Source organism: Micromonospora sp. NPDC005257 (assembly GCF_042872445.1).
GTDB lineage: Bacteria > Actinomycetota > Actinomycetes > Mycobacteriales > Micromonosporaceae > Micromonospora.
On the sequence record NZ_JBIAKL010000011.1, the window covers coordinates 54,685 to 111,597 of the forward strand.

50 protein-coding genes (2 of these 50 cut by a window edge) are annotated in these 56,913 nt (G+C 73.4%); 24 read left to right on the top strand and 26 right to left on the bottom strand.

Annotated features, from left to right (window positions below):
- On the top strand, positions 1–239 hold the final stretch of the coding sequence (locus tag ACFYO8_RS22955; RefSeq protein WP_354869589.1) for a GNAT family N-acetyltransferase. 316 nt of this gene lie to the left of the window's left edge; 239 of the gene's 555 nt are visible here — the last part of the coding sequence; its start codon lies beyond the left edge, outside the window; the stop codon is at positions 237–239.
- 6 nt (positions 240–245) lie between these two features.
- On the opposite strand, the gene ACFYO8_RS22960 is transcribed toward ACFYO8_RS22955, so the two are convergent.
- Positions 246–1,067: an MOSC domain-containing protein gene (locus ACFYO8_RS22960; protein ID WP_354869587.1), complete on the bottom strand. Its 822-nt coding sequence runs from the start codon at positions 1,065–1,067 to the stop codon at positions 246–248.
- A gap of 9 nt (positions 1,068–1,076) precedes the next feature.
- Positions 1,077–2,705, bottom strand: coding sequence for an acyl-CoA dehydrogenase family protein (locus tag ACFYO8_RS22965; protein WP_354869584.1), 1,629 nt, complete (start codon positions 2,703–2,705; stop codon positions 1,077–1,079).
- A gap of 178 nt (positions 2,706–2,883) precedes the next feature.
- Here ACFYO8_RS22965 and ACFYO8_RS22970 point away from each other — a divergent pair, with 178 nt between their 5' ends.
- The 6 genes from ACFYO8_RS22970 to ACFYO8_RS22995 are packed head-to-tail and all read left to right on the top strand — an operon-like array spanning position 2,884 to position 10,050.
- Positions 2,884–4,422 carry an ABC transporter substrate-binding protein gene (locus ACFYO8_RS22970; RefSeq protein WP_354869582.1) on the top strand — a complete coding sequence of 513 codons (1,539 nt, stop codon included), beginning with the start codon at positions 2,884–2,886 and terminating at the stop codon, positions 4,420–4,422.
- Positions 4,422–5,366 carry an ABC transporter permease gene (locus tag ACFYO8_RS22975; protein ID WP_357710902.1) on the top strand — a complete coding sequence of 315 codons (945 nt, stop codon included), beginning with the start codon at positions 4,422–4,424 and terminating at the stop codon, positions 5,364–5,366. The genes ACFYO8_RS22970 and ACFYO8_RS22975 overlap by 1 nt, the downstream gene beginning before the upstream one ends.
- Positions 5,363–6,244 carry an ABC transporter permease gene (locus ACFYO8_RS22980; protein ID WP_357710899.1) on the top strand — a complete coding sequence of 294 codons (882 nt, stop codon included), beginning with the start codon at positions 5,363–5,365 and terminating at the stop codon, positions 6,242–6,244. The genes ACFYO8_RS22975 and ACFYO8_RS22980 overlap by 4 nt, the downstream gene beginning before the upstream one ends.
- A complete protein-coding gene (locus tag ACFYO8_RS22985; protein WP_357710896.1) occupies positions 6,241–7,218 on the top strand; it encodes an ABC transporter ATP-binding protein in 978 nt (325 codons plus the stop codon). The genes ACFYO8_RS22980 and ACFYO8_RS22985 overlap by 4 nt, the downstream gene beginning before the upstream one ends.
- The gene (locus ACFYO8_RS22990; protein WP_357710893.1) at positions 7,215–8,252 is read left to right on the top strand and encodes an ABC transporter ATP-binding protein; all 1,038 of its coding nucleotides are present in this window, start codon (positions 7,215–7,217) and stop codon (positions 8,250–8,252) included. Before ACFYO8_RS22985 ends, ACFYO8_RS22990 begins: the two co-directional genes overlap by 4 nt.
- Before the next feature lie 10 nt (positions 8,253–8,262).
- Entirely contained in the window at positions 8,263–10,050 is a 1,788-nt protein-coding gene (locus ACFYO8_RS22995) for a gamma-glutamyltransferase family protein (protein ID WP_357710890.1), read from the top strand.
- 32 nt (positions 10,051–10,082) lie between these two features.
- On the opposite strand, the gene sthA is transcribed toward ACFYO8_RS22995, so the two are convergent.
- A complete protein-coding gene (gene sthA / locus ACFYO8_RS23000; RefSeq protein ID WP_354869565.1) occupies positions 10,083–11,486 on the bottom strand; it encodes a Si-specific NAD(P)(+) transhydrogenase in 1,404 nt (467 codons plus the stop codon).
- Between the two features lie 80 nt (positions 11,487–11,566).
- Positions 11,567–12,922 (bottom strand): glycosyl hydrolase family 18 protein, encoded by a 1,356-nt coding sequence (locus ACFYO8_RS23005; RefSeq protein ID WP_354869563.1) that lies wholly within the window; start codon positions 12,920–12,922, stop codon positions 11,567–11,569.
- A gap of 142 nt (positions 12,923–13,064) precedes the next feature.
- Here ACFYO8_RS23005 and ACFYO8_RS23010 point away from each other — a divergent pair, with 142 nt between their 5' ends.
- Positions 13,065–14,309 carry an ROK family transcriptional regulator gene (locus tag ACFYO8_RS23010; RefSeq protein WP_354869560.1) on the top strand — a complete coding sequence of 415 codons (1,245 nt, stop codon included), beginning with the start codon at positions 13,065–13,067 and terminating at the stop codon, positions 14,307–14,309.
- A gap of 27 nt (positions 14,310–14,336) precedes the next feature.
- On the opposite strand, the gene ACFYO8_RS23015 is transcribed toward ACFYO8_RS23010, so the two are convergent.
- The 10 genes from ACFYO8_RS23015 to ACFYO8_RS23060 all read right to left on the bottom strand — a co-directional run bounded on the left by ACFYO8_RS23015 (position 14,337) and on the right by ACFYO8_RS23060 (position 25,528).
- Positions 14,337–15,749: a GH1 family beta-glucosidase gene (locus ACFYO8_RS23015; RefSeq protein WP_354869557.1), complete on the bottom strand. Its 1,413-nt coding sequence runs from the start codon at positions 15,747–15,749 to the stop codon at positions 14,337–14,339.
- Positions 15,750–15,788: 39 nt separating this feature from the next.
- Positions 15,789–16,796 carry an ABC transporter ATP-binding protein gene (locus tag ACFYO8_RS23020; RefSeq protein WP_354869555.1) on the bottom strand — a complete coding sequence of 336 codons (1,008 nt, stop codon included), beginning with the start codon at positions 16,794–16,796 and terminating at the stop codon, positions 15,789–15,791.
- Positions 16,793–17,839, bottom strand: coding sequence for an ABC transporter permease (locus tag ACFYO8_RS23025; protein ID WP_354869553.1), 1,047 nt, complete (start codon positions 17,837–17,839; stop codon positions 16,793–16,795). The genes ACFYO8_RS23020 and ACFYO8_RS23025 overlap by 4 nt, the downstream gene beginning before the upstream one ends.
- Positions 17,840–17,842: 3 nt before the next feature.
- Positions 17,843–18,820, bottom strand: a complete 978-nt coding sequence (locus tag ACFYO8_RS23030; RefSeq protein ID WP_354869551.1) for an ABC transporter permease — start codon at positions 18,818–18,820, stop codon at positions 17,843–17,845.
- On the bottom strand, positions 18,817–19,923 hold the full coding sequence (locus ACFYO8_RS23035; RefSeq protein ID WP_354869549.1) for an ABC transporter ATP-binding protein: 1,107 nt from the start codon (positions 19,921–19,923) through the stop codon (positions 18,817–18,819). The genes ACFYO8_RS23030 and ACFYO8_RS23035 overlap by 4 nt, the downstream gene beginning before the upstream one ends.
- A gap of 87 nt (positions 19,924–20,010) precedes the next feature.
- Entirely contained in the window at positions 20,011–21,687 is a 1,677-nt protein-coding gene (locus tag ACFYO8_RS23040) for an ABC transporter substrate-binding protein (protein ID WP_354869547.1), read from the bottom strand.
- A gap of 118 nt (positions 21,688–21,805) precedes the next feature.
- Positions 21,806–22,813, bottom strand: coding sequence for a LacI family DNA-binding transcriptional regulator (locus ACFYO8_RS23045; RefSeq protein WP_357710871.1), 1,008 nt, complete (start codon positions 22,811–22,813; stop codon positions 21,806–21,808).
- Positions 22,814–23,031: 218 nt separating this feature from the next.
- Entirely contained in the window at positions 23,032–23,754 is a 723-nt protein-coding gene (locus tag ACFYO8_RS23050; protein WP_357710935.1) for an FkbM family methyltransferase, read from the bottom strand.
- Positions 23,755–24,041: 287 nt separating this feature from the next.
- Entirely contained in the window at positions 24,042–24,422 is a 381-nt protein-coding gene (locus ACFYO8_RS23055; protein ID WP_354869542.1) for a YccF domain-containing protein, read from the bottom strand.
- Positions 24,423–24,529: 107 nt separating this feature from the next.
- Positions 24,530–25,528 (bottom strand): hypothetical protein, encoded by a 999-nt coding sequence (locus ACFYO8_RS23060; RefSeq protein ID WP_357710868.1) that lies wholly within the window; start codon positions 25,526–25,528, stop codon positions 24,530–24,532.
- A 118-nt stretch (positions 25,529–25,646) separates the two neighbouring features.
- Between ACFYO8_RS23060 and ACFYO8_RS23065 the strand changes: the two genes are divergently transcribed.
- Together ACFYO8_RS23065 and ACFYO8_RS23070 are read left to right on the top strand one after the other, a co-directional pair.
- Positions 25,647–25,826 carry a hypothetical protein gene (locus ACFYO8_RS23065; RefSeq protein WP_354869538.1) on the top strand — a complete coding sequence of 60 codons (180 nt, stop codon included), beginning with the start codon at positions 25,647–25,649 and terminating at the stop codon, positions 25,824–25,826.
- 25 nt (positions 25,827–25,851) lie between these two features.
- Positions 25,852–27,690, top strand: a complete 1,839-nt coding sequence (locus tag ACFYO8_RS23070) for an HEXXH motif domain-containing protein (RefSeq protein ID WP_357710865.1) — start codon at positions 25,852–25,854, stop codon at positions 27,688–27,690.
- A 47-nt stretch (positions 27,691–27,737) separates the two neighbouring features.
- Here the strand turns inward: ACFYO8_RS23070 and fxsT are convergent, their stop codons facing one another.
- From fxsT to ACFYO8_RS23085, 3 genes are read right to left on the bottom strand one after another with little or no spacing between them, the layout of a single operon-like run.
- Positions 27,738–31,682, bottom strand: coding sequence for an FxSxx-COOH system tetratricopeptide repeat protein (gene fxsT, locus ACFYO8_RS23075; protein WP_357710862.1), 3,945 nt, complete (start codon positions 31,680–31,682; stop codon positions 27,738–27,740).
- The gene (locus ACFYO8_RS23080) at positions 31,679–32,689 is read right to left on the bottom strand and encodes an ATP-binding protein (RefSeq protein WP_354869530.1); all 1,011 of its coding nucleotides are present in this window, start codon (positions 32,687–32,689) and stop codon (positions 31,679–31,681) included. Before ACFYO8_RS23080 ends, fxsT begins: the two co-directional genes overlap by 4 nt.
- Positions 32,686–34,176: a hypothetical protein gene (locus tag ACFYO8_RS23085; RefSeq protein WP_354869528.1), complete on the bottom strand. Its 1,491-nt coding sequence runs from the start codon at positions 34,174–34,176 to the stop codon at positions 32,686–32,688. The genes ACFYO8_RS23080 and ACFYO8_RS23085 overlap by 4 nt, the downstream gene beginning before the upstream one ends.
- A gap of 330 nt (positions 34,177–34,506) precedes the next feature.
- On the opposite strand from ACFYO8_RS23085, the gene ACFYO8_RS23090 reads away from it, so the two are divergent.
- From ACFYO8_RS23090 to ACFYO8_RS23100, 3 genes are read left to right on the top strand one after another with little or no spacing between them, the layout of a single operon-like run.
- The gene (locus ACFYO8_RS23090; RefSeq protein ID WP_355095564.1) at positions 34,507–35,649 is read left to right on the top strand and encodes an acyl-CoA dehydrogenase family protein; all 1,143 of its coding nucleotides are present in this window, start codon (positions 34,507–34,509) and stop codon (positions 35,647–35,649) included.
- Positions 35,650–35,658: 9 nt separating this feature from the next.
- The gene (locus ACFYO8_RS23095) at positions 35,659–35,874 is read left to right on the top strand and encodes a DUF433 domain-containing protein (protein ID WP_354869524.1); all 216 of its coding nucleotides are present in this window, start codon (positions 35,659–35,661) and stop codon (positions 35,872–35,874) included.
- A 59-nt stretch (positions 35,875–35,933) separates the two neighbouring features.
- A complete protein-coding gene (locus ACFYO8_RS23100) occupies positions 35,934–36,437 on the top strand; it encodes an Lrp/AsnC family transcriptional regulator (protein ID WP_354869522.1) in 504 nt (167 codons plus the stop codon).
- Here the strand turns inward: ACFYO8_RS23100 and ACFYO8_RS23105 are convergent.
- On the bottom strand, positions 36,370–36,981 hold the full coding sequence (locus ACFYO8_RS23105; RefSeq protein ID WP_354869520.1) for a histidine phosphatase family protein: 612 nt from the start codon (positions 36,979–36,981) through the stop codon (positions 36,370–36,372). The genes ACFYO8_RS23100 and ACFYO8_RS23105 overlap by 68 nt on opposite strands.
- A 151-nt stretch (positions 36,982–37,132) precedes the next feature.
- On the opposite strand from ACFYO8_RS23105, the gene ACFYO8_RS23110 reads away from it, so the two are divergent.
- Entirely contained in the window at positions 37,133–37,327 is a 195-nt protein-coding gene (locus ACFYO8_RS23110) for a CsbD family protein (protein WP_354869518.1), read from the top strand.
- A 56-nt stretch (positions 37,328–37,383) separates the two neighbouring features.
- On the opposite strand, the gene ACFYO8_RS23115 is transcribed toward ACFYO8_RS23110, so the two are convergent.
- Positions 37,384–38,790 carry a lysine 2,3-aminomutase gene (locus tag ACFYO8_RS23115; RefSeq protein WP_354869516.1) on the bottom strand — a complete coding sequence of 469 codons (1,407 nt, stop codon included), beginning with the start codon at positions 38,788–38,790 and terminating at the stop codon, positions 37,384–37,386.
- Positions 38,791–38,945: 155 nt separating this feature from the next.
- On the opposite strand from ACFYO8_RS23115, the gene ACFYO8_RS23120 reads away from it, so the two are divergent.
- The 6 genes from ACFYO8_RS23120 to ACFYO8_RS23145 are packed head-to-tail and all read left to right on the top strand — an operon-like array spanning position 38,946 to position 45,620.
- A complete protein-coding gene (locus tag ACFYO8_RS23120; RefSeq protein WP_354869813.1) occupies positions 38,946–39,995 on the top strand; it encodes a zinc-binding alcohol dehydrogenase in 1,050 nt (349 codons plus the stop codon).
- Positions 39,996–39,999: 4 nt separating this feature from the next.
- Positions 40,000–41,571, top strand: coding sequence for an amidohydrolase (locus tag ACFYO8_RS23125; RefSeq protein ID WP_387257512.1), 1,572 nt, complete (start codon positions 40,000–40,002; stop codon positions 41,569–41,571).
- Positions 41,568–43,127: a lysine 5,6-aminomutase subunit alpha gene (locus tag ACFYO8_RS23130; RefSeq protein WP_387257513.1), complete on the top strand. Its 1,560-nt coding sequence runs from the start codon at positions 41,568–41,570 to the stop codon at positions 43,125–43,127. The genes ACFYO8_RS23125 and ACFYO8_RS23130 overlap by 4 nt, the downstream gene beginning before the upstream one ends.
- Positions 43,124–43,876 carry an OAM dimerization domain-containing protein gene (locus ACFYO8_RS23135; RefSeq protein ID WP_355097244.1) on the top strand — a complete coding sequence of 251 codons (753 nt, stop codon included), beginning with the start codon at positions 43,124–43,126 and terminating at the stop codon, positions 43,874–43,876. The genes ACFYO8_RS23130 and ACFYO8_RS23135 overlap by 4 nt, the downstream gene beginning before the upstream one ends.
- Positions 43,876–44,268, top strand: a complete 393-nt coding sequence (locus ACFYO8_RS23140; protein WP_116505685.1) for a hotdog domain-containing protein — start codon at positions 43,876–43,878, stop codon at positions 44,266–44,268. The genes ACFYO8_RS23135 and ACFYO8_RS23140 overlap by 1 nt, the downstream gene beginning before the upstream one ends.
- A gap of 17 nt (positions 44,269–44,285) precedes the next feature.
- Positions 44,286–45,620, top strand: coding sequence for a glutamate mutase L (locus tag ACFYO8_RS23145; protein WP_354869811.1), 1,335 nt, complete (start codon positions 44,286–44,288; stop codon positions 45,618–45,620).
- A gap of 433 nt (positions 45,621–46,053) precedes the next feature.
- On the opposite strand, the gene ACFYO8_RS23150 is transcribed toward ACFYO8_RS23145, so the two are convergent.
- The 4 genes from ACFYO8_RS23150 to ACFYO8_RS23165 all read right to left on the bottom strand — a co-directional run bounded on the left by ACFYO8_RS23150 (position 46,054) and on the right by ACFYO8_RS23165 (position 50,979).
- Positions 46,054–46,836, bottom strand: coding sequence for an ABC transporter permease (locus ACFYO8_RS23150; protein WP_387257514.1), 783 nt, complete (start codon positions 46,834–46,836; stop codon positions 46,054–46,056).
- Positions 46,833–47,807, bottom strand: coding sequence for an ATP-binding cassette domain-containing protein (locus tag ACFYO8_RS23155; RefSeq protein ID WP_387257516.1), 975 nt, complete (start codon positions 47,805–47,807; stop codon positions 46,833–46,835). Before ACFYO8_RS23155 ends, ACFYO8_RS23150 begins: the two co-directional genes overlap by 4 nt.
- 65 nt (positions 47,808–47,872) lie before the next feature.
- On the bottom strand, positions 47,873–50,143 hold the full coding sequence (locus ACFYO8_RS23160) for an ATP-binding protein (protein ID WP_387257539.1): 2,271 nt from the start codon (positions 50,141–50,143) through the stop codon (positions 47,873–47,875).
- Positions 50,029–50,979: a BTAD domain-containing putative transcriptional regulator gene (locus ACFYO8_RS23165; RefSeq protein WP_387257518.1), complete on the bottom strand. Its 951-nt coding sequence runs from the start codon at positions 50,977–50,979 to the stop codon at positions 50,029–50,031. The genes ACFYO8_RS23160 and ACFYO8_RS23165 overlap by 115 nt, the downstream gene beginning before the upstream one ends.
- A gap of 104 nt (positions 50,980–51,083) precedes the next feature.
- On the opposite strand from ACFYO8_RS23165, the gene lnt reads away from it, so the two are divergent.
- The 3 genes from lnt to ACFYO8_RS23180 are packed head-to-tail and all read left to right on the top strand — an operon-like array spanning position 51,084 to position 54,083.
- Positions 51,084–52,694, top strand: coding sequence for an apolipoprotein N-acyltransferase (gene lnt, locus ACFYO8_RS23170; RefSeq protein ID WP_387189908.1), 1,611 nt, complete (start codon positions 51,084–51,086; stop codon positions 52,692–52,694).
- A 22-nt stretch (positions 52,695–52,716) separates the two neighbouring features.
- Positions 52,717–53,508 (top strand): polyprenol monophosphomannose synthase, encoded by a 792-nt coding sequence (locus ACFYO8_RS23175; protein WP_355097385.1) that lies wholly within the window; start codon positions 52,717–52,719, stop codon positions 53,506–53,508.
- A gap of 53 nt (positions 53,509–53,561) precedes the next feature.
- On the top strand, positions 53,562–54,083 hold the full coding sequence (locus ACFYO8_RS23180; protein WP_357710841.1) for an FxsA family protein: 522 nt from the start codon (positions 53,562–53,564) through the stop codon (positions 54,081–54,083).
- Positions 54,084–54,147: 64 nt separating this feature from the next.
- Here the strand turns inward: ACFYO8_RS23180 and ACFYO8_RS23185 are convergent, their stop codons facing one another.
- The gene (locus ACFYO8_RS23185) at positions 54,148–54,489 is read right to left on the bottom strand and encodes an RNA polymerase-binding protein RbpA (RefSeq protein WP_181568348.1); all 342 of its coding nucleotides are present in this window, start codon (positions 54,487–54,489) and stop codon (positions 54,148–54,150) included.
- Between the two features lie 226 nt (positions 54,490–54,715).
- Between ACFYO8_RS23185 and ACFYO8_RS23190 the strand changes: the two genes are divergently transcribed.
- Positions 54,716–56,197, top strand: a complete 1,482-nt coding sequence (locus ACFYO8_RS23190) for a peptide MFS transporter (RefSeq protein WP_387189904.1) — start codon at positions 54,716–54,718, stop codon at positions 56,195–56,197.
- Positions 56,198–56,203: 6 nt separating this feature from the next.
- On the opposite strand, the gene ACFYO8_RS23195 is transcribed toward ACFYO8_RS23190, so the two are convergent.
- Positions 56,204–56,794 (bottom strand): pyridoxamine 5'-phosphate oxidase family protein, encoded by a 591-nt coding sequence (locus tag ACFYO8_RS23195; protein ID WP_355097683.1) that lies wholly within the window; start codon positions 56,792–56,794, stop codon positions 56,204–56,206.
- A 58-nt stretch (positions 56,795–56,852) separates the two neighbouring features.
- Positions 56,853–56,913, bottom strand: the 3' end of a protein-coding gene (locus tag ACFYO8_RS23200; RefSeq protein ID WP_387189901.1) for a hypothetical protein. Its footprint extends 1,145 nt past the window's final position; only the last 61 of its 1,206 coding nucleotides appear in the window; its start codon lies beyond the right edge, outside the window; it ends in the stop codon at positions 56,853–56,855.

A 56,913-nucleotide genomic window follows, 5' to 3' on the forward strand; every position in this document is an offset into this window, starting at 1 on the left:
ACGGCGGCCGAGGGCTGGCCACGGAGGCGGCCGGCGCGCTGCTGGACTGGGGTTTCGGCGAGTTCGGGCTGCACCGGGTGATGGCCCGTTGCCACGCGGACAACGAGCCGTCGGCCCGCCTGATGGCCCGGCTCGGGATGCGGCGGGAGGCGCGGCACGTGCGCAGCTACCGGTTCCGGGGCGGCTGGGCCGACCAGCTCGTCTACGCGATCCTGGCCGACGAGTGGCGGTCCCGCTGAGCCGGGTCAGGACACGGCGACCGAATCGCCGACCCGGATCTCGCCGGTGGTCAGCGGGACCAGGCGGATGCCGAACCAGGTCTTGCCGTCGTGGCGCCGGTGCCGGGCCAGCGTGCGGATCGGCTCCTTCCCGCTGGCGAGGGTCTCCGGGTCGATCAGGGTCACCGAGCAGCGGTCGCAGCGTTCGGACACCCGGAAGTCGACGGCGCCGATGCGAACACGCGTCCAGCCGTCCTCGGCGAACGGCTCAAACGGCCCGTCCAGCACCACCGTCGGCCGGAACCGGGCCATCGCCAGCGGCTCCGGGGCCGGCTCGCCGCGCTCCAGCGCGCCCTCGACGATCCAGTCCCGCAGCCGGCGCAGCGACGGCGCCGTGGCGAGGAGCAGCGGTCCGGCGTCGGACAGGTTGAGCGGATCGTCGGGGCCACCGCCGTGCTCGGCCGACATCGGCCGGCGGCGCGGATCGTCCAGCCAGGCCAGCCGCACCGGACGGCCCAGCCGCGCGGAGAGCCAGTCGTGGGCCCCGGCGGGAGCGAGCCGGACCGTGTCCAACCGGGACACGTCGGTGGCGACCGGCGATCCGTCCACCGGTTCGGCGACGGTGAGCGACGCGCCGTCGCGGGCGGTGAGCATGACCGACCCGGGTCCGGGCGCGGCGGTCAGGCCGAGCAGGTCCGGCAGGGCACTCGACGTCAGTTTGCCGCCGTCGGGGCGCAGCAGCAGCCAGCGACGGTCGTGCCGCAACCCCCACGGCTCGACCACGGCCCGGTCGACGTCGGCGCCGCCGAGGGACTTGACCGGATACAGGTGCGCCGAGGCGAGCCGCATCACCGCACCCTAGCCGATCTTGGGCGTGGCGCGGTCGATGATCGCGGCCAGGTCCAGCCCGCCCGGCAGCGTCCCGTACGCCTGCCCGTGGTCGCCGCCGAGCCGCGACGCGCAGAACGCGTCGGCGACCGCCGGGTGGCCGTGGCGTACCAGCAGCGCGCCCTGGAGCACCAGCGCCAGCCGCTCCACCACCCGGCGGGCGCGCAGTTCCAGGTCGCTGTGGTCGGCCAGTTCGTCGCGGACCCGGCGGACCGCGGCGTCCAGCCGGGCGTCCGCGCCGGCCGCGGCGGCCACCTCCGCCTCGTACGCGGCGAGCACCTGCGGTTCCCGGGTCAGCGCGCGCAGCACGTCCAGTGCGGCGACGTTGCCTGAGCCCTCCCAGATCGAGTTCAGCGGCGACTCGCGGAACAGCCGCGGCATGCCGGACTCCTCCACGTAGCCGTTGCCGCCCAGGCACTCCAGCGCCTCCGCGGCGTGCCCCGGCCAGCGCTTGCACACCCAGTACTTGCCGACGGCGAGCGCGAGCCGTTTGAACGCGGTCTCGCCGTCGTCGCCGCGCGCCGACCGGTCGGTCGCGCCGGCCAGCCGGACCATGAGGACGGTGGCCGCCTCGGACTCCACCGCCAGGTCGGCCAGCACGTTGCGCATCAGCGGCTGGTCGGCCAGGTAGCTGCCGAACGCGCGCCGGTGGGTGGCGTGGTGCACGGCGGTGGTCACGCCCTGGCGCATTCCGGCCGCCGCGCCGATCACGCAGTCGAGCCGGGTCAGGTTGACCATGTCGATGATGGTGCGGACGCCCCGGCCCTCGTCGCCGACGCGCCACGCCACCGCGTGCTCGTACTCGACCTCGGCGGAGGCGTTGGAGCGGTTGCCGAGCTTGTCCTTGAGCCGCATCAGCCGCATCGGGTTGCGGGCGCCGTCGGGCAGCACCCGGGGGACCAGGAAGCAGGTGAGGCCGCCGGGCGCCTGGGCGAGGGTGAGGAACAGGTCGCACATGGGCGCCGAGGTGAACCACTTGTGCCCGACCAGCCGGTAGCTGCCGTCCGGCTCCGGCCGGGCCGTGGTGGTGTTGGCGCGGACGTCCGAGCCGCCCTGCTTCTCGGTCATCGACATGCCGGCGAGCAGCCCGCGCTTGGTCTGCGGCGGGCGCAGCCCGAAGTCGTACTCGCGGGTGGTGAGCAGCGGCTCGTAGCGGGCGGCCAGGTCCGGGGCGTGCCGCAGCGCGGGCACCGCCGCGTAGGTCATCGAGATCGGGCAGCCGTGCCCGGCGTCGGGCCGCCACAGGTAGAAGCCGGCCGCGCGGGCCACGTGCGCGCCCGGCCGGTCGTCGGCCCACGGCGCGGCGTGCAGGCCGTGACCGACGGCGGTACGCATCAGCTCGTGCCAGGACGGGTGGAACTCCACCTCGTCGATCCGCCGGCCGAACCGGTCGTGGGTGCGCAGCACCGGGGGGTGCTCGTTGGCGAGCCGCCCGTGCTCGGCGGCCTCCTCGCCACCGGCGAGCCGGCCCAGCTCGTGCAGCCCGGGCAGCGCCCAGCCGGCGCCCTCGCGGGTCACGCCGTCACGCAGCGCCGGGTCGTCGGCGGTGTCGTGGCCGACCATCGGGGGGACCTGGTTGACGACCTCGTGTGTGGTCACGGCGGCAACTCCCAGCGCGGACGGCGGATCAGGTCGGGCCCGGATTGAACCACCGTTCACTTCGCACCGGCAAGCACCCGGGGACACGTCAATTTGGCTGGATTCGTTTGACATCATCCGGCTCGGAGATAAGACTCGCCGGAACTTTCCTTTGTCCGGGAAGCGGCTAGGGGGGCCTGTGTCCAGGAACAAGATCGTCGCGTTCGCCGCCGCACTCACGCTGACAGTCGGCGTCCTGTCCGGATGCACCGGCGGCGAGGCCGTCGACGTCGGCGGTGGGGGGAACTCCGAGGGCGCCGGCGGTGTCCTCAACGCCGCGATCGGCGGCGAGCCGGACCAGCTCGACCCGCACAAGACCTCGGCGTACTACAGCTTCCAGGTGCTGGAGAACGTCTACGACACGCTCGTCGAGCCGGACGCCGACCTGAAGATGGTGCCGGCGCTGGCGACGAAGTGGACCACCAGCGCGGACCAGCTCACCTGGACGTTCACGCTGCGCGAGGGCGTGAAGTTCTCCGACGGCTCGCCGCTGACCTCAGCCGACGTCGTCTACTCCTATGAGCGGATCATCAAGGAGAAGCTGAACAACGCGTACAAGTTCGCCACCGTCAAGTCGGTCACCGGGCCCGAGCCGGCCACAGTGGTGGTGACGCTGTCCGCGCCCACGCCGAACCTGCTGGCGAACCTCGGCGGGTTCAAGGGTGTGGCGATCGTGCAGAAGGCCAACGTGGAGTCCGGCGCGGTGAAGACCGCACCGGTCGGCAGCGGCCCGTTCAAGGTTGCCGGCTACACCTCGGGTGACAGCGTCAAGCTGGTCCGCAACGACGCCTACTGGGGCGAGAAGCCGAAGCTGGACGGCGTCACGTTCACCTTCGTCAAGGACCCGACGGTCGCGTTGCAGAACCTGCGCAGCGGCCAGGTCCAGTGGACCGACAACCTGCCGCCGCAGCAGGTCGGCTCGCTCAAGGACGACGGTGACATCACTGTGAAGTCGGCGCCGTCGACCGACTACTGGTACGTGGCGCTCAACGAGGCCCGCAAGCCGTTCGACAACCCCGAGGTGCGGCGCGCGGTCGGCTACGCGCTGGACCGCGAGGCGATCACCAAGGCGGCGAAGTTCGGGCTGGCCACCGTCAACCAGACCGCCATTCCGAAGGCGAGCGCGTTCCACTTCGACTACGCGCCCTACAGCCACGACCCGGGCAAGGCGAAGCAGATGCTCGGCCAGGCCGGCGTGAGCAACCTGACCATGGATCTGATGGTCACCAGCGAGTACCCGGAGACGGTCACCGCCGCCCAGGTCATCGCCGCGCAGCTCAAGGACGTCGGCATCACCGTGAAGATCCGTACGCTGGACTTCGCCCAGTGGCTCGACGAGCAGGCGAAGGGCAACTTCGACGGGTTCATGCTCGGCTGGCTCGGCAACATCGACCCGGACGAGTTCTACTACGCCCAGCACCACAGCGGCGGCACGTTCAACTTCCACAAGTACGCGAACCCGGCCGTGGACAAGCTGCTCGACGACGCCCGTACCCAGACCGACCAGGGCGCCCGCAAGCAGGCGTACGAGCAGGCGGCGAAGCAGATCGTCGACGACGCCAGCTACCTCTACCTCTACAACCCGGACGTGGTGCAGGGCTGGTCGAAGAAGGTCTCCGGCTACGACGTGCGCACCGATCGGGCGATCCGGTTCCGGTCGGTCGCCCTGGCCAAGTGATGGCCCGCTTCGTCCTGCGGCGGGTTCTCCAGTCGGCGATCGTGCTGGTCGGCGTGACCCTCGTGGTGTTCCTGCTGCTGCAGCTGGTGCCGGGCGACCCGGTCCGGGTGGCGCTCGGCACCCGGTTCGACCCGCAGACGTACGAGGCGCTGCGGGAGCGCGCCGGCCTCGACCAGCCCCTGCCGGTGCAGTACGCCAGCTACCTCGGGCACGCGCTCACCGGTGACCTGGGGGTCAGCTTCCGCACCGGCCAGCCGGTGAGCCAGATCGTGCTGGAACGGCTGCCCGCCACGCTGTCGCTGGCCGTCACCGCCGTGGTGTTCGCGTTGCTCGTCGCGTTCCCGCTGGGCATCCTCGCGGCGGTACGCAGCGGCTCCGCCATCGACCACGCCGCCCGCGTGTTCAGCCAGTTCGGCGTCTCCGTGCCGGACTTCTGGATGGGCATCATGGGCATCCTGCTGTTCGCCGGGGTGCTGGGCTGGCTGCCGCCGTCGGGCTACGTGGCACTGACCGACGATCCCGGCCGGTGGGCCACCCACGTGGCGCTGCCCGCGGTCACCGTCGGCCTGGTCACCGCCTCGATCCTGACCCGGTTCATCCGCTCCTCGGTGCTGGAGGTGCTCTCCGCCGACTACGTGCGGACCGCCGAGGCGAAAGGGCTGCGCAACCGGGTGGTGATTCTGCGGCACGTGCTGCGCAACGCGCTGATCCCGGTGGTCACCGTGGTGGCGGTGCAGTTGGCGAGCCTGCTCGGCGGCGTCATCGTGATCGAGGTGCTGTTCGCCTGGCCGGGCATCGGCCGGCTCACCTTCGACGCGGTGCAGGCCCGCGACTATCCGGTCCTGCAGGGCGCGGTGTTGCTGGTCGCCGCCCTGTTCCTGCTGGTCAACCTGCTGGTGGACATCCTGTATGCCCGCCTCGACCCGAGGATCACGGTCAAGTGAGCGCGACGACCGAGAGCACCGGACGCCGGGTCCTCGACGCGCTGCGCCGTGATCCGCTCGCCGTCGGCGGCACGATCGTGCTCGTGCTGCTGGTGGTGGTCGGGGTCGCCGGTCCGTGGCTGGCGCCGGCCGGTGTCAACGACGTCGACGTGGACCAGATGCTGCGCCCACCCAGCGGCGCGCACCTGTTCGGCACCGACGAGCTGGGCCGCGACGTGCTCAGCCGGGTGCTGGTCGCCGCCCGCGTGTCGCTTCAGGTCGGTGCCGTCAGCGTCGGCATCTCGCTGGTCGCGGGCGTGACGCTCGGGCTGTTCGCCGGCTACTACCGGGGCTGGCTGGACAGCCTGCTCATGCGCTGCATGGACGTGCTGTTCGCGTTCCCCGTGCTGCTGCTGGCGGTGGCCATCGTGGCGGTGCTCGGGCCCGGCCTGCTCACCGCCATGGTCGCCATCGGCGTGGTCTACACGCCCATCTTCGCCCGGATCACCCGCGCCGGTGTGCTCTCCGTACGCGAGCAGGTGTTCGTCCGGGCCGCCGTGTCCATCGGCGCGTCCGACCTGCGCATCATGCGCCGGCACGTGCTGCCGAACATCGCCGCGCCGCTGATCGTGCAGACGTCGCTGTCGCTGGCGTTCGCGATCCTCTCCGAGGCCGCGTTGTCCTTCCTCGGCCTGGGCATCCAGCCGCCCGCGCCGGCCTGGGGCCGGATGCTGTTCGACGGGCGCGGCTTCGTCACCGACGCGTGGTGGCTGGGCGTGTTCCCGGGCGCGGCGATCTTCCTCACCGTGCTGGCGTTCAACCTGGTCGGCGACGCGCTGCGGGACGTGCTCGACCCGCGCCAGCTCACCCTCGGCGAGGCCCGCAGGAGCACCACATGACCGGTTCGACAGTGCTGTCCGTGGACGACCTCACCGTGACCATCGGCACCCGCCGCGGCCCGGCCCGCGCGGTGGCCGGGGTGTCCTGGCAGGTGCGGCAGGGGGAGACGTTCGCCCTGGTCGGCGAGTCCGGCAGCGGCAAGAGCATGACCCTGCTGGCCGCCACCGGCCTCGCGCCGCGCGCCGCGACAGTCACCGGCCGGGTCCGGCTGCTCGACACCGAGCTGACCGCGCTGCCGGACGACCGCCGGCGCAAGGTACGCGGCCGGCACGTCGGGTTCGTCTTCCAGGATCCGATGACCTCGCTCAACCCGGTGCTGCCGGTGGGCCGGCAGGTCACCGAGGCGGCCGAGGAGCACCTCGGGCTGACCCGCCGCGCCGCCCGCGACCGGGCGGTCGAGCTGCTGGAGCTGGTCGGCATCCCGTCGGCGGCGCAGCGCGTCGACGCGTACCCGCACCAGTTCTCCGGCGGCATGCGCCAGCGCGTCGCCATCGCCATGGCACTCGCCTGCGAGCCGGACCTGCTGATCGCCGACGAGCCGACCACAGCGCTCGACGTCACCACGCAGGCGCAGATCATCGAACTGGTCGCCGAACTCCAGGCCCGGCTCGGCACCGCAGTCGTCTGGGTCACCCACGACCTGGGCGTGGTCGCCGGCATCGCCGACACCGTCGCGGTCATGTACGGGGGACGGATCGTCGAGCAGGGGCCTGTCGACGCGGTGTTCGACACGCCCACGCACCCGTACACCCGGGCGCTGCTGGCGGCCCGGCCGGACCCGTCGCGGCGCGGCGAGGACCTCGTCGCCATTCCCGGCTCGCCGCCGAGCCCGCTGGACCTGCCGCCCGGCTGCGCGTTCTGGCCGCGCTGCCCGGTCCGCGCCGACCCCCGCTGCGAGCACGAGCTGCCCCCGCTGACGGCGGTCGGCGACGGGCACACGGTCCGCACCTTCTACAGTGGAGAAGCCGGATGAGCGCCGACATCCCGGACGTGGTGGCCGAGCTGGACGACCTGAAGGTGCACTTCCCGACCCCCGCCGGAACGGTCCGCGCGGTGGACGGCGTCAGCCTCGCCGTACACCGGGGCGAGACGCTCGGCCTGGTCGGCGAGTCGGGCAGCGGCAAGTCCACAGCCGGTCTGGCGCTGCTGCGGCTGGTCGACCCGACCGCCGGGCGGGTCCGGGTCGCCGGCGACGACGTGACCCGCTGGTCCCGCCGCCGCCTGCGCGCGACGCGCCGCCACGTGGCGATGGTCTTCCAGGACCCGCAGGCATCGCTTGACCCGCGCCGCACGGTCGGCGACAGCATCGCCGAGCCGCTGATCGTGCACCGGCTCGCCACCTCCGCCGCCGCCCGCAAGGCCCGGATCGCGGAGCTGCTGGACCTGGTCGGCCTGCGCGCCGACACCGCCGGCCGGTACCCGCACGAGCTGTCCGGCGGCCAGCGCCAGCGGGTCGGCGTGGCTCGCGCGCTGGCCGGGGAGCCGGACCTGATCGTCCTGGACGAGCCGATCGCCTCGCTGGACCTCAGCGTCCAGGCGCAGATCATGAACCTGCTCCGCCACCTGCAACGCGACCTCGGGCTGACCTACCTGTTCATCGCGCACGACCTGGCCGCCGTCGAGCACATGAGCGACCGGATCGCGGTGATGTACCTGGGCCGCATCGTCGAGACCGGCCCACCCGAGCGGATCTACCGGCGCCCGGCGCACCCCTACACGGCAGCGCTGCTCTCCGCGGTGCCGGTGGCCGACCCTCGGGTGGAGCGGGAGCGCCGCCGGATCGTGCTCACCGGCGACATCCCCAGCCCGGTGGACCCGCCGAGCGGCTGCCGCTTCCGTACCCGCTGTCCCCAGGCCCGCCCCGCGTGCGCCGAGACCGATCCGGCGCTCGCCGAGGTGGGCCCGGGTCACCACGCGGCGTGCCTGTTCCCGCTCGACGGCGAGCGCGGCGGCGGCCTGGAGGAGGACGGCGCGACGACGCGCGCCGACGCCGTCGGCGCGCCGTAGGCTCGCGCCCATGGCGTTCACCACCCGGCCGACGCTGAGCGGCACGTTCGGCATGGCCTCCTCCACGCACTGGCTGGCCAGCCAGTCGGCGATGGGCGTGCTGGAACGCGGCGGCAACGCCTTCGACGCCGCGGTGGCCGCCGGGTTCGTGCTGCACGTCGTGGAGCCGCACCTCAACGGCCCGGCCGGCGAGGTGCCGGCGATCCTCGCCACCGCGACCGACCCCACCCCGCGGGTGCTCTGCGGCCAGGGCCCGGCCCCGGCCGCCGCCACGGTCGCGCACTTCCGCTCGCTCGGCCTGGACCTCGTGCCCGGCGCCGGCCCGCTCGCCGCAGTGGTGCCCGGCGCCGTCGACGCCTGGCTGTTGCTGCTGCGCGACCACGGCACCCGCACGCTCGCCGAGGTGCTGGAACCGGCGATCGGCTACGCCGCCGCCGGTCATCCGCTCGTCGGCGCCGCCGGGCAGACAGTGGCGCGGGTCCGGTCGCTGTTCACCGAGCACTGGCCGACCTCCGCACGCCTCTGGCTGCGCGACGGCCGCCCACCCGCGCCGGGGGAGATGGTCACCAACCCGGCGTACGCGGACACGCTGCGCCGCCTCGTCGACGCGGGACGGGCCGCCGGTACGGACCGGGAGGCGCAGATCGAGGCGGCCCGGCGCGCCTGGCGGGAGGGTTTCGTCGCCGAGGCGATCGACGCGTTCAGCCGGCTGCCGTTCCGCGACTCCAGCGGGCGGGCGCACGCCGGGCTGGTCACCGGCGACGACCTGGCCCGCTGGTCGGCCACCTGGGAGGCGCCGGTCACGCTGGACTGGCACGGGCACACGGTGGCCAAGACCGGCTTCTGGGGCCAGGGGCCGGTGCTGCTGCAGACCCTGGCCGTCCTGGACGCGCTCGACGATCCGGCGGTCTACGACCCGTCCGGCCTGGACGGCATCCACGCGCAGGCCGAGGCGCTGAAGCTCGCCTTCGCCGACCGGGAGGCGTGGTACGGCGACACCGGCGTGCCGGGCCGTGAACTGCTGTCGGCCGGCTACGCCCGTTCGCGGGCCGCGCTGGTCGGCGACCGTGCCGACACGTCGCTGCGTCCCGGCAGCCCGGCGGGTGAGCCGCCCCGGCTGCCGTCGCACCTGCGCGCCGACGCGCACCGCCGGACGGTCCCGCAAGATCCGAGCACCGGCGAACCGACGGTACGGGCCGACGGCGTGACCCGCGGTGACACCTGCCACGTCGACGTGGTGGACCGGTGGGGCAACATCATCTCCGCCACGCCCAGCGGCGGCTGGTTGCAGAGCTCACCAGTGATTCCGGAGCTGGGCTTCCCGCTCGGCAGCCGGTTGCAGATGTGCTGGCTGGAGGACGGGCTCGCCTCGACGCTGCGGCCGGGCCGTCGTCCGCGTACCACGCTCAGCCCGACGCTGGTGCTGCGCGACGGCGAGCCGGTGATGGCGTGCGGCACGCCCGGCGGCGACCAGCAGGACCAGTGGCAGCTGCTGTTCCTGCTGCGGCATCTGGCCGGCGGGCAGGAGTTGCAGGAGGCGATCGACGCCCCGACGTGGCACACGACGAGCCTGCCCGCGTCGTTCTATCCGCGCGAGGTCGAGCCGGGCGTGCTGGTGCTGGAGGACCGGATCGACCCGGACGTGCTGGCGGGCCTGCGCGCCCGGGGCCACACCGTACGCCTGTCCGACCCGTGGAGCCTGGGCCGCATGTGCGCCGTGACCCGTGACCCGCGCACCGGAGTCCTGTCGGCGGCGGCCAACCCCCGAGGCGCCCAGGGCTACGCCACCGGCCGCTGACGGCCCGTCCCCCTTCCGACGGGGGTGGCGGGTCAGGTGTCGATTCGGGTTATGTTGCGGATCTTGTTGGCGGCGTCCAGGGCCGCCACCTTGTACGCCTCCGCGAGGGTGGGGTAGTTGAAGACGGCGTCGATCAGGTAGTCGACCGTGCCGCCGCAGCCCATCACGGCCTGCCCGATGTGGACGATCTCGGTGGCGCCGGTGCCGAAGACGTGCACCCCGAGCAGCCGGCCGTCCTCGGGCGAGACGATCAGCTTCAGCATCCCGTACGAGTCGCCGACGATCTGCCCCCGGGCCAGCTCCCGGTAGCGGGCGATGCCCACCTCGAACGGTACGGACGCCTCGGTCAACTCCTCCTCGGTCTTTCCGACGAAGCTGATCTCCGGAATGGTGTAGATGCCGATCGGTTGCAGGTCCGACATGCCGCGCGCCGGTTCCCCGCAGGCGTGCTGGGCGGCCAGCCGGCCCTGCTCCATCGAGGTGGACGCCAGCGCGGGGAAGCCGATCACGTCGCCGACGGCGTAGATGGTGTCGACGGTGGTGCGGTAGTTGTCGTCGACGGTGATCCGGCCCCGGTGGTCGGCGGTGAGCCCGGCCGCCTCCAGCGCGAGGTCGTCGGTCTGCCCCTGCCGGCCGGCGGAGTACATCACCGTGTCCGCGACGATCTTCTTGCCGCTGCGCAGGACGCAGAGCGCGGCGCTGCGGTGTTTCTCCACGGAGGCCACCTCCTCGCCGAATCGGAAGGTCACCGACAGGTCCCGCAGGTGGTACTTCAGGGACTCGACGATCTCCTCGTCGCAGAAGTCGAGCATCCGGGGGCGACGCTCGACCACAGTGACCTTCGTGCCGAGCGCGGCGAACAGGGACGCGTACTCCATGCCGATCACCCCGGCGCCGACCACCACCATGCTGCCCGGGACGGCCTGGAGGTTGATGACGCCGTCGGAGTCGACGATCGTGCGGTCGTCGAAGTCGACGCTGTCCGGTCGGGCCGGGCGGGTGCCGGCGGCGATGACGGCCTTGTCGAAGCTGACCCGGGTCTCCCGGCCGGAACCGGCGTCCACCCAGACGGAGTGGGCGTCGGCGAACCGGCCGGTGCCGGTGATCAGCGAGATCTTGTTGCGGGCCAGTTGGTTGCGGATGACGTCGGTCTGCCGGGTGATCACGTGCTGGGTGCGGGCCGCCAGGTCGGCGACGGTGATCTCCTCCTTGACCCGGTAGCTGCTGCCGTAGAGGTCGCGCTGGCTCAGCCCGGTCAGGTAGAGGACCGCCTCACGCAGTGTCTTGGACGGCACGGTGCCGGTGTTTATGCACACGCCGCCGAGCATGTCGCGGCGGTCCACGATCGCGACGCGGCGGCCCAGCTTGGCCGCGGCGATCGCCGCCTTCTGTCCACTCGGTCCGGAGCCCAGCACCAGCAGGTCGTAGTCATACACGAGCGCCAGCCTGGCAGGGTCTCGCAACCCGCGCCAGCGGTGGGACTCCGCGCCGGGGTCGAACGCGGAGCCCCGCCGGCTCAACGGCCCTGCAGGGAACGGACGTTGTCGCCGAACGTCCAGCCCTTCGACCCGTCCCAGTTGACCGACCAGGTCATCAGGCCCTTCAGGCGGCCCTGGTAGGTGTTCCACGCCTGGGCCACCAGCGCCGGGCTCAGGTAGCCGCCGCCGGCGCCGGCCTGCGCGGGCAGCCCGGGGACCTGCCGGTCCAGCGGTACGCGGATGGTGGTGCCCTGGACGACCAGGCCGGCGTCGAGGCAGTTGGTCTGCGCGACGAAACCATCCACCGTGCCGGCCGGGTACGAGTCGCCGGCGCAGCCGTACATCGCGCCGTTGTAGTACTGCATGTTCAGCCACCACAGTCGCCCGTTGTCGGCGTACTTCTTCACGATCGGCAGGTATGCGCCCCAGATCGAGCCGTAGGTGACGCTGCCGCCGGTGACGTACGCGGTCTCCGGCGCCATGGTGAGCCCGAAGCCGGCCGGCATCTGGGCCAGCACCCCGTCGATGATCCGGATCAGGTTGGCCTGCGAGGGGGAGAGCTGGTTGATGTTCCCGCTGCCGGTCAGGCCGGTCTCGATGTCGATGTCGATGCCGTCGAAGTTGTGCCGCTTGAGGATCGGCACGACGGTGGCGACGAACCGGTCGGCGACCACGCTGGAGCTGAGGTCGATGCCGGCGGTGGCGCCGCCGATGGACAGCAGCACGGTCAGCCCGGCGGCCTTGGCCTGGCACACCTGCGCCGGGGTGGGCACCCTGACGCCGGCGTCCATGCCGTCCTCCCAGAGCACCGTGCCGTCGGCGCGGATGACCGGGAACGCGGTGGTCACCACGTTGTAGCCGTGCCCGGTGATGCGGGAGTCGGTGATCGGGATCCACCCGAGGCCGGGGTGCACGCCGTTCGCGGCGCCGTCCCAGTTCTCCCAGTAGCCCTGGAGCACCTTCCCGGACGGCCGGGACCGCAGCGCGCAGGTGTCGCCACCGGGCGTCGTCGGGCTCGGCGAGGCGGTCGGCGTCCGCGTGGGGGAGACGGTCGGGGAGGGCGTGGGCGACGGCGGCCGGGTGGTGGGGCTCGGCGACGGCGTGCCGCCGGTGCAGGCGCCGAGGTCGGTCCAGAGCGCCGGTACGGCGGCCGGGTTCCAGCCCGCGCCGGCCGGCGGGGTGTGCGTGACGAGCGCCTGGTAGAGCCGGCCGGCATAGGTGGCCCGGCTGCCGGCGGTCCAGGTGACGCCCTCGGCCCAGGCCGGCGCGTCACACGCGACGAGCGCGCCGACGGCCCCGGCCGGTGTGGCGGCGGTGGCGGGCAGGGCGGCGGCGGTGGCGCCGAGCAGCGCGACGCCACCGAGCAGAGCGGTCATCCCACGTCCGAGTCGCATGACATACCTCCTCATCGATGCGCCGGAGGCTATCAGTTAACTTTGTTAAATGTAAATGCGGCGTACCCTGTCACCACCCCGGTCAGGGCGTGAAGCAGGAACGGGAGCCGCCCGCGGGCGGCCGGGAAGGACGGCGGCGGACGTGGACGCCAGACGCACCACGGTGCGCGACATGCGCCGGGCCAACCGCTCGGTCCTGCTGACCCGGATCTGGCTCGACGGCCCGCTCAGCCGGCACGAGCTGGGGCAGTCCACAGCGCTCAGCCTGGCGAGCGTCAGCAACCTGGTCGGCGAGATGATCAACGAGGGCCTGGTCGAGGAGGCCGGCTCGGTCGAGTCCGACGGCGGGCGTCCCCGCGTGCTGCTGCGCGTCGCGCCCGGCTACGGCTACCTGGTCGGCGCCGACGTCGGCGAGACCCGCGTCCAGGTGGAGCTGTTCGACCTGAGCATGACCGCGCTCGCCAAGGCGGAGTACCCGATCGCCGCGGCCGATCCCGAGCCCGAGCGGGTCGCCGCGCACCTGCGGCACGGCCTCGCCGCGGTGACCGAGCAGGCCGGCGTCGACCCGGCCGCCGTGCTCGGCTTCGGCGTCGCCGTCGCCGGCACCGTCGAGCGCGCCGCCGACGCCGTGGTGCACGCCCAGACGCTCGGCTGGGACGGCGTCCCGCTCGGCGCGATGCTGCGCGCCGGCACCGACGTGCCGGTGCACGTGGACAACGGCGCGAAGACGCTCGGCCAGGCCGAGATGTGGTTCGGCGCCGGCCGCGGCGTCCGGCACGCGGTGGTCGCCCTGGTCGGCTCCGGCGTCGGCGCGAGCGTGGTCGCCGACGGCGTCGGCTACCGCGGCGCGCACAGCGGCGCGGGGGAGTGGGGCCACACCACCATCGTGTACGGGGGCCGCCGCTGCCGCTGCGGCAACCTGGGCTGCCTGGAGGCGTACGTCGGGGCGGAGGCGGTGCTGGACCGGTTCCGCCAGGCCAACCGGGGCCGCCCGGCACCGGGCGTGGACGAGGAGACCGCCTTCGGTGAGCTGCTGCGTTCCACCGGACGCACCGCCGCGAAGGTGATCGACGAGACGGTCGGCTATCTGGGCGCCGGGGTGGCGAACCTGGTGAACCTGTTCAACCCGCAGCGGGTGGTGCTCGGCGGCTGGGCCGGGCTGGCCCTGGGCGAGCGGCACCTACCGGCGATCCGCGCGGCCACCGCGCGGCACGCGCTGCGCCAGCCGTACGCGCAGACCTCGATCGAGCTGTGCCGGCTCGGACCGGACGCGGTCGCGATGGGCGCGGCCACCCTGCCGATGACCCGGCTGCTGCGCGACGGCGGCGTGGCCCGCGACCCGGCCGCCCGCCCGTCCCCGGCGTGGGGGCCGGGCCGCCGTCACTGACCGGCCCGGCCCTCACGCCGCGCGGCGTCAGCGCTGCCCGCGTACCCGCCGGACGGTGTCGCGGTACCACAGCGCGCTGCGCTTGGGGGTGCGGCGCTGCGTGTCGTAGTCCACCCGGACGATGCCGAACCGCTTGTCGTAGCCGTACGCCCACTCGAAGTTGTCCAGCAGCGACCAGGCGAAGTAGCCGCGCACGTCGGCGCCGGCCGCCCGGGCCCGGGCCACCGCGCGCAGGTGCTCGGTGAGGTAGCCGACCCGGTCGTCGTCGGCGACGAACCCGTCGGCGTCCGGCTCGTCGTCGAACGCGGCGCCGTTCTCCGTGATCACCATGGGCACGCCCGGGTAGTCGCGGTGCAGCCGCACCAGCAGGTCGGTGAAGGACGCCGGCACGATCTCCCAGTCCATCGCGGTACGCGGCAGGTCGCGGCGGACCACTCGGCGTACCGGCCTGCCGTCGCCGTCGCGGTCGCGGCCCTGCTCGTCCACGCCGGAGTGCAGCTGCCCGAAGTAGTAGTTGACCCCCAGCACGTCGATCGGGGTGGCGATGACGTCCAGGTCGCCGTCCTGGACCGGGATCTCCACCCCCTCCGCGGCCAGGTCCGCGACCACGTCCTGCGGGTACTCGCCGCGCAGGACCGGGTCGAGGTAGAGCCGGTTGTCCAGCCCGTCGGCGGCCCGCGCGGCGTCCCGGTCGGCCGCGCTGCCGGTGGCCGGGTCGGCGGTGGCCAGGTTCAGCGTCAGGCCCAGCTCGATCGGGGACCGGGCCGCCTCGCGCAGCCGCCGCGTCGCCAGGCCGTGCCCGAGCAGCAGGTGGTGCGCGGCGGCGATGCCGTCGCCCAGGTTCCGCCGGCCCGGGGCGTGGTCGCCGTAGGCGTACCCGAGCATCGCCGAGCACCACGGCTCGTTGAGCGTGGTCCAGGTGCGTACCCGGTCGCCGAGCGCGGCGAAGACCAGCTCGGCGTAGTCGGCGAACCGGTACGCGGTGTCCCGGTTCGGCCAGCCGCCCGCGTCCTCAAGCTCCTGCGGCAGGTCCCAGTGGTACAGCGTCACCCACGGCTCGACGTCGCGGCCGAGCAGCTCGTCCACCAGCCGGTCGTAGAAGGCCAGCCCGGCCACGTTCGCCGGGCCGCGCCCGCCCGGCTGCACCCGCGGCCAGGCCACCGAGAACCGGTACGTGTCCAGCCCCAGGTCGGCGATGAGCGCGACGTCCTGCGGCATCCGGTGGTAGTGGTCGCAGGCCACGTCGCCGTGGTCGCCGTTTGCCACCGCGCCCGGCACGCGGCAGAACGTGTCCCAGATGGACGGCGTGCGGCCCTCCTCGGCCACCGCGCCCTCGATCTGGTACGACGACGTCGCCACCCCCCAGCGGAAGGTCGGCGGCAGCGTGTCGATCGGGTCCGTACCGGCGACTGACGACGGGCGGGTGAGGTCGGTGTCCATGGTTCTCCTCGCGGGTGACGGGTGGTGGTGTCGGGCGGGTCAGCGGGACACGGGCGCGACGGCCGGGTACAGCCGGCACGCGACGGCCCGCGCCGGGTCGTCGACGCGCGGCGCGCCGAGCACCGGCACCTGCTCGTCGCACCCGTCGAACGCCTTCGGGCAGCGGGGGTGGAACGCGCAGCCGGACGGCATGGCGCGCAGGTCCGGCGGGGAGCCGGGAATGCCGGTCAGCTCTCGGCGCGGCCCGTGCAGCGCCGGGAACGAGTGCAGCAACCCCTCGGTGTACGGGTGCAGCGGCTCCCGGTACAGCCGGGCGGCGGGCGCCTCCTCGACGATCCGGCCGCCGTACATGATCGCGATGCGGTCGGAGAACTCGACAAGCAGCGACAGGTCGTGCGTGATGAACAGGACCGCGAAGCCGAGGCGGTCGCGCAGCTCGGCGAGCTGGCCGAGGATCTGCCGCTGCATCACCACGTCCAGCGCTGTGGTCGGCTCGTCCATGATGACCACCTGCGGCTCCAGCGCCAGCGCCATCGCGATCATGACGCGTTGCCGCATGCCGCCGGAGAGCTGGTGCGGGTAGCTGTCCAGCCGGTCGGCGGAGATGCCGACCAGGCGCAGCAGCTCCTTCGCCCGCGCGAGCCGGCCCGCCGCCGTGCTGCTGGGTTCGTGCGCCCGGATCACGTCGAGCAGCTGGGTGGAGACCTGGTGCACCGGGTTCAGCGAGTTCATCGCGCCCTGGAACACGATCGACGCCTGCGCCCAGCGGAACGCGCGCAGCTTCGCCGGGCTGAGCGTGAGCACGTCGACCGGCGGACCGTCGGCCGGGTGGTAGATCACCTGCCCGCCGCTGACCACGCCGGGCGGGGGCAGCAGCCGGGTCAGCCCGTACGCGAGGGTGGACTTGCCGCTGCCGCTCTCCCCGGCCAGGCCGAGCACCTCGCCGCGGTGCAGCGTCAGGTCGACGTCGCGGACCGCGCGGACCGCGTCCGCGCCGACGCCGTAGTCGACGCACAGCCGGCGGATCTCCAGCACCTGGTCGCTCATGAGGTCGTGTCCTCTCGGATGGGGTCCGCCGGCCGCTGCATCGGGACCGGGGCCGGGTTCGGCGCGAGGACCGGGGTGAACCCGACGCGCATTCGGACGGCACGCCCGTCGGCGGTACGGATCCGGGTCCGGCCGCCGGTACGCAGCCGAGGGCTGACGAACTCGTCGATGCCGAAGTTGATCAGCGCCAGCGCGGTGCCGAGCAGCGCGATGGCCAGCCCGGCCGGGACGAACCACCACCAGGCGCCCTGCGCCAGGGCCTGCTGTCCCTGCGCCCAGAACAGGATCGTGCCCCAGTTCCACGACGTCAGCGACGAGACGCCGATGAACGCCAGGGTGATCTCCGACATCACCGCGAAGATGACGGTGCCGACGAAGCCGGAGGCGATGATCGCGGTCAGGTTGGGCAGGATCTCGAAGCCGATGATCCGCCAGGTCCGTTCGCCGGTGGCCCGGGCGGCCTCCACGTAGTCGCGGCGGCGTAACGACAGCGTCTGGGCGCGCAGCACCCGTGCGCCCCAGGCCCACGACGTGAGGCCGATGATGAGCGCCACGAGCGTGTCGCTGGCCTGGTCGACGAGGGACGTGACGATGATGATCAGCGGCAGCGCCGGGATCACCAGGAACACGTTCGACACCGCCGACAGGCCCTCGTCGGCCGCGCCGCCCAGGTAGCCGGCGGTCACGCCGATCAGGATGGACAGGATCGTGGCGAGCACGCCGGCGGTCAGGCCCACCACCATCACGCTGCGCGCGCCGACCAGGATCTGGCTGAAGATGTCCTGCCCGAGGTGGGTGGTGCCGAACCAGTGCCGGGCCGAGGGGGCCTGGAGCACGTCGGCGCTGCGCGCGTCCGGGTCGTACGGTGCGATCCACGGTCCGATCACCGCCAGGAGCACGTACACCCCGAGGACGGCCAGGCCGGTGGCGGCCTTGCCGTTGGCGACGAACCGGAACCGGCGGCGGCGGGCCCGGGCCGACGGCTGCGCCATCGCCCCCTGGCCGGGGATGACCTGCTCGATGCTGGACGGGGAGAGTGTCATCGTTCAGCTCTTTCGGGTCCGCGGGTCGAGGAGCAGGTACGCCATGTCGGCGAGCAGGTTCGCCACCAGCACCGAGATCGTGATGATCAGGAAGATGCCCTGCATCAGCGGGTAGTCCTTCGCGCCGACGGCCTGGAAGAGCTGGAACCCCAGACCCGGGTACGAGAAGACGATCTCCACGAGGAGCGTGCCGCCGACGATGAAGCCGAGCGACAGCGCGAACCCGGAGACGTTCGGCAGCAGCGCGTTGCGCGCGGCGTAGCTGAGCGCCACCCGGCGCTCGGAGAGCCCCTTGGCGTGCGCCACGGTGATGTAGTCCTCGCTGGCGACCGTGACCATCATGTTGCGCATGCTGAGGATCCAGCCGCTCATCGACGACACCAGGATCGTCGCTGCCGGCAGGATGCTGTGCTGGATGGCACTGGGCACGAAGTACGCGTCGAACGCCGGCACCAGGCCCGGCTCGTAGCCGCCGGAGGACGGGAAGAAGCTGCCCGGCCCGGCGAACAGCGCGATGGCGACCAGGCCCAGCCAGAAGTACGGGATCGAGGAGAGGAACGTGGTGGCCGGCAGCAGCCCGTCGATCCAGGAACCGCGCCGCCAGCCCGCGCCGACGCCGAGCGCGGTGCCGAGCAGGAAGCTCACGATGGTGGTGACGCCGACCAGGCCGACCGTCCACGGCAGGCTGTTCCCGATCACCTCCGACACCGGGGCGGGGAAGAACGTGAACGACAGTCCCAGGTCGCCGCGCAGGAGCTGCCCCCAGTAGGCGACGTACTGCTCCCACAGCGAGCGGTCGGAGTCCAGCCCGAACAGCACCCGCAGCGACGCGACCGCGTCGGCGCTGATCCGGCCCTGGTTGCGGGAGATCAGCGACTGCACCGGGTCGCCCGGCACCATCCGCGGGATGAAGAAGTTGAGCGTGATCGCCGCCCAGGCGGTGAAGAGGTAGAAGGCCACCCGTTGCAGCAGGAACCTCATCGGGCCGCCTCCGTCCCGGCGTTCTCCGCCTTCTCCGCCTTCTCCGCAGTGACGGTCTCGGCGTCGTACAGCCAGCACGCCGCCCAGTGCCCGGGCGCGTCGTCGACCGGGATCGGCGGCGGCAGGTCGGTGGCGCAGCGTGGCATGGCCGCCGGGCAGCGCGGGTGGAACCGGCACCCGGCCGGCGGGCGGATCAGGCTGGGCGGCTCGCCGTGACCCCGCTCGCCCGCCGCCGCGCCGTCGCCGCCCGCGCCGGTGATCCGCTCCGGGTCCGGCGCCGACTCGATCAACAGCCGGGTGTACGGGTGGGCCGGGCGCTGGGTGACCGTCTCGCTGTCGCCCCCCTCGACCATCCGCCCGGCGTACATGACGATCGTCTCGTCGGCGAAGTAGCGGGCCGAGGCGATGTCGTGGGTGATGTAGAGGATCGCCAGGTCGAGCCGGTCCTTCAGGTCCTGGAGCAGGTTGAGCACGCCGAGGCGGATGGACACGTCGAGCATGGACACCGGCTCGTCGGCGAGCAGCACCTCGGGGTCGGCGCCGAGCGCCCGCGCGATGGCGACCCGCTGGCGCTGCCCGCCGGACAGCTCGTGCGGGAACGCGTCGAGGTAGCGCTCCGGCGGGGTGAGCGCGACCCGGGTCAGCAGGTCGGCGAGCGCCTTCTCCAGCCCGTCCGGCCCGGTCCCGGCGTTGCCGTGGACGCGCAGCGACCGGGTCAGGTGGTAGCGGACCGTGTGCACCGGGTTCAGCGAGGCGAACGGGTCCTGCAGGATCAGCTGCACCCGGCGCACGTACGCCCGGAACCGTCGCCCGCCGCGTACCCGGGTCGACTCGCCGTGCAGCCGGATGTCGCCGCCGGTGCGCGGATAGAGCTGGGCCAGCAGCCGGGCGACTGTGGACTTGCCGGAGCCGGACTCGCCGACGAGCGCTGTCACGCGGCCCCGGCGCAACGCGATCGATACGTCGTCGACGGCGTGCACCACCGCCGGGGTGCGGGAGAGGAGGTCACGCAGCCGCCGGCGGACGGGGAAGTGCTTGGTCAGGCCGACGGCCTCCAGCACCACCTCGTCGGCCGGCGCCGGTGCGCTCTCGGTCAACGTCATGCCGCATTCCTGTCTGGGTTGCCGAAGCGAGGGGCGGGGGCGCCGCCGGCCCGGCCGGGCGATGGTGGCCGGGCCGGCGGCACCGGGTCAGCCGGCGGCCGGCTTGAGGTGCAGCACCACGTCGACCGCGTTGGGCTGGGTGGGCTGGAGCGCGCCGTACGGGTTCGAGTCGTCCGGCCAGCCGGTCCAGTTCTTCGTGCTGTACGCGCCGCCGATGTTGTCCGCGCCGACCGGGATCATCGGCACCTGCTCGACGAAGATCTTCTGCAGGGTGGTCAGCGCGGTGGTGCGGGTGGCGTCGTCGGTGGCGTTGGCGTACGACACCAGCGCGTCGGTGGCCTCCTTGCTCTGGAACCGGCCGAAGTTGCCCGCCGGGGAGGCGGTGCCGACCGGCTTGAGCACGCGGCCGTCCATGATGGTCCGGTAGATGTCGTACGGCGTGGCGCCGCTCTCGGTCCACCGCACCGTGGCCTCGAAGTTGCCCTGCTCGACGTTGCGGAACCAGGCGTCCTGGTTGGCCTTGTCGACGGTGGCCGCGATGCCGATCTTCGCCAGGTTGCCCTTCACGATCTCCAGGCTGGTCTGGTAGTCCGACCAGCCGGCCGGGTCGGTGAGCCGGATCGTGACCGGCTTGCCGCTCTTGTCCTTGAGCGTGTTGCCGTCGAGCTTGTAGCCGGCGCCGGTGAGCAGCGCCTTGGCGCCGTCGACGTCGACCTTGTGCTCCTGGCCCTTGTACTCCGGCGCGATGAACGAGTCACCGGCCGGGCTCGGCAGGCCGGTCACGCTCTTGACCTCGGGGTGGAAGTAGCCGGCCTCGGCGGTGGTGAAGATGTCCGCCCGATCGATGGCCATGTTCATCGCCTTGCGCAGCGTCGGGTCGTCGAACGGCTTCTTCGTGGTGTTCACGTAGAGGCCGTGGATGCCCAGCACCGGCGGCGCCCACATCTTGTGGTTCTGCTGGTCCTTCGCCACGAACACGGTCTGGTAGTTCGGGATGAAGACGAAGCTCCACTCCGACTCGCCGTTCGCCAGCGCGGTGGTCTGTGCGCTGTTGTCCGTGTAGGACGTGTACCGCAGTTCCTTGACCTTCGGCGGGTCCTGCCAGTAGCCGCTGTCGCGCACGGAGAGCGTCGTGGTCGCCGGGGTGAACGACTTGAGCGTGTACGGGCCGCTGCCGACCGGCTGCTTCACCGGGTCGGTGGCCGGATCGGCGATCTTCTCCCACAGGTGCTTCGGCACGATCGGCACCCGCCACAGCACCTTCTGCTGGTTGACGAACTGCGGGCTGGACATCGAGATGGTGACCTCGTTGCCGCTGGCGACGGCGTCGGTGTACGGCACGCCCTGGTCGTTGAGCGCCGGGAACTTCTTCACCAGGTTGTAGGTGAACGCGACGTCCTCGGCGGTGACCTTCTGCCCGTCGGACCAGGTGGCGTTCTCCCGGATCGTCACCTTGACCGACTTGTAGTCCGACGACCACTCGGCCTTGGTGGCCAGCCACGGCTTGAACGGCTCGGCCGGCTTGACCGGGTTCCACATCATCAGCGGCTCGTAGATCTGCCACCGGTAACCCAGCGACGCGGCGGCCGAGGTGGTGAGGAACGGGTTGTTGTTCTCCGCCTGCGGGCCGTTGGGCATGCCGACGTTCAGCACTGTCGCGGCCTGGCCGCTCTTCTTGTTGGCGTTCGGGCTGTCGCCGCAGGCGGCGGCGCCGGTGACCATCGCGCCGGCCAGCGCCAGGGCGAGGAGTTGCCGTCTTCTCATGGAGGTCTCCCTCGGTAATCCCGCCTTTCTCGGGCGGGATGTGGTGGATGGAGGGGTGTGCGGTGGTGCCACCGGCGGGCGGGCCCGCCGGCATGGTCGCCGGGTACGGCGGGATGGGTCAGGTGACGTGGACGCCCGTCGAGTCGCGGGCGGTGAAGCCGGTGGGGATGACGGTCGGGGTGTCCGGCAGCGAGGTGCCGGCGAGGTGATCGATGAGCAGGCGCGCGGCGGCCGTACCCATCTCCCGCAGGGGTTGGCGCACGGAGCTCAGCGGCGGGTGGGTGTGCCCGGCCAGCGGCAGGTCGTCGAAGCCGACCACCGCCACGTCCTGCGGGACGCGCCGTCCGGCGTCGCGCAGCGCCTGCAACGCCCCGGCGGCCGCCAGGTCGTTGTGGGCGAAGACGGCGTCGAACGGTACGCCGTCGGCGAGCAGCCGCCGCACCGCCGCGCGCCCGCACTCGAAGGTGAAGTCGCCCTCCACCACCCGGTCCGGCTCGATCGGCACGCCCGCGTCGGCGTAGGCGCCGGCGAACCCGGCGAGCCGCTCCCGGGTGCAGCCGAACCGGCGCAGGCCGGTGACCACCAGCGGACGCCGCCGGCCGAGCGTCAGCAGGTGTGCGGCGGCGGCCCGGGCGCCCGCCTCGTTCGTGGTCCGCACCGACGGGAAGCCCGGCTGGTGGCCCCGGTCGTCGATGAGGATGACCGGCAGGCCGCGGCGGTGCAGCCCGGTGATGTAGTCCAGCGTGCCCTCGGGTTCGACCACCAGCAGGCCGTCGAACGACTTGGCCGAGACCTGGGAGGCGAACCGGCGCATCGACTCGTCGCCGTGGGTGCAGGTGAACAGCAGCATGCCGTAGCCGGCGGCCTCGACCACGTCGGCCGCGCCCTGCAGCACCTCGCCCATCCAGGGCCAGGTCAGCGCCGGCACCAGCATGCCGACCACCCGGGTACGCCCCCGGGCCAGACCGACGGCGCGGGCGCTCGGCACGTACCCGAGGTCGCTGATCACGGCGCGGACCCGGTCGGCGGTGCGCGTGTGCACCTCGCCCTTGCCGTTGAGCACCCGGGACACCGTCGTCTTGCTCACCCCGGCGCGGGTGGCGACGTCGGCGATGGTGATCGGCACGTGACGCTCCCGGGTCGCAGGGATGTGCGGGGTGTTTCGGAACCGGTTGCGGAAGCGGTTCCGGTGGCAGTCAACCCAAGTGGCGCAGGTCACGTCAATCACAGACGGGTAACGATGTATTGCTAATTTTGAGCTGTGAAAAAAGCGCCCGGGCAGCGGGCCTGTCGATCACGGTGATGAGCAGGGTCGATGCGTCGCCGGCCGTCCGAACTGGACGTTCAGGGGCGCGCGTACACGTCGCCGGAGTTGGCCTCGTCCGGCAGCGCGTCCAGGTGCGCCGCCACCTCGGCGGCCGGCCGCCAGCCCGGCAGCCCGAACGTCATCTCGTCGCCGAGCGCCACCGTGAAGCCGGTGAAGCCGAGCGCGGTGAGCCGGTCCAGGCAGCGTGCCGCGGTCGCCCGGGCGATGGTGGTGAACTCGAACGACAACGCCGGAACCGGCCGGCTCAGCCCGGCCAGCACGGCGTCCTCGAAGCCCTCCACGTCGATCTTGACGAACGCCGGCGCGCCGTACGCGGCCACGAGCGCGTCCAGCGTTGTTCCCGGCACCTCGATCTGCCGGTCCCAGGTCTCGCCCGCCCAGCCGGGCGCCCCGTCGGCGGCGCGCACGAACCCGGGGGAGGCGGTGGAGACGGTCGGGTTGGTCGAGTTCACGTGCAACCGCACCGCTCCGGCGGTACGCCCGCACGCCGCCTCGACCACTGTCACCGCGTCGTCGCCCGCGTGCATCTCGCGCAGCACCCGGGCGCACAGCGGCTGCGGCTCCACGGCCACCACTGTCGCGCCGAGGCGGCGGAAGCTGCCCAGCCGGTCACCCACGTGGGCGCCGACGTCGAAGACCAGGTCACCGGCGCGGACCAGCGGGGCGTAGAACGCGTCCAGGGCGGCGTCGCGCGCCGGGTCGCCGTGGTAGAAGTCCAGCGAGCGGCGCAGCCCGGTCATCGCCGGGTCCGCCCTGAGCGCCTCGATCACCCTGTCGCGCACCCCTCCGACGTTAGCCAGCGCACCGCTCCGGCGAGCCCTGTTCGCATTCCCGAGGCAATCACCCCATCCTCCTAGGACGCCTTGGGGAGGTGTCCCACTTCGCGCGGGAGGGGTGCCACGTGAGTGGAACGTCATGAGTGTCTCCGCCCGTGTTTGACACCTATGACGTTCCACTGACCGGGCCGTGGCACCGGCCGAGCATGCCCACCCGGCCCTCAGCCGGCGTCGCCGGGATCGGGAAGTGGTTACGGGGTTTCGACGACCTCCTGGCCGAGCGGCCACAGCGCGGCCGGGACCAGCTTGAAGTTGGCCACCCCGAACGGGATGCCGATGATCGTCACGCAGAGCGCGACGCCGGCGAGGATGTGCGACAGGGCCAGCCACCAGCCGGCCAGCACCACCCAGAGCACGTTGGCCAGACCGGAGGGGAGACCGGCGCCGGGCCTGGGCACGATCGTGCGGCCGAACGGCCACAGCGAGTACAGGGCGAGCCGTAGCGAGGCGACGCCGAACGGGATGGTGACAACCAGGAGGAAGCAGATCAGGGCGGCCACGCCGTAGCCCAGGGCCAGGACGAAACCCCCACCGAAGACGAGCCACAGCAGGTTCAGCAGAAAGCGGATCACCACTCCATGATCCCTCGCCGCCGCAAGGGCCCGGGAACAGTGATCGGCGAGCTGCTCCGGGCGTCCGGCATGACCAAGATCGAGGCGGACCGGACGGCCGGCGCGGGTCAGCCCACGTCGAGGGCCACCAGCCGCTCCCGCACCTCGGCCACGACGGGATGCTCCGGCACCAGGGCCGCCAGGGCGTCGGCGAACGCCCGGCCGGCGGCGAGGTGCCGGTAGTCGCGCAGCGTGTCGAGCGCCGCGAGCAGTTCCTGCCGGACCGGCCCGGGCCGGGACAACTGCTCGCGTACGCGCGGCGGCAACCGCGCGTACGCGAGCGCGCGGAACGCCGGGTCGGCCATCCCGGGCACCTCGAGAAGCAGATCCACCAGTTCGCCGTCGTTGCGGGGCGCGGGAACGATGTTCGCCCGCGGCCGGTCCTCCTGGGCGGCCAGGTGCAGCAGCGCCTGTCGGAGGACGACATAGGACCGGTGCTGCGGTGAGTCGGGCCGGACGATGCCGAAGTGGTCGCCGGGCAGCACACCGGCGTCCGGGAAGACGCTGCGGGCGGACGCCGCCGACACCACGCCGTCGCTCTCGCCCGCGAACGCCAGCACCCGCATCGACGGCTCGGGCACGTGCACGAGCCGGTGCAGCACGGCGCGTTGGGCGTCGAGCACCGCGGCGTTGAGCGGCCGTAGCTGTCGTTCCTGCGGGTTGGCGCGCAGCAACGCCCGGCGGGCCGGCAGGCCGAGGTCGGAACCCGCCGTCGGGCAGGCGTACATGAGCAGGAGGCGGATGCGGGCCAGGTCGGGGTCGTCGTCGGTGAGCATCCGGGCCAGGGCCCGCTGCGCGACCAGACCGCCCTGGCTGTGCGTGACCAACGCCAACCGGGGACGGTCGGCGAGATCGTGGCGCAGGAACGTGCGCAGGCTGTCGGCCACCTCGTCGAACGTCGGCACCTGCCGCAGCGGGTGCAGGGACAGCAACGATGTGGCGTAGCGGAAGGCGTGTGTCTCCACGTCGGCGAGCGCGGGATCGCGGCGGATCAGGTCGCGGCAGGCCGACCACACCTCGTCCGAGGAGAGGAAGCCGTGGACGAACACCACAGTGGTTGTGGCCACAGCGTCACGCTAGCACCGTGCCGCTCGCCGAGGACGGTCCGAAAGCCGTCGCGCCACGTTGTGGCGATTCGGCAAGCCGGGCGCTGTCGAGGGCCGCCAATATGGATAATGACTCCCCGTGAATCAACCGTACGCAATCGATGTCGACTCGGAGTTAGTCGATCTTGGAGCGGTCTCGTTGGATCGCCTTCCTGAGCTTGACCAGGAGATTCTCGGTCCGGTCATGGGCCGGCTGCTGCGCCGTGTCGACGATCCCGAGAGCATCACCAGTGGTTACAATCCGCAACGACTCGACTGATTTCGGCCGTCCGGGTGGAGGACGCATGACCGTCACGCTGCCGTTGGACGAGCCGGTGCGGCACCGGCTCGGCCGCCACCACTTCGGGGCCCTGGCGGCGGGCGGCGGCGACGCCGGCACCGTCGACGAGCTCCTGACCGCCGAGCACAGTTGGCGGCTCCTGCAACTGCGCGCCGTGCTGGACGCGGTGGCCGAGACACCGGAGGCGGCGGGCCCGCTGCCACCGGTGGCCGACGCCTGGGCGCTGCTGGTCGCCGCGCAACGCCACGCCCCGGCCGTGGTCGACCGGCTGCTCGCGCATCCGCACGTCGGCACCTGGGCCGGTTACGTCCTGCGCCGGCTGCGCGGCTCCACGGTCACCGCCGAGGGTCCACTCTGGGTCGACCTCGGATATCTGCACGCGCTCGCGGCCGCGGCCGGCGTACGCGCGGGCCTGCCGTCGTTCACGCTGCGGGTGCCGGTGCGCGACGGGTTCGCCGCGCTGCCGACGCTCGGTGGCGCCGTGCTGCCGGCCGGGCAGCGGTGGACGGTGGCCGAGGTCGCCGCCGCCGACGGCGGGGCGACAGTCTCGCTGGACGGACACCGGGTCAGGTTCGACGGTGCGGGCGGCGGCACGGACGGCTGGTTCGCGCTGCCCACCGTCCGGGCCGAGGCCGGAGGGCAGGCGCTGACGGTCGGGCTGGACTTTCTCGACCCGTACCGGAACCTGCGCAGCCCGACCCCGCCGGACCTGGACACGGTCGCGGCGATCGACCGCTGGCGGACGCTGCTCACCCAGGCGTGGGAACTGCTCGTCCGGGTGTGCCCGGAGCGTGCGGCGCCCATCGCCCGTGGCCTGTTCTCGGTGGTGCCGCAACGCCCGGCGGAGCGGTTCCGCACCATGAGCGCGTCGGCCGGGGACGCGTTCGGCAGCATGCTCATCTCCGAGCCGGAGGACGCGCCGGAACTCGCGGTCACGCTGGTCCACGAGTTCCAGCACATCAAGCTCGGCGGCCTGCTGCACCTGACCCCGCTGCTGACCGCCGAGCCGCCGCACCGGCTGTACGCGCCGTGGCGGGACGACCCGCGCCCGCTGGGCGGTCTCCTCCAGGGCGTGTACGCCTTCGTCGGGATCACCGAGTTCTGGCGGGCGTACCGTCCGGTGGCCGGCGGTGCGGCGCGGACCGTGGCGCACTTCGAGTTCGCCAGGTGGCGGCGGCAGGTCACCACGACCCTGGCGGCGCTGCGGGCCCGGCCCGAGCTGACCGACGTCGGCCGGCGCCTGCTGGACGGCCTGGCCGACACCGCCGCGACCTGGTGGCCCGAGCCGGTGCCGGCGGAGGTGCTCGCCGCGGCCGACGCCGCTGTGGACGACCACCGGGCACAGTGGCGGCTGCACCATCGGCGCCCCGACCCGGCGGTGGCGCAGGCGTTCGCGGCGGCCCGGGAGGCCGGTGACGCCCGTCCGGACGGCGACTACCCGGAGCCGCCGGTCGAGGCGGACGCCGGAGCGCGCCGGCTCGACACCCGCGCGGTGCTGTTGCTGTGGCGGCTCACCGACGCGGAGGGCTTCGCGCGGTTGCGCAAGGACCCGTCGAGCGTCGGCGAGCAGGTCACCGGCGCGTCCGCGGCCGACCTCGCCTACGCCGCCGGTGACGTCGGGCAGGCGCATGAGCTCTACCTCGCGGAGCTGGCGGCCGGCTCGGCCAGCCCGTCGGCGTGGGCCGGGCTGGGGCTGACCACAGCCGCGCTGGGCCTCTCCCCGGCGGCCGAGGCGCTGCGGAGCCGGCCCGAGCTGGTCCGGGCCGTGCACCGTCTGCTCCGCGCCGGGGCGCCTGTCGATCCGGTGGACCTGGCGGCCTGGGTGGGGCCCTCCGCGGCTTGACACCACGGTCCACGGTGGCGGTGACCGACCGCCACCGTGGACCCCGGCTACAACGGCATCGGGTCCAGGTCGCAGTCGCCGCGGACCGTCGGGTCCAGACCGGCTCGGGTCGCCGGGTGCGTGTCGCCGAGGGTCCGGTGGAACGTCGGGCCGGTCTCGTCGAGCAGCGCCCGCCCCTCCGCGTTCCGGCCCAGCGCGATCAGGTCCATCGCCAGGTTGCCCAGCGCGATCAGCGTGGTCGGGTGCTCCGGCCCGAACACCTCCCGCGCCCGCTCCACTGTCGCCCGGTCCAGCTCGTACGCGGCCTGGTGCTCCCCGAGCACGAAGAGGTCGTTGCCGAGGTTGATGGACGCGGCCAGGGCCAGCGGATGATCCCCGCCCAGCCGGCGGGTGAGCACCGCCAGACCCGCCTCGTTCATCGCCCGCGCCCGCGCCGCGTCGCCACGCAGCCGGTGCACGATCGCCGCGTTCGCCCGGGCCGCCACCGTGTACGGGTGCTCGTCGCCGAACAGTTGCCGGTAGTGCTCGCCGATCTCCTCGCTGAGTTGCGCCGCGGCGTCCAGTTCGCCGGTGGCGCGCAGGTCGACGGCGAGACCGAACGCGGCGAGCAGCGTGTCCGGGTGGGCCTCGCCGTATCGGGCGGCGAAGCCGTCGCGTACCTCCTGGGAGAGGGCGCGGGCGGCGACGTGGTCGCCGGCCTTGCGCACCGCGGAGGCCAGCCGGCGGCGGGCCAGCAGCGTCTGCGTCTGGGCGCTGCCCCAGACCAGCGGCAGCCGGTCCACCACGTTCTGCATCTCGGCCCGTGCGGGCAGGTACTCGCCCAGTTCCCGCCGGTCGATGATGAGGTTCAGCAGGGATTCCAGCGTCTGCGCGTGGTCCTCGCCGAACAGCAGCACCCGGTGCGCGTAGGTGGCCTGGTCGACCGCGAAGGCCCGCCGCATGTCACCGGTGAGACGCAGGCTGACGGCGAGGTTGTGGGCGGCGTTGAGCGTGCTCGGGTCGTCCTCGCCGAGCAGCGCCACGTGCCGCCGGTAGACGTCCTCGTCGATCCGGAGGGCCTGGGTGAAGTCGCCGGCGACCCGCAGGTCGGCGGCGACCGCGCCGAGGGCGCTCAACAGCTCCTCGGTGTCCTCGGCGGCGGCGCTCTCGTGGGCCCGCAGGATCCGGGTGTTCAGGTCGGCGGCCTCGGAGTGCCGGCCGAGCCGGTAGAGCATGAAACCGAGCCACTGACCGACTTGGAGCGTCATCGGGTCGGTCTCGCCGAGCCGCTCCCGCCAGGTCTGGTAGGCGTGCCGGGACAGCTCCAGCGACGCCTCCATGTCGCCCCACCAGTAGAGGTAGCGGGCCTCGTTGTAGACGAGCTGATGCACCCAGCCCTGGGCGGACTCGACCGCGCCGGAGACCAGCACGTGCGGGTACAGGTCGGCGTAGCTGGGCCAGTTGCCGGGCGTGTCCGGGTCGTTGCGGTCGCCGGTGGCGAGCAGCCGGTGGGCGCTGGCGCGCATGGCGTCACGTTCGGCGTCGTTCATCCGGTCAAGGAGCACCGCCTGGATCAGCCGGTGCATCTGGATCGAGTTGGTGCGGTGGATGACACGGGCCAGCGCGTACCTGTTGATGTCGCGGATCGCCCGGCCGAGCCGCATCGGGTCGCGCAGCGCGCCGTTGAGGTCGGGGTGGATGTCGGCGTTCTGCGCGCCGCTGAACAGCGTGCGGGGGATGGGCTCCGGGGCGAGGAAGGAACACACCTGCAGCAGGCGGAACGCGGCCGGGTTGGCGACCACCAGCCGGTCCAGCGAGACGTTCCACGCGGCGGCCACCGGGAGCTGGTAGTCCATCGGGGGTGCCTGTTCGAGCAGCTCGACCCGCTTCTCCTCGAACAGCCGCAGGTACTCCTCGGCCGGCATGCCGGTCTCGGCACGCCAGGCGGCGGCCTGTTCCAGGGCCAGCGGCAGGTCGCCGAGCGCCTCGGCGAGCTGGTCGGCCTGTTCGTCGGTGAGTTCCGGGCCGCGCCGGCGGAGCAGCTCGACGCTCTCGGTGCGGGTGAAGACGTTCACCTCGAGCGTGCGCGCCATGGTGGCCCACTGCGGGTTGCGCGAGGTGATCATGATGCTGCCGGAGCCGCCGATGGGCAGGTACGGCAGGAGCACCTCGGGGCTCTCCGCGTTGTCGAAGATCAGCAACCAGCGCGGGTGGGGCCGGCCGAGCCGCAGCGCCTCCTGCACAGCGAGGCGGGCGCTGCCCACGTCCGGCCCGGCGGTCAGGTTCATCCGGTGGGCCAGCTCGACGAGCGAGGCGCCGATCTGGGTGGCGCGCTCGGCGGGGATCCACCAGATCAGGTCGTACTCGCCCTGATGCTGGTAGACGTACTCGACGGCGAGATGCGACTTGCCCACCCCGCCCATGCCGTGCAGCGCGTGCGGCAGCACCGCCGTGGTGCCGCCCTGTATCTGCCGGTGCAGCAGGGCGAGCAGGTCGGCGCGGCCGGTGAAGTTCGGGTTACGTGGCGGGACGTTGCCCCAGACGGCGGGGGTCCGGCTCGGGGTGGTGGCGTCCACTGGGGTCGACGACAAACCGGCTCCTTCAGCGGGGACGCTACGGGGGACGTCGGCATCTTCGCCTACCGCCATGATGACATTCGTGCCCCGCGATGCGGGAGTGTCGCGGACGTCGCGTTCGCCCGGCGTGTCCGGCTCGATCGCCTCGCGCAGCCGCCGGGCCCGCCCCAGATAGCGACCGGACAACGCGCGCAGCACCGCCATCTCGATCCGGGCGACGGAACCCGCCGGGTCCAGCGGCGTGCCGTCCGGGTCGGACAGCACCCGGCCCCACGCCGCCAGCTCCGGCCGGTCCGGGCCGAGCCGCGCCGCGAGGGCCCGCCAGACCCGTGCCGTGTCGGCCCGGCGGCCGTTCGCCAGCAGCTCCTCCCGGACGCCGGGGCGGAAGCCGACGCCCGCCCGTCCCGGTCGCGGCTCGACCAGCGGGCCGGTGAACACCTCGGCGAGGTGCACGTCGCCGGCCTCCCGCACCACCTCGTCGCGGACCACCGCGATCACCGCCGGCTCCAGCGGCGCCGCGGCCAGGCCGGTGGCCAGCCGCAGCGCCGTCGGTGACGCCCAGGAGACGAACTCGCGTACCGCCGCCGCCGGATCCCACCGCTGCGGCGCACGCCGTTCGGGCGGTTGCGGCGTCCGGGCGTACGCCAGCACGGCCGGCAGGTCGACCCAGCGCGGATGGCGGCCCGCGATCAGGTCCACCCAGGCGGCCAGCCAGCGGGTCCGCAGCTCCACCACCGGCACCGGGATGGCGTCGGGATCCGCCGGACGGCCCAGGTCGGGCAGCGCCCGGAGCGGGTCCGGCTGCCGCCACCACAGGCGGGCGTTCGGCACCCCGGCCCGGGGCGCCCGCAGGCCCAGACGCTGCGCGGCGAGGCCGCCCCGGTGCCACATCTGCTGCGGCAGCAGGTGCACGACGGCCACCGGGTGGCGTTGCGCCCACGCCCGCAGGTGCGGCAGCGCCGCGCCGCTCCGCCAGGCCGGGGCGGCCCCGTCGGAGAGCACCAGGACGATCCGGTGCCGCCGTACCGTCGGCAGTCCCGTCCCCGCGGGCACGGCCGGGCCGTGGCGACCGTGGCGCAGCACCACCTCCTCGGGGCCGGTCCCGCCGGTGGAGAGGCGGCACACGCGTACGTCGTGGAAGGCCACGTGCCGGCGCAGCAGCGTGACGAAGGTCCGCACCCGGGCCGACCAGACCGTCATCGACGGGTGGTCGTCCACCACGAGCACCGCGTCCCAGCGAGCCCGGGCGGCCCGCCGCAGCACGGGCCGGACCAGGCCGGCCTCGGCCTGGGCGGCGGTGGCCTCCTCGTCGTACACGATCAGTTCCCGCGGCGAGACCAGCCGCCGGAAGGGACGCAGCACCTCGGCGAGGTTCTCCTCGCCGGAGGCCGTGCCGGGACCGGCCGGGCCGACGGCGAGCCGGGCCGGCACCGTCATTCCGGGTCCGCCGTCGGCCCGCCACGCCACAGCACCTCGGCGAGGCGGTCCCAGTCGGCCTCGCCCCCCTCGGCGGTGGCGAGCTGCACCGCGTCGAGGAGCTGGTCCAGTGTGGGCGCGTCCGGATCGCGTTGCCGGTCCAGGAACGCCCGCACCAGCCCGGCGGCGGCCGGTGGACGCCCGGCGAAGTGGGCGTCCACCATCCCCAGCAGGGTCGCCTCGTCCGGGTCGGCCATCCGCAGCCGCAGGCAGTGGCGCAAAAACGCCGGCGGGAACGCCCGGTCCTCGGTGCAGGTCATCACCACCAGCGGGAACTCGTGGCACCGGATCCGGCCGCCGCGCACCGTGGCCCGGCCGCCCGGGTCGGCCGTGTGCACCGTCACCTCGGGGCTGCGCGGCGCCGCCCGGACCAGCTCGGGAATGGCGAAGCCGCCGTCGTCGAACACGGTACGCAGTTGCTGGGGAAGGTCGATGTCGCTCTGGTCCAGTTCGTCGATGAGCAGCACCCGGGGGATGCGGTAGGGCAGCAGCGCGGTGCCCAGAGGCCCGAGACTGAGGTGCTCGCCGAGTTCCTCCCCGACGGACCGGCCGGGGCTCTGCCCCGCGCGCACCCGCCCGAGCGGGTCGTGCTGCCAGAGGCCCGCGCGGACCGTGTCGTGCGTGCTGACCGGCCAGTGCAGCACCCGGCCGAGGCCCAGCTCCCGGGCGATCCGGTAGGCCAGGCTGGACCGGCCGGAGCCGGCCCGGCCGGTGACCAGCAGCGGGCGGCGGAGCAACAGCGCCGCGTTGACCAGGTCCACCTCGCCGGGGTCCGGGTGGCGGGTCGTGACCGGGCCGAGCCGACGCTCCCGGTCCGGATCCTCGGCGGGTGCCGGCGGCTCGTCCGGCCCGCCGTCGAAGGCACGCCAGCGCGGCGGCGCCGGCCAGCGCCGGTCCCGCTCGGCCGGGTCGATCGGCTCCCCGGTGCCCCGGTAGACGCGCCAGCCGGCGTTCCCCGGCGCGCTCATGCCGGCCACCCCAGCCGGTCGTCCGGCCGGTTCAGCTCCGGGGTGCGGTCCGGATCGTCCCAGAGCAGCACCAGGTGGCGGCCGTTGTGCCGCTCGGTGTGCGGTTCCAGGGCGAGCGCGTCCAGCCGCGCCCGCCGGGCGTGCACCGGGAGGCGCGCGATGCGTCCGTCGGCGGTCATGTCCCGGATCTCCTCCCAGAACTCCGTGTCGGACGGGCGGGTGCGGTGCCAGACGATCACCGGCAGACCCGCCCGCAGGGCGGTCATCACTTCCTTGAAGCCGAACCGGTTCTCCGGCGCCGTCGCCGGCGCGGAGCTGAGCAGCAGCGTCGACCAGCTCAGGTCGGCGGTCAGCTCGGCCTCCAGCCGGGTGAAGTACGCCGTGCCGTCGGGCCGGCTGCGGAAGAGGCGGCTGTGCGCCGGCTCGGCCTGGAGGTGTTCCCAGCGGCGCCGCCACGCCCGGTGCCACTCGGGCTGGCGCAGCCGGTCGAGACTGCGGACGACCACCGGGTAGTCCATCGCCAGCACCTTCTGCTCCAGGTGGGCGCTGGCCGCCTCCTTACGCCACCAGGCGACGTCCTCGTTGAGCAGCTCCACCGGCAGGACCAGCTCGACGGCGACGTCGGCCCGCCGGTCCGACCACTCGATCTCCATCTGGTGGACGATCCGCTCCACCGTCGCCTCCAGGTCCGCGTACGCGACGTCGGTGAGCTGGCCGTGGCGGCGGGAGTGCCAGCCCTGCGCGCCCTGCCACTGCCGGTAGTGGGAGACGGTGTAGACGGTGCTGCCGGGGGCGAGGTCCGGCTCGACCTGGATCACCAGGTAGACGTACGGCTCGGGGGTCTGGTCGCCGGCGTTGACCCGGGCCCGCCGCAGGTCCAGGTCCCCGGTCAGACCCAGCAGGCTGGCCTGCCGCTGGTTGCGGTCGCGGATAGCGCGGGCCGTGGCGGTGTCCACGTCGTGCTCCAGCAGGACCAGGAAGAGCATGTTCGGGGGCAGCCCGCGCGCGGGCGCGTTCTGTCCGGTCAGGTAGACGAAGACGTCCCAGGCGCTGACGCACCACGACGGGGGTGTGGCGGTCGTGTGGTCGGTGGCCCGCTGGTAGAGCCAGCCGAGCGAGTCCGGGCGGTGCGTGGACAGCGCCGGACGCAGCTCGGTCCAGTCCGCGGGGGTCAGCAGCTCCACCACGTCGGTCTCGTGGTGCAGTCGGCGCAGCCGGTCGAGCTGGGCCGCGGCCGGCCCGAAGAGGGCGACGACGTCGACCAGGGCGCCCAGGTCGGCCCGGCAGACGCGGACGATCTCCTCGCTCTGCGCGCGGGGGTTGCGATGGTCGTTGAGGCCCTGGTCGGACAGCCGCTCGCGCAGCCGGACGACCAGCTGCTGGCGGCTGTCGGCCTCCTGGAGCAGGCGCATCCCGGACAGCAGCTCGACCAGTTCCTCCTCGATGCGGCGCCGGGGGTCGGCGCCGGGAGACGGAAGCTGCGTCATGTGTCATCCGGTTCGTCACGCGGTGGGGGAACAGGGCCGACCGGCGGGGCCGCGACGGCACGGCGACGGGCGGCGGCGATGGACGTCCATGATCGCAGTGGTGGAGACCGTCTCACGTAGACTGTCCGGTCTCCGACACCGGCGGCGTCATCCATCGGCGTCCTCCGATCGATGACGGCCGAGCACGCACCATTCTGACGGTGCGGTCACGTGGCGACCACGGGGCGTGCGCGGAGGCGCTCCCTTCCCTACCCGAACGAACGTTAAGCTGAACGTGTCCGTACCCCGGACGCCGCACCGGCTCACCCACCCCACGGAGCTCACCGCGCTATGAACGTCGACCGGATCCTGCCCACCGACGAGGCCCACGACCTGCTGGACCTCGCCACCGAACTCGCCGACCGCGAGCTGGCCCCGGCAGCCGCCGGTTTCGAGTCCCGCGGCGAGTTCCCCCGGGAGGTGCTGCGCACTCTGGGCCGGGCCGGCCTGCTCGGTTTGCCGTACGCCGAGGAGCACGGCGGCGCCGACCAGCCGTACGAGGTGTACCTCCAGGTGCTGGAGATCCTCGCCAGCCGGTGGCTCGCCGTGGCCGAGGCGGTCAGCGTGCACACGCTGTCCTGCTATCCGCTGGCCCAGTTCGGCACCGACGAGCAGCGCAAACTGCTGCCCGACATGATCGGTGGGGAGCTGCTCGGGGCGTACTGCCTCTCCGAGCCGCAAGGTGGCTCGGACGCCGCGTCGCTGACCACGCGGGCGGTGCGCGACGGCGACGCGTACGTGGTGACCGGCACCAAGGCGTGGATCACGCACGCCCGGGTCGCCGACTTCTACAACATCTTCTGCCGCACCGGCGGTCCCGGCCCGAAGGGCATCTCCTGCCTCCTGGCCGACCGGTCCACGCCGGGCATCCACCCGCAGGCCGCCGAGCGCACCATGGGCCTGCACGCCTCGCCGATCGCGCAGATCGCCTTCGACGACGCCCGGGTGCCGGCGGAGCGGCTGATCGGCGGCGAGGGCGCCGGGTTCGCCATCGCCATGTCCGCGCTGGACTCGGGTCGCCTGGGCATCGCCGCGTGCGCGGTGGGCCTGGCCCAGGGCGCGCTGGACTACGCGGTCGGGTACGCCCGGGAGCGCCGTCAGTTCGGCCGCGCGATCATCGACTTCCAGGGGCTCGGGTTCAACCTGGCCGACGCCGCCACCCAGATCTCCGCGGCCCGGGCGCTCACGCTCGCCGCCGCGCGGCTGCGCGACGCCGGCCGCCCGTACTCGATCGAGGCGGCGAAGGCGAAGCTGTTCGCCACCGACGTGGCGATGCGGGTGACCACCGACGCGGTGCAGGTGCTCGGCGGCGCCGGGTACGTCGCCGACCACCCGGTCGAGCGGTGCATGCGCGAGGCCAAGGTGCTGCAGATCGTCGAGGGCACCAACCAGATCCAGCGGCTGGTCATCTCCCGCGCGCTGGCGAAGGGCTAGCCTGTCGCGGTGACCTTCCCCCGGATCACCGTGGACCCCGACGTCATGGGGGGTGCGCCCTGCGTGCGGCAGTCGCGCGTCCCCGTGGCCACCCTGCTGGCCATGATGGCCGACGGCATGTCCGTCACAGACATCCTCACCGACCTGCCGTTCCTGGACGAGGAGGACATGGCGGAGGTGCTGAACTACGCCGCGGACGCGGTGCGTGACCGGACGGCGCGCTGAGGACCACCGCGGCGGGCCGGGTGCGGCGTGGGAGCGCTTTTCCGGCTAGGGTGCAGCGCGTGGAGGAGATCGACCGTGCCATCGTCGCCGCGCTGACCGGGGACGGTCGGCTGTCGTACACGGACCTGGCCGAGCGGGTGGGCCTGTCGGTGTCGGCCGCGCACCAGCGGGTCCGCCGGTTGGAGCAGCGCGGGGTGATCAAGGGGTACGCCGCGCGGGTGTCGTTCGAGGCGCTGGATCTGCCGCTGACCGCGTTCGTGGCGATCCGGCCGTTCGACCCGTCGCAGCCGGACGACGCGCCGGAGCGGCTGGCGCACCTGTCCGAGATCGACTCGTGCTACTCGGTGGCGGGGGAGGACTTCTACCTCCTGCTGGTGCGGGTGGCCAGCCCGGCCGACCTGGAACGGGTGCTGCAGGAGATCCGCACCTCCGCGAACGTCACCACGCGGACGACAGTGGTGCTGTCCACGCCGTACGAGAACCGGCCGCCGAAGATCAGTGGCGAGCTGTCCGGCCGGGGGCGTCCCCGGCCGGCGTCGGAGCCGGCAGGTTCCACCGTCTGACCACCCGCCGGCCGTGCTCGTGACCGAGCACGCTGAGCGTCGCGGTGTCCAGCCGCAGCAGCGCGCCGGCCGAGGGCGGCAGCCCGATCCAGCGCGCGCCCAGCACCCGCAGGCTGTGCCCGTGTCCGACCAGCGCGACGTCGCCCTGCTCCAGCAGCGCTGTCACCCGACCCAGTACCCGGTCAAGGCGGTCGCCCACCTGGTGCGGTGACTCCCCACCGGGGCCGCCGTCGGTCCAGATCGACCAGTCCGGCCGCTCCCGCTGGATGTCCGCGGTGGTGCGGCCCTCGTACTCGCCGTAGTTCCACTCGGCCAGGTCGGGTTCGATCGCGTCCACGGTGAGCCCGGCCAGCTCGGCGGTGCGGGTGGCGCGCCGCCGAGGGCTGGACAGCACCCGGGCGAAGCGCCGGCCGGCGAGCAGGGGAGCCAGCGCGGCAGCCTGCCGCTCGCCGTCGGGGGTCAGTTCGAGATCCGTGTACGAGGTGTGCCGGTGGGCGGCGCTCCAGGCAGTCTCACCGTGCCGGATCAGCAGGATCTCGTTCACCGGCCCAGTCAATCACGTCGCCGGTACGCCGACCTCTTCAACCTATTGTCCTAGGATGCCGTACGCGATGTGGGACACCACACGGCGTTCGGAACGACAGATACCGGGAACGCGGCAAGGGCAAGGCTCAGCCGGACGATCGGAGAGCGACATGAGCTTCACCGACAAGGCCAAGAACAAGGCTCAGGAGATCAGCGGCCTGGCCAAGGAGCGCATCGGCGACGTGACCGACAACGAGCGGTTGCGGGCCGACGGCGCCTCCGAGCAGAGCACGGCGCGGGCCCGGCAGGCCGGGGAGCACGCCAAGCAGGCCGGCCGCGACGTCAAGGACGCCTTCACCAAGTGAGTACGCGAACGGCGGGCCACCTCATCGCGAGGTGGCCCGCCGTCGGGTGCGTGGGATCAGTCGTCGCGGTGCGCGCGCCACCAGGCCTGGCCGGCCTCCGGCAGCGTGTCGATCGGGTCGTAGTAGGCGTACCGCTTGTTCAGCGCCTCCAGGTCCGCCGACTCGATCGAGGTGCGGTAGTTCTTGGTCCAGTAGGAGATGCCGCGCTCGCGGTCGTAGTCGGTGAGCATGTGCACCCAGCGCTTGCCGACGAACGGCACGTCGCAGACGATCCGTGGGGTGGCGTAGCCGGGCAGGTAGCCCATGATGTCGTGCTGGAGCTGCTGGGCGTGCCAGACCGGGACACGCCAGTGCTCGGCGTTGGGGATCATGTCGCACATGTAGAAGTAGTACGGCAGGATGCCCGCCTCGCCCTGCAGCGCGAAGCACAGGTCGAGCAGGTCGGCGTTGGTGGCGTTGACGCCGCGCATGAGCACGCCCTGGTTGCGCACGTCGCGTACGCCGACGTCGAGCGCGGTCTGTGCGGCCTTGGCGACCAGCGGGGTCAGCGACTGGGCGTGGTTGACGTGAGTGTGGATGGCCAGGTTGACGCCGCGGCGGGCGGCGGTGCGGGCGACCCGTTCGAGGCCCTCGACCACGTCGGGCTGCAGCCAGTGCTGGGGCAGGCCCATGAGGGCCTTGGTGGCGAGCCGGATGTCGCGGATCGTCTCGATCTCCAGCAGGCGCATCAGGTACGACTCGAGGTTGCGCCACGGCACGTTGGCGACGTCGCCGCCGGAGACGACCACGTCGCGTACGCCGGGGTGGGCCTTGAGGTAGGTGATGTGGGCGTCGTAGCGGTCGACCGGCTTCAGGGTGAGCTTGAGCTTGTCGACGGCGGGGGTGGAGTTGCCGACGAGGTCCATGCGGGTGCAGTGCCCGCAGTACTGCGGGCAGGTGGAGAGCAGTTCGGCGAGGACCTTGGTGGGGTAGCGGTGGGTGAGCCCTTCGGCGACCCACATGTCGTGCTCGTGGAGGCTGTCGCGGCTGGCGTACGGGTGCGAGGGCCAGTCGGTGCGCCGGTCGGAGGCGACCGGGATCATGTAGCGGCGGATCGGGTCGGCGAGCAGCGCCTCGGTGCTCATCGGCTGATGCGGCACCATGGTGTTGAGCATCTGTGGCGGCACGAGCATGGACATGGTGGCCAGGGCCTTCTGGTCGGCCTCCAGGTCGGCGTAGAACGTCTCGTCGACGGTGTCGCCGAGGACGGCGCGGAGCTGCTTGATGTTCTTGACGCAGTTGACCCGCTGCCACTGGGCGCTCTCCCACTGGTCGCGGGTGATGTGGCGCCAGCCGGGGAAGCGGGTCCAGTCGGGTTCGACGAGGGGCGCGCGGCGGTATTCGTAGGGCTGTCCGGCGGTCGGGACGGCGACCGGCGCGGGGCGGGGCGTCGGGATGCTCTCCACCGGTTGGGTCTGGGTCACGGCCCCTCCTCGTCTGCGTGCGGGTTGATCAACGGATGCGTAGGCTACTGGAAAATCTGCGGTGAAGAAATTAGTCTGCCGGAAGTTTTCCCGCGACGCGAGCCCTGGCCAGGGGTTCGGGCGGCTGAACATAGGGGGTCGGCGTGACGTCACCGGTGGGTCTGCACCGAGTCGTGGAACCGGCGGGGGTGCTGCCGCAGGCGGCCTGGCGACTGGACCCCGACCCGCGAATCGGGGCGAACGAGGTGCGGATCCGGGTCGAGCGGCTGAACCTGGACGCGGCGAGTTTCCGGCAGCTGGCGGAGAAGCACGGCGGTGACGGGGACAAGGTCCGCGCCGAGGTGCTGGAGATCGTGTCGACCCGGGGCAAGATGCAGAACCCGGTGACCGGTTCCGGCGGGATGCTGATCGGCACTGTCGAGGAGGCGGGGCGCCGGTCGCCGCTGGGGCTGCGGGCGGGTGACCGGGTGGCGACGCTCGTGTCGCTGACGTTGACGCCGCTGACGATCACCGACGGGCTGGCCCGGTGGGACGGGCGCAGCGAGCAGGTGCCGTGCGACGGGTACGCGATCCTGTTCGCCCGGTCGATCGCGGCGGTGCTGCCGCCGGACCTGCACCCGGAGTTGTCCCTGGCGGTGCTGGACGTGTGCGGGGCGCCGGCGTTGACGGCGCGGGTGGTGGCCGAGCAGGTGGCGCGACGTTCCCGTGAGGGTGATCCGCGTCCGGTGTCGGTGGCGGTGATCGGTGGTGCCGGCAAGAGCGGGTCGTTGTCGCTGGCGGCGGCGCGGCGGGCGGGCGCCGTCCGTACCGTCGGGGTGGTTCCGGTGGAGGCGGAGCGGGAGGCGCTGACGGCGGCCGGGCTGGCCGACGCGGTGGCGCTGGCTGACGCACGGGATCCGGTGGGGTTGTCGACGGCGGTGACGACGGCGCTGGGTGTGCCGGCGGACGTGACTGTGGTGTGCGTGGACGTGCCGGGGTGTGAACACGGCGCGGTGCTGGCCACGGCGGACGGCGGTACGGTGATCTTCTTCTCGATGGCGACGAGTTTCGCGGCGGCGGCGCTGGGCGCGGAGGGCCTGGCGGCGGACGTGACGATGCTTGTGGGCAACGGGTACGTGCCGGGGCACGCGACGCTGGCGCTGGACCTGTTGCGGGCCGAGCCGGGGGTGCGCGGCCTGTTCGAGGCGCGTCTTTCGGCAGACTGACACCATGACGAACCCCTCGACGCTGTATCGCGGCGGAGTGCTGCACTGTCCGGCCGACCCGAGCGCGACGGCGCTGCTGGTGCGCGGCGGGCGGATCGCCTGGTTGGGTATGGACGCGGAGGCGCCGCGGGCGGACCGGGTGGTGGAGTTGGGTGGTGCGCTGGTGACGCCGGCGTTCGTGGACGCGCACGTGCACGCGACGGATACCGGGTTGGCGTTGTCGGGGCTGGATCTGTCGGCGGTGCGGTCGGCGGGTGAGTTGCTGGCGGCGGTGTCGGCGTTCGCGGCGGGTCTGCCGGGTGACGCGGTGGTGCTGGGGCACGGCTGGGACGAGTCGGGCTGGGTGGAGGCGGCGTTGCCGGATGCGGCGGCGCTGGACCGGGCGGCCGGTGGGCGGCGGGTGTACCTGTCGCAGGCGTCGATCCATTCGGCGCTGGTGTCGGCGGCGTCGCTGGCGGCGTGTCCGCAGGTGGTGTCGGCGGCCGGGTACGACGCGTCGGGGTGGTTGCGGCGGGACGCGCACCACGTGGTGCGGGCGGCGGCGTTCGGGTCGGTGACGCGGGCGCAGCGGGTGGCGGCGCAGCGGCGGGCCCTGGAGCACGCGGCGTCGCTGGGTGTGGCGGCGGTGCACGAGTGCGGTGGTCCGGACATCTCCGACGAGGAGGACTTCACCGGGCTGTTGGCGTTGTCGGGGGCCGGGGTGCCGGAGGTGTACGGGTACTGGGGTGAGCTGCTGGGTGCGGCGAAGGCCCGGGAGTTGGGCGCGGTGGGCGCGGGTGGTGACCTGTTCGCCGACGGGGCGCTGGGGTCGCGGACGGCGCACGTGTCGGCGGCGTACCTGGACGGTGAGGCGGGGGCGTGCGGGCACGGGTACGTGTCGGCGGAGCAGGTCCGTGATCATCTGCTGGACTGTGCGGCGCACGGGATGCAGGGCGGGTTCCATGCGATCGGGGACGCGGCGATCGGGACGGTGCTTGCGGGGTTCGGGCTGGCGGCGCGGACGCTGGGCACGGACCGGTTGCGGGCGGCCCGGCACCGGGTGGAGCACGCGGAGATCATGAGCAAGGCGTTGATCGCCGGGTTCGTGGAGTTCGGGATCGTGGCGTCGATGCAGCCGGCGTTCGACAGGTTGTGGGGCGGCGCGGGCCGGATGTACGAGTCGCGGCTGGGGTTGGCGCGGTCGCTGGAGTCCAATCCGATGGGTGCGATGCACGGTGTCGGGGTGGCGTTGGCGTTCGGGTCGGATTCGCCGGTGACGCCGGTTGATCCGTGGGGGTCGGTGCGGGCGGCGGCGGCGCATCACAATCCGGCGCAGCGGATGAGTGTGCGGGCGGCGTTCGCGGCGCACACGCGCGGCGGCTGGCGGGCGGTGCATCTGGACAACGAGGGTGTGCTGGCGTTGGGGGCGCCGGCGACGTTCGCGGTGTGGGACACCCCGGCGGGCGTGGAGCGGGGGTTGCCGGTGGTGCTGGCCGAGGATCCGGAGTTGCGGGGCGCGGACGATCCGACGCCCCTGCCGGTGTGCCGGGCCACTGTGTTGCGCGGTGACGTGATCTATCAGGAAGGGTCTTCGTGACAGGGAAGCTTGGGCTGGATCCGGCGCTGGTGGCGCGGGCGCGGGAGTTGGCGCGCCGGGCCGGGCAGCCGGTGGTGGATCTGGCGCGCAGCCACACCACGGTGTCGGTGGAGCGGGCGGTGCTGCGGCTGGCGGGGGTGACCGGCGCGGACCCGGACGGCATTCCGTGGGTGAACCGGCTGGTGGACGCGGTGGTTGCGGATGTGGGGCTGGGTCACGGGGTGGCGGCGCCGGTGTTCGACGCGCTGGCGCGTGAGGGCATCACCGATGTGACGTTGCTGGCGCAGAAGGCGGCGGCCGGGTCGGTGCGGTTCGCGCAGCCGTCGGGGAAGGCGGCGACGGCGGCGCGGCGGGCGTCGCGCAAGGCGGTCGCCGCGGGGGTGCGGCGGATCGACCGGCGGCGCGCGGAGCGGGACCGCCTCGTCAAGCGGTTCGGGGATCCGGAGCGGCGGCCGTGGATCTACCTGATCGTGGCGACCGGTGACATCTACGAGGACATTCCGCAGGCGCAGGCGGCGGCGCGGGCCGGCGCGGACGTGATCGCGGTGATCCGGTCGACGGGGCAGTCGCTGCTGGACTACGTGCCGGAGGGGGCGACCCGGGAGGGTTTCGCGGGCACGTACGCGACGCAGGAGAATTTCCGGTTGATGCGGGCGGCGCTGGACGAGTCGTCGAAGGAGCTGGGCCGGTACGTGCGGTTGACGAACTACGCGTCGGGTCTGTGCATGCCGGAGATGGCGACGCTGGCCGGCCTGGAGCGGCTGGACATGATGCTCAACGACTCGATGTACGGGATCCTGTTCCGCGACATCAACCCGATCCGCACGTTCGTGGACCAGCGGTTCTCGCGGCAGGTGCACGCGCGGGCGGGGATCATCATCAACACCGGTGAGGACAACTACCTGACCACCGCGGACGCGGTGGACGAGGCGCACACGGTGACGGTGTCGCAGTTGCTGAACGAGTTCTTCGCGCACGAGGCGGGGCTGGCGGACTGGCAGTTGGGGCTGGGGCACGCGTTCGAGATCAACCCGGATGTGCCGGAGTCGTTCCGGTTGGAGCTGGCGCACGCGTTGCTGGCGCGGGAGTTGTTCCCGGACGCGCCGTTGAAGTGGATGCCGCCGACGAAGCACATGACCGGGGACGTGTTCCGGGGCAACCTGCTGGACGGGTTCTTCAATCTGGTGGGCACGATGACCGGGCAGGGGATCCTGCTGGTGGGGATGATGACCGAGGCGGTGGTGACGCCGTGGCTGTCGGACCGGGACATCGCCCTGCAGAACGTGCGGTACGTGCTGGGCGCGGCGGGCGGGTTGCACGAGGACTTCGTGCCGGCGCCGGGCGGGTTCATCCAGGCGCGGGCGCACCGGGTGCTGGGTGAGGCGGTGGACCTGCTGGAGCGCATCGGGGATCAGTCGTTGCTGACGGCGATCGCCGAGGGGACGTTCGGGATCATGAAGCGGCCGGCGGACCGGGGCAAGGGCCTCGACGGGGTGGCGCGGCACGAGGCGGACTACTACAACCCGGCCACGGAGATCCTGGAGCAACCCTCATGAGCGAGAAGACGGTCGTGCGGCCGTACGGGGACACCACCGGTGACGGCATGGTGCAGGTGTCGTTCACGTTGCCGGTGCCGCACGACAAGCGGGGTGAGGGCGCGGCGGTGCAGCTCGCGAACAGGATGGGCATGGACCCGGCGATGCTGGTGCACGCCAAGCCGATCGGTGACGGGTTCACGTTCTTCGTGGTGTACGGGCGGGTGAACCACCTGGTGGACCTGGCGAAGGTGCAGGTGGTGGAGCGCGACTATCCGCTGCTGTCGGCCAAGGAGGTCAACGCGGTGGTGAAGCGGCGGCTGCGTCGCAAGCTGTCGGTGGTGGGTGCCTGCATCGGCACCGACGCGCACACCGTCGGCATCGACGCGATCCTCAACGTGAAGGGCATCGCCGGGGAGAAGGGCCTGGAGTACTACCGGGAGCTGAAGGTCACGAACCTGGGCGCCCAGGTGAGCGTGCCGGAGCTGGTCGAGGCGGCCCGGCGGGAACGCGCCGACGCGGTGCTGGTGTCGCAGGTGGTGACGCAGCGCGACGCGCACCTGCACAACACGCGGGAGATGTCGGCGGCGTTCCGGGAGGCGATGCCGGCCGGGAAGCGGCCGCTGCTGATCGTCGGTGGGCCGCGGTTCGACGAGACGATGACCGGCGAGCTGGGCGTGGATCGGATCTTCGGCCGTGGCACCACTCCGGGCGAGGTCGCCAGTTACCTCGTCCACGCTTTGATCACCTCCAGGAAGGCGAACACCTGATGAGCGATCCGCGTGTCGGTCTGACCGTCACCCACCGCCGCTATGTGCCGTACTCCCACGCCCACTACGCGGGCAACCTGGTCGACGGGGCGTACGCGCTGGGGTTGTTCGGTGACGTGGCCACCGAGGTGTGCATCCGCACCGACGGCGACGAGGGGTTGTTCGCCTCGTACGCGGATGTGCAGTTCCGGGCGCCGATGAAGGCCGGTGACGTGTTGGAGGTGACGGCGACGGTGACCCGGGTGGGCACGCGCAGCCGCACCATCGACTTCGCGGCGACTGTGGTGTGCCGGGGCCGCCCGGACAAGGGCGAGTCGGCCGCCGAGGTGCTCGACGAGCCGATCGTGGCGGTCACCGCGACCGGCACGGTGGTCGTGCCCCCGTCGGCGTGAACGAACGGCAGCCCGGCGTGAGCGTCGTCGTCTGCGCCGACGTCGGGTCGACGTACACGAAGGCGGCGGTGGTGGACCTCGACGGCGGCCGGCTCGTCGCGGCGGCGTCGGCGCCGACCACCGTGGGCACCGACGTGCTGCACGGCTTGGACGCCGCGGCCGGCGCGGCCCTCGCGTCGGCCGGGGTCGCTGAGGCGCCCTGGTTCGTGTGTTCGTCGGCTGGGGGTGGGCTGCGCCTGGCGGTGGTGGGTTACGAGCCGCTGGTGACCGCTCAGGCGGGTCGGCGGGTCGGTCTGTCGGCGGGCGCGAACGTGGTGCACGTGGCGGCGGGCCGGTTGTCCGGCGCGGACGTGGCGGCGTTGCGGTCGGCCCGTCCGGACGTGGTGCTGCTCGTCGGCGGCACGGACGGCGGCGACTTCGAGACGGTGACGCACAACGCGACGCGGCTGGCGAAGGCCCGCTTCCGGGTGCCGGTGGTGCTGGCGGGCAACGTCGAGGTGCGGGACGACCTGTACGCGCTGCTGGCGGGCGCGGGGGTGCCGGTGACGGCGGCGGGCAACGTGCTGCCGCGCATCGGGGTGCTGGAGCCGGCGTCGGCGCGGGCGGCCATCCGGGAGGTGTTCCTGCGGCACGTCATCGGCGGCAAGAAGCTGTCCCGGGGCGCCCGGTTCGCGCGGCTGGTCCGGGCGGCCACCCCGGACGCGGTGCTGACCGGCGTGGAGGTCCTCGCCGGCACGCTCGGCGGTGACCTGGCCGTGGTGGACGTCGGCGGGGCGACCACCGACGTGTACTCGGTTCTCACCCCCGACGAGCGTGACAGCGGCCCGAGCCAGGAGGTGGCCGGGACGCTGTGGCGGGCCCGCACCGTCGAGGGTGACCTGGGCATGCGGTGGAGCGCGCCCGGTGTGGTGCGCGCCGCGGTCGAGGAGCGGCTGCTCGACGCGGCCGACGAGCCGGAGCTGGCGGCAGCGGCGGCGGTGCGGGCCGCCGATCCGGGGTTCCTGCCGGCCGGGGACGCCGAGCGGGCCGTGGACCGGCGTATCGCCGCGCTGGCGGCGACCGTGGCGTTGCGGCGGCACGCGCGGGGCGCGGCGACGGGGGAGCGGGCCGGGCGGGACCTGCGGGAGGTGAAGCTGCTCGTCGGCTCCGGTGGGGTGCTGCGCCACGCCGACCCCGGTGACGCGGCGGCGGTGCTCGACGCGGTGCTCACCGACCACGCCGGCGGGTGGCCGTTGCCGCGGGGGGCCCGCCCGGTCGTCGACGTGGACTACGTGCTGGCCGCCGCGGGGCTGCTCGCCGCCGACCATCCGGGCGCGGCGGCGGCGATGCTGCGGCACCACCTGGGCGCCTGAACCGGGCTCGGGATCGAGACGCGCCGACGCGACACGCCGTGTCGCATCACACGACAGGCCGGGGTGGGTTGACAGCGGCGGGGGTCTGCGCCGTACCGTCTTTGAGTCCTACCACGGGAAGCGGCTGTTGTTCGCTTCGTCCCTTCGTCCGCTGGCCGAGCGACCGGAAGGTTGCGGCGGCCAGGTCCAGCGGGCGGGGGTCGGCGGGGCGGCGCGAACCGGCCGCGGTTACCGGTGTACGGGCAGGGTGAGAGGCACGGCCAGTAGACAACGGCCAGGCGGGGGCAGCCAGTCCACGTCGGGTCGGTCCGAAGGTCGGCGCCGATCGTCTTCGCCCCACCGGCCGGGAAGGGCCTGGGAGCATCGGGGCGCGGCTTCGGCCGCGCCCCGATTTCATCCCCCCGATATCCCCCGTGTCAGCGGCCCGGCCCGCTCAGCGGCCGAGTCGCCGGTAGCGGCGCACCGCCGCCGGCGCGGCCACCGCGATCAGCGCCAGCGGCCAGACGATCGCCAGTTCCAGCGCGTGCCGCGCCGGCCACGAGTCCCCACCGAGGCCCGGGTTGCCGAACAGGTCCCGGGCCGCGGCCACTGTCGCCGACAGCGGGTTCCAGGCGGCGATCGCGCCCAGCCAGTCCGGCATCAGCTCCGGCGCCACGAACACGTTGGACAGCGCGCTGAGCGGGAACGCCAGCGGGAACACCACCACCGCGACCGTGTCCGGGTTGGGCACGAGCAGCCCGAACAGAATGCCCACCCAGGTCATCGCGACGCGCAGCAGCAGGATCAGCGCCACCGCGGCCAGCGCCGGGCCGACGCCGTCGCGCCAGTGCCAGCCCACCAGCAGCCCGCACACCACCAGCGTGGTCATCTCCAGGCATGCCCGTACCAGGTCGGCGCCGGCGCGGCCGGACAGCAGCGCCGAACGGGCCATCGGCAGCGACCGGAACCGGTCCACCACGCCCCGGCCGGCGTCCACCGCGATCGCCGACGCGGTCGCGCCGAGGCCGTACAGCATCGTCATCACGAACACCCCGGGCAGCAGGAACTCCCGGTAGTTGCCGCCGCCCGGCACGGCCATGCCGCTGCCGAACACGTAGCCGAACACCAGCACGAACATGATCGGCAGGCTGAAGTAGAGGATGATCTCCTCCGGGGCGCGTACCACGTGCCGCATGTTGCGTCCGGCCATCAGCCACCCGTCGGCAAGCGCCCTCACGACGCCACCCCCACCCGCTGCGCGTCGGCGTGACCGCCGGTGAGGCGCAGGAACGCCTCGTCCAGCGTCGGGCGGCGCACCAGCACGTCCTCCACCGCCACCCCGGCGTCGTCGAGGGCCCGCAGCACGGTGGTGAGCACGGTGATCCGGTCGCTCACCGGCGCGTCCACACGCCGCAGATCGGTGTCCACCGTCGCGGTCGCGCCGGTGGCGCGTCCCACGACGGCTGCCGCCGCCGGCAGGTCCGCCGCGTCGCGGACCACCAGTTCCAGCCGGTCGGCGCCGATGCGGGCCTTCAGCCGCTCCGGGGTGCCCTCGGCCACGACCCGGCCGGCGTCGATGACGCACACCCGGTCGGCGAGGTGGTCGGCCTCCTGCAGGTACTGGGTGGTCAGCAGCACCGTGGTGCCGTCGGCGACCAGTTCCCGCACCGCCGTCCACAGACCGTTGCGGCTGCGCGGGTCCAGGCCGGTGGTCGGCTCGTCGAGGAACAGCACCCGCGGCGGCACCACCAGGCTCGCCGCCAGGTCCAGGCGGCGGCGCATCCCACCGGAGTAGCCGCCGGCCGACCGGTCGGCGGCCTCGGCCAGGCCGAACCGGTCCAGCAGATCCTCGGCGCGGCGCCGGGCCCGCCGGGCGGTCAGCCGCCGCAGCCGGCCGAACAGCACCAGGTTCTGCCGCCCGCTGAGCACCTCGTCGACCGCCGCGTACTGGCCGGTCAGGCTGATCGCGGCCCGCACCCGGTCGGGTTCGGCGGCGACGTCGTGCCCGGCCACCCGGGCCCGGCCGGCGTCGAAACGCAGCAGCGTGGTGAGGACCCGCACCGCCGTGGTCTTGCCCGCCCCGTTGGGGCCGAGCACCCCGTACACGGTGCCGGCCGGCACGGCCAGGTCGAAGCCGTCCAGGGCCGTCGTGCGGCCGTACCGTTTTCGTATTCCGTCGGCCAGCACGGCCGTCGCGTCGTCGGTCATGGCGTCAGCGTCCCCGGCGTCGCTGACCGGCCGCGTACCGCGCGCACCGGGCGGCGCCGCGCCGGTCAGCGGCCGTCGAGCAGCGCCAGGGCCCGCTGCCGGGGCAGGCCCGCGCCTTGGGCGTACGGGCTGGTGAACGCCGCCTCACCCAGGCGTTCCCGCAGCGTGGCGGCGGTCGGTGTGCCGGCCGGGGCGTCGGCCGCGCCGGTGCCCGCCAGCAGCGCCGCCGCCGCGCCGAGCAGGCGGGCCGCCGTCTCGTGGTCGCCGGCGCGCAGCAGCGGCCCGGCCAGCCCGTCCGCCGCCGCGGCCACCACCGGCACGTCCCACACCCCGGCACCGGCGGTGAGGACCTGCCGGTAGTGGCCGCGGGCGGCCGCCGGGTCGCCGGCGGCGTCGGCGAGCTGCCCGAGCATCACCAGCGCCGCCAGCCGCACCACCTCGGCGCCGAACCAGCCCGACGGGCAGTCGGCGACCGCCCGCTCGCACAGCGCCCGCGCCTGCTGCGGGTCGCCGTCGCGGCGGGCGATCTCGGCGAGACCCAGATGCGCGGCGGCGACCAGTTCCGGCGCGCCGGCCGGACCGGCGATGCGCCGCACCCGCCGGTAGTCCTCGGCCGCGCCGGGCAGGTCACCGGCGAGCAGCCGCCCGTCGGCGCGGGTACGCAGCAGTTCCGCCAGGTCGAGGGTGGAGCCGAGCTGCTCGGCCAGGTCCAGCGCCTGCGCCATCGGCGCGGCCGCCGACCCGACGTCGCCGGTGCGGTAGGCGGCCTCGGCCAGCGTGCTCAGCGTCACGATCATGCCCCAGCGGTCGTCCAGGGCCCGGAAACCGGCCAGCGCGGCGTCCAGGTCGGTGCGGGCCTGCTCGTGGCGGCCGTGCAGTATGCCGACCATCGCGGTACCCAGCAGGCCCAGCGCCCGGCTCCACGGGTCGGCGCCGACCAGCCGGTCCCGGACGGCCTGCTCGTGCAGCGCCGCCGCGTCCTGCGGTGACGGGGGACCGCTGGCCATGCCGGACAGGTAGAGCAGGAACGGATGCCGGGGCGGGCGGGCCAGGGTCCACAGGATCCGCGACGCGGTGTCCACGTCGCTGCGGTCGCCGCCGGCGAGCGTGGCGACCAGCAGGCCCAGCGCGTACTCCTCGGACAGGCCGTCGGGCGGGCCGTCGAGCCGGCCGACCAGCCGCCGGGCCAGCGCCGCGCCCTCGCCGCGCAGGCCCCGCAGCCACCAGTAGAACGCCAGCGTCGCGACCAGCCGCAACCCGGTGGCGGTGTCCGCGTGCCGCAGCGCCACGTGCAGGTCGTCGCGCGCGGCGTCCAGGCGGCGCAGCCACCGGTCCTGGCCGCCGCCGCGCAGGCCCGCGTCGCCGGCCAGCGCCAGATCCAGGAAGTACGCGGCGTGCGCGTCCCGCACCCGCCCGGTCTCGCCGTGCTCGGCCAGCCGGGCCGCCGCGAACTCGCGGATCGTCTCCAGCATCCGGTAGCGCCCGCCGGTGGCCTCCACCAGCGACTTGTCCACCAGGCCGGCGAGCACGTCCAGGACGTCACCGGCGTCCGGCGCGCACACCGCCTGCACCGCGGCCAGGTCGGCGGCGCCGGCGAACACGCTCATCCGGGCGGCCAGCCGCCGCTCCGGGGCGTCGAGCAGGTCCCAGCTCCACCCCACGACCGCCTCCAGCGTGCGGTGCCGGGGGGCCGCGGTGCGGTCGCCGCGGCGCAGCAGCCGGAACCGGTCGTCCAGACGCGCCGCGACCTGCGTCACCGGCAGGGCCCGCAGCCGCGCCGCGGCCAGCTCCAGGGCCAGCGGCAGCCCGTCGAGGGTACGGCAGATCCGCAGCACCGCCGGGGTGGTGGCGGCGTCGAGACGGAACCCGGGTGACACGTCGGCGGCCCGGTCGGTGAACAGCCGCACCGCCGGGTACGCGGCTGCGGTCTCCGGCGCGGCCGGCCCGTCCGGTGCGGGCAGCCCGCCGACCGGGCACAGCGCCTCGCCGGTGAGGCCCAGCGGCTCCCGACTGGTGGCGAGCACCCGCAGTCCGGGCGCGGCGGCGAGCAGCCGGCCGGTCAGCCGGGCCGCGTCGTCGATCACGTGTTCGCAGTTGTCCAGCACCAGCAGCAGCCGCCGGTCGGCCAGCGCCGCCACCAGCCGGGCGGTGAGGTCGGCCGGGCCGCCGGGTGTGCGCAGGCCGGCGTCGCGCAGGTCCAGCGCCGCCAGCACGGCCGGCGCTACCGCCGCCCCGGGTGCGACAGCGGCCAGCTCCACCAGGCACACCGGGCCGTCGTGGCCGGAGGCGACGGTGGTGGCCAGCCGGGTCTTGCCGGCGCCGCCCGGTCCGTGCAGGGTGACCAGCCGCGCCGAGCCGAGCAGCTCCCCGACGCGCCGCATTCCCCGTCCCGGCCGACGAAACTGGTCAGCGGGCTGGGCAGCCGGGCGGGCGGCGCGGCGTCGTCACGCAGCAGCGCCGTGTGCAACGCGACCAGCTCCGCCGACGGGTCGGTGCCCAGCTCCTCGGCCAGCACCCGGCGCGCGTCGGCGTAGACGGCGAGCGCCTCGGCGCGGCGGCCGGCGCCGTGCAGGGCCCGCATCAGCAGCCCGTGCAGCCGTTCCCGCAGCGGATGTGCCGCCACCAGGTCCCGCAGCTCGGCGATCAGCGGCGCGGCGGCCGGCGCCAGGGCCAGCTCCGCCTCGACGCGATCCTCGACCGCGGCCAGGCGGGCCTGGCGCAGCCGGGCCGCCTCCGCCGCGGCGAAGGGCGCCACGGTCACGTCCGCGAGGGGTTCGCCGCGCCACAGCCCGAGCGCGTCGCGCAGCAGCGCCGCCGCGCCGGCCGGATCACCGGCGGCCAGCGCGGCCCGCCCGGCCTCGGCCAGTGCGGTGAACCGGTGTACGTCCACCCGCTGCCTGTCGATCGCCAGCCGGTAGCCGGCCGGCCCGAACTCGATGGGCACGCCGGGCAGTGACCGGCGCAGCCGCGACACCTGCGACTGGAGCGCGTTCGCGGCCTGCTCGGGCGGCCGGTCGCCGTACACGCCGTCGGTAAGGCGCTGCGGCGTCACGGTGCGGTCGGCGTCGAGCAGCAGCAGCACCAGCAGCGCGCGTAGCCGTACGCCGGTGACCGGCAGCACGCTGCCGTCAGCGGCGTACGCCTGCGTCGCGCCGAGGACACCGAACCGCATGCGCCCGATTGTCGCCTGTCCGCGCCGCGCGCGTGGCACGCCCCACACCGCTGCGGCCGCCCGCCGGTGCGGGCGGGTAGCCTTCGGCCAGTGATCGTGGGGGGATGCCGGTGACGACACTGGACCGGGAACAGCCGCGTGCCACCGACGGGGCACCCGTTGCCGGCGGCGCGCGTCCCCTGCCGTGGACGCTGGCCGTGCCGGCCGCCGTGGCGGCGGGGGTGGCGCTGCTGCTGGCGTTCCCGCCGTACGGGTGGTGGCCGCTGGCGCCGGTCGGTGTGGCGTTGCTGGCCGCCGCCGTGCACCGACGGCGGCTGCGCGCCGGCGCCGGCCTGGGCTTCCTGACCGGGCTGGCGTTGTTCGCGCCGCTGCTGGAGTGGACCAACCTGCACACCGGCTACCTGCCGTGGGCGCTGCTGTCGCTGCTGCAGGCCGCCTATCTGGCGCTGCTGGGCGCCGCCGCGGCCTGGGTCTCGCCGCTGGCCGACCGGCAGCGGGCGGTGTGGCCGCTGCTGACCGGTGTGCTGTGGGTGGGGCAGGAGGCGCTGCGTGACCGCGCCCCGTTCGGCGGGTTCCCGTGGGGGCGGCTGGCGTTCAGCCAGGACACCTCGCCGCTGCTGAAGCTGGCCGCGCTCGGCGGCGCCCCGTTGGTCACGTTCGCCGTCGCGGTCGCCGGTGGGCTGCTGGTCACCGCCGCGTGGCGGGACTGGCGGCGCGCACCCGGGCAGTGGCGGCCGGTGGCCGGGCTCACCGCCGTCCTGGTGGCGCTGCTCTCCGTCGGCACGGCCGTGCCGACGGGGGTACGCGGCGCGGGCGACACCGTCACCGTGGCCGTCGTGCAGGGCAACGTGCCGCGTCTCGGGCTGGACTTCAACGCGCAGCGGCAGGCGGTGCTGAACAACCACGTCGACGCGACGCTGGAGCTGGCGCGGAGGGTCGCCGAGGGCGGGCAGGACCGCCCCGACGTGGTGGTGTGGCCGGAGAACTCCAGCGACATCGACCCGCTGCGCAACGCGGGCGCGGGGGAGCGGATCTCCCTGGCCGCAGACGCGATCGGCGCACCGATCCTGGTCGGTGCCGTGCTGGTCGGCCCGGGGGCGGGTGAGGTGCGCAACGCGGGGCTGCTGTGGCGGCCGGGCACCGGCCCGGACCTGGATCAGGTGTACACGAAACGACATCCGGTGCCGTTCGCCGAGTACGTGCCGTTGCGGTCCATCGCCCGCAAGGTCAGCTCCCAGGTCGACCGGGTCCGGTCCGATTTCGTAGCCGGTGACCGTCCCGGTGTCCTGGACGCCGGCCCGGCCGTCCTCGGCGACGTGATCTGTTTCGAGGTCGCCTACGACGGCATCGTCCGGGACACCGTCACCGGCGGCGCGCAACTGCTGGTGGTGCAGACGAACAACGCCACGTTCGACGTGGCCGAGGCCCGCCAGCAGTTGGCGATGGTGCGGCTGCGGGCCGTGGAGCACGGCCGGGCGGCGTTGATGGCCTCCACCGTCGGGGTGTCCGGGTTCGTTTCCCCGGACGGGCGGGTAGACGGTGCGACCGGGTTCAACACCGCCGCGGTGGTGGTGCGGCAGATGGAACTCGGCGACGGGCGCACCCCGGCGACCACGGCCGGAGTGTGGCCGGAGGTGGCGCTGACGGCGCTGGCGGTCGCGGCCCTGGCCGGCGCGGCGGTGCTGCGCCGCCGCCGGGAGGTCGCTCCCGGCTGAGCCGACGAGAGGCGGTGCGACGGTGGGCGTGGCAGCCGACAGGCGGACGGTCGGTCATCCCGGGGTGGGACGGGTCCTGGTGGTCATCCCCACCTACAACGAGGCCGACAACGTCGGGCGCATCGTCGCCCGGGTGCGCGAGGCGGCGCCGGCGGTGGACGTCCTCGTCGCCGACGACAACAGCCCCGACGGCACCGGCGCGATCGCCGACACGATCGCCGCCGGCGATCCGCGGGTGCACGTGCTGCACCGGGCCGGCAAGGAAGGGCTCGGCGCGGCCTACCTGGCCGGGTTCGCCTGGGCGCGGGCACGCGGCTACGACGCGGTGGTGGAGATGGACGCCGACGGCTCGCACGCCCCGGAGGACCTGCCGGCGCTGCTGCACGCCGCCCACGACGCCGACGTGGTGATCGGCTCCCGGTGGGCCCGCGGCGCGCGGGTGCTGAACTGGCCGTGGCGGCGGCTGCTGCTGTCCCGGGTCGGCAACCTGTACGCGCGGCTGGCGCTGGGCATGCCGGTCAGCGACGCCACCGGCGGCTACCGGGTGTACCGGTCCAGCGCGCTGGACGCAATCGACCTGGATTCGGTGCGTTCGCAGGGGTACGCCTTCCAGGTGGAGCTGTCCCGGCTGGCGCACCGCGCCGGGGTGCGGATCGTGGAGGTGCCGATCACGTTCGCCGAGCGGGAACACGGCGACAGCAAGATGAGCCCGCTGATCGTGGCGGAGGCGCTGTGGCGGGTCACCCGCTGGGGGGTGCGGGACCGCCTGGCGGCCGCGTCGTCTCGCCCGGACGCGCTCGCGCGCTGGCCTTGAGCGAGGGCGTGTCATGCTTGAGGTGCGTGATGACCCCGTGCTGATGAGGTGAGATGCGCCGAGGACTGAAGTTCGTGCCACCGGCCCTGCTGCTGCTCGCGCTGCTGGAGGTGACCGTTTTCGTGCTGGTCGGCCGCGCTGTCGGGTTCGGCGCGGCGGTGCTGCTGGTGTTCGGGGCGTCCCTGCTGGGCCTGGTGCTGCTGCGCCGTGAGGGCATGCGGGCGTGGCGCGGCTTCCGCGCGGCGGCGCAGGCCGGCCGGCCGCCGGGGCCGGAGGTGACCGACGGGCTGATCGGCCTGCTTGGTGCGTTGCTGCTGGCGCTGCCGGGCCTGGTCAGCGGCGTGGTGGGGCTGCTGTTGCTGGTGCCGCCGCTGCGCCGGCTGGCCGGTGGCGGGGTGCGCCGGGCCACCGAGCGGCGGGTGTCGTCGATGGTGGCCGGTGACCTGTTCGGGCCGCGCCGGGTGCGTGTGTACCGGGGTGCGCCGCAGCCGGCCCCTGAGCCCGCACCGGCTCCGTCGCCGTCGCCGGTCACCGACCCGGGCAAGGCCATCGAGGGCGAGATCGTCGACCGCTGAGGCGCCTGGAGACAGCGAAACGCCCCCGGGATCACCCGGGGGCGTTTCAGCGCGTTACGGACGGTCAGGCACGACCGCGGCGGGTACGGACCTCCTGGAGACGCTCGGCGAGGATGTCCTCCAGCTCGGCGATCGAGCGCCGCTCCAGCAGCATGTCCCAGTGGGTACGCGGCGGCTTGGCCTTCTTCTGCTCCGGCTCGGTGCCGTCGACCAGGCGGGCGACGCTGCCGTCGAACTTGCACTCCCAGGTCGCCGGGACCTCGGCGTCGACGGCGAACGGGACCTCGAACTGGTGGCCCTTGGCGCAGAGGTACTCGCGGGTCTGGCGTGGCGCGAGCTCCGTGTTGCGGTCGGACTCGTAGCTGACCGCTCCCAGCCGGCTACCGCGCAGCATGCGCTCGCCCATGATCGACTTCCCCTCGTTCGTGGTGCTGGTCTTCGGGTGTAACGGCCGGTGACCGCTCGCCCATTCCCCGGGCCCACGGCGGCAGGGCCGTAAACGGGTCGGGAGCGTCAAGGGTAACCGGCCATGACAGCTGCCCGGCGGGCTCGTCCCCGGCCGGGCCGAATCGGTGGGTTGGTTCGCCTGCCAGCGGGGATGTTACCCACCTGTCCGTGTGCCGGAGGTGACGATGAGCAACGACGCGCCGGTCGGAGCCCGACCACCCGCCGGGAAGACCTTCTTCGGTCATCCCCGCGCGCTGTCCACGCTCTTCCTCACCGAGATGTGGGAGCGGTTCAGCTTCTACGGCATGCGGGCGATCCTGGTGCTGTACCTGACCGCCACGGTCGCCGACGGCGGCCTGGACATCGGCGAGTCCAGCGCCAACGCCGTGTACGGCACCTACAACGCCATGGTCTACCTGATGGCGCTGCCCGGCGGCTGGGTCGCCGACCGGCTGATCGGCGCGCGCCGCAGCGTGCTGTGGGGCGGCGTGGTGATCGCCGCCGGCCACTACGTGATGGCGATCCCCACCGGGTGGAGCGTCTTCGCCGGCATGGCGCTGATCGTGCTGGGCACCGGTCTGCTCAAACCGAACATCTCCACCATGGTCGGTGACCTGTACGAGCGGGACTCGCCGCGTCGCGACGCCGGGTTCTCCATCTTCTACATGGGCATCAACCTGGGCGCGTTCATCGCCCCTCTGATCACCGGCTTCCTCGGCGAGAAGATCAACTGGCATCTGGGGTTCGGCGCCGCCGCGATCGGCATGACCTTCGGCGTCCTCCAGTACGTGCTGGGCCGCCGCAACCTGGGCGACGCGGGCGCCCGCCCGGCGGACCCGCTGCTCGGCGCGGACCGGCGGCGCGCGCTGACCCGCATCGGCGTGGCGAGCGTCGTGGTGCTGGCCGTGCTGCTGGTGCTGCTGCTGGCCGGCTGGTTCACCGTCGACGCCGTGGTCAACCTGCTCACAGTGGTCACGGTGCTGGTGACGGTCGGCTACTTCGCGCGGATCCTCACCGACCGGGAGATCAGCGGGACCGAGCGCAGCCGGATGAAGGCGTACGTGTGGCTGTTCCTGTTCGCCGCCGCGTTCTGGCTCATCTACGACCAGGCCGGATCGGTGCTGAACATCTTCGCCGCCGACCAGACCGACCGGTCGGTGGGCGGGTTCACCTTCCCGGCTTCCTGGTTGCAGTCGGTGAACCCGATCCTGATCATCATCGGCGCGCCGCTGGCCGCCGCGCTGTGGCTCAAGCTCGGGCACCGGGTGTCCACGCCCACGAAGTTCGCCGTCGGTCTGGTGCTCAACGGCCTGTCGTTCGTGCTGATGGCCGCCGCCGCGCGGGCCGCCGTCGGCGGCGACCTGGTCTCACCGCTGTGGCTTGTCGCGGTGTACGCGATCCAGGTCGCCGGTGAGCTGTCGCTGAGCCCGGTCGGCCTGTCCGCCACCACGAAACTCGCCCCGGTCAAGTACGCCAGCCAGATGCTGGGCCTGTGGTTCCTCGCCACCGCCGTCGGTGACGCCATCGGCGGTCAGGTGGCGCGGCTGGCCGAAACCTGGTCCCAGCCGGTGTACTTCCTGACCTTCGGGCTGGCCTCGGTGCTGCTGGGCGTGGCCGCGGTGATGTTCACCCGCCAGATCCGGCACCTGATGGCCGGCATCCACTGACCGCGCTCACACCGCCGGGGTCGGTGGCAGCGGCAACGGCAGTCCGGGGAGCCCGTCGATGCTGGCGGCCACGTGGTCCTTGCCGGCGAAGTACGCGCTCAGCGACGCGTCGTCCTCCCGGGCGAACCGGCGTTCGTGCAGGTCACGGTCGGCGTCGTAGGTCATGAACGGCACCGCGTAGCCGCACGTGTCGCGGATCAGCCCGGCGTGCGCCACGATGATCGCCCGCAGACCGTGCGGACCCGGGTCGATGTCCGGGAAGTGCCGCAGCAGGCCGGGCCAGCGCGGGTCGTCGCGGAACACCGGCTCGCCGCGCCCGTGCACCCGCACGATGTTCGGCGGGCCGGCGAACGCGCACCACATCAGCGTGATGCGGCCGTTCTCCCGCAGATGGGCGATGGTCTCGGCGTTGCTGCCGGCGAAGTCCAGGTATGCCACGGTGTGCTCGTCGAGCACCGCGAAGCAGCCGCGCAGCCCTTTCGGGGACAGGTTGACGGTGCCGTCACCGGACAGCGGGGCGGTGGCCACGAAGAACATCGGCTGCGTCTCGATGAAGTCCCGCAGCCGGCCGTCGATGCGCTCGTACGTCTTTCCCATGCCCCGATCCTCGCCGCCGGCCCGGCGCGGCGCTGCCCCGTTCCCAGCCCGTGGCCGCTCAGCCGGTACGCGTGCCGAGCCGCGCCAGTGCGGTCGCCAGATCGCTCACCTGGTCGGCG

Bases quoted from the DNA above. Each gene is read 5' to 3' on its own strand.
- ACFYO8_RS23110 (WP_354869518.1), top strand. From the start codon at position 37,133: ATGAGCTTCACCGACAAGGCCAAGAACAAGGCTCAGGAGATCAGCGGC.
- ACFYO8_RS23165 (WP_387257518.1), bottom strand. From the start codon at position 50,979: ATGCGGTTCGGTGTCCTCGGCGCGACGCAGGCGTACGCCGCTGACGGC.
- ACFYO8_RS22960 (WP_354869587.1), bottom strand. From the start codon at position 1,067: ATGCGGCTCGCCTCGGCGCACCTGTATCCGGTCAAGTCCCTCGGCGGC.
- ACFYO8_RS22990 (WP_357710893.1), top strand. From the start codon at position 7,215: ATGAGCGCCGACATCCCGGACGTGGTGGCCGAGCTGGACGACCTGAAG.
- ACFYO8_RS23180 (WP_357710841.1), top strand. From the start codon at position 53,562: ATGCGCCGAGGACTGAAGTTCGTGCCACCGGCCCTGCTGCTGCTCGCG.
- ACFYO8_RS23035 (WP_354869549.1), bottom strand. From the start codon at position 19,923: ATGACGTTGACCGAGAGCGCACCGGCGCCGGCCGACGAGGTGGTGCTG.
- ACFYO8_RS23085 (WP_354869528.1), bottom strand. From the start codon at position 34,176: ATGACGCAGCTTCCGTCTCCCGGCGCCGACCCCCGGCGCCGCATCGAG.
- ACFYO8_RS22985 (WP_357710896.1), top strand. From the start codon at position 6,241: ATGACCGGTTCGACAGTGCTGTCCGTGGACGACCTCACCGTGACCATC.
- ACFYO8_RS23090 (WP_355095564.1), top strand. From the start codon at position 34,507: ATGAACGTCGACCGGATCCTGCCCACCGACGAGGCCCACGACCTGCTG.
- ACFYO8_RS23040 (WP_354869547.1), bottom strand. From the start codon at position 21,687: ATGAGAAGACGGCAACTCCTCGCCCTGGCGCTGGCCGGCGCGATGGTC.
- ACFYO8_RS23005 (WP_354869563.1), bottom strand. From the start codon at position 12,922: ATGCGACTCGGACGTGGGATGACCGCTCTGCTCGGTGGCGTCGCGCTG.
- ACFYO8_RS23015 (WP_354869557.1), bottom strand. From the start codon at position 15,749: ATGGACACCGACCTCACCCGCCCGTCGTCAGTCGCCGGTACGGACCCG.
- ACFYO8_RS23025 (WP_354869553.1), bottom strand. From the start codon at position 17,839: ATGACACTCTCCCCGTCCAGCATCGAGCAGGTCATCCCCGGCCAGGGG.
- lnt (WP_387189908.1), top strand. From the start codon at position 51,084: ATGCCGGTGACGACACTGGACCGGGAACAGCCGCGTGCCACCGACGGG.
- ACFYO8_RS23155 (WP_387257516.1), bottom strand. From the start codon at position 47,807: ATGACCGACGACGCGACGGCCGTGCTGGCCGACGGAATACGAAAACGG.
- ACFYO8_RS23195 (WP_355097683.1), bottom strand. From the start codon at position 56,794: ATGGGAAAGACGTACGAGCGCATCGACGGCCGGCTGCGGGACTTCATC.
- ACFYO8_RS23050 (WP_357710935.1), bottom strand. From the start codon at position 23,754: ATGACCGGGCTGCGCCGCTCGCTGGACTTCTACCACGGCGACCCGGCG.
- ACFYO8_RS23125 (WP_387257512.1), top strand. From the start codon at position 40,000: ATGACGAACCCCTCGACGCTGTATCGCGGCGGAGTGCTGCACTGTCCG.
- ACFYO8_RS23080 (WP_354869530.1), bottom strand. From the start codon at position 32,689: ATGAGCGCGCCGGGGAACGCCGGCTGGCGCGTCTACCGGGGCACCGGG.
- ACFYO8_RS23070 (WP_357710865.1), top strand. From the start codon at position 25,852: ATGACCGTCACGCTGCCGTTGGACGAGCCGGTGCGGCACCGGCTCGGC.
- ACFYO8_RS23135 (WP_355097244.1), top strand. From the start codon at position 43,124: ATGAGCGAGAAGACGGTCGTGCGGCCGTACGGGGACACCACCGGTGAC.
- ACFYO8_RS22975 (WP_357710902.1), top strand. From the start codon at position 4,422: ATGGCCCGCTTCGTCCTGCGGCGGGTTCTCCAGTCGGCGATCGTGCTG.
- ACFYO8_RS23020 (WP_354869555.1), bottom strand. From the start codon at position 16,796: ATGAGCGACCAGGTGCTGGAGATCCGCCGGCTGTGCGTCGACTACGGC.
- ACFYO8_RS23185 (WP_181568348.1), bottom strand. From the start codon at position 54,489: ATGGGCGAGCGCATGCTGCGCGGTAGCCGGCTGGGAGCGGTCAGCTAC.
- ACFYO8_RS23030 (WP_354869551.1), bottom strand. From the start codon at position 18,820: ATGAGGTTCCTGCTGCAACGGGTGGCCTTCTACCTCTTCACCGCCTGG.
- ACFYO8_RS23190 (WP_387189904.1), top strand. From the start codon at position 54,716: ATGAGCAACGACGCGCCGGTCGGAGCCCGACCACCCGCCGGGAAGACC.
- ACFYO8_RS22995 (WP_357710890.1), top strand. From the start codon at position 8,263: ATGGCGTTCACCACCCGGCCGACGCTGAGCGGCACGTTCGGCATGGCC.
- ACFYO8_RS23140 (WP_116505685.1), top strand. From the start codon at position 43,876: ATGAGCGATCCGCGTGTCGGTCTGACCGTCACCCACCGCCGCTATGTG.
- fxsT (WP_357710862.1), bottom strand. From the start codon at position 31,682: ATGACGGTGCCGGCCCGGCTCGCCGTCGGCCCGGCCGGTCCCGGCACG.